Annotated in this window: 50 protein-coding genes and 1 pseudogene (2 of these 51 cut by a window edge); 31 read left to right on the forward strand and 20 right to left on the reverse strand. The window is 58.6% G+C overall.

The window, feature by feature from the left end:
• The 7 genes and pseudogenes from mdeB to ACTWLJ_RS21670 all read right to left on the reverse strand — a co-directional run.
• A protein-coding gene (gene mdeB, locus ACTWLJ_RS21640; protein WP_445178365.1) for an alpha-ketoglutarate dehydrogenase crosses the window boundary here: on the reverse strand, positions 1-39 show its 5' end (the start). It extends 2,652 nt beyond the left edge of the window; 39 of the gene's 2,691 nt are visible here — the first part of the coding sequence; the start codon lies at positions 37-39; the stop codon falls past the left edge of the window.
• Between the two features lie 90 nt (positions 40-129).
• Positions 130-999: a methyl-accepting chemotaxis protein gene (locus ACTWLJ_RS21645; RefSeq protein ID WP_445181396.1), complete on the reverse strand. Its 870-nt coding sequence runs from the start codon at positions 997-999 to the stop codon at positions 130-132.
• Positions 994-2,064: pseudogene (locus ACTWLJ_RS21650) on the reverse strand (HAMP domain-containing protein); the annotation flags it as partial. The pseudogene ACTWLJ_RS21650 and the gene ACTWLJ_RS21645, both read right to left, overlap by 6 nt.
• Positions 2,065-2,339: 275 nt before the next feature.
• Entirely contained in the window at positions 2,340-3,230 is an 891-nt protein-coding gene (locus ACTWLJ_RS21655) for an SDR family oxidoreductase (RefSeq protein WP_445178366.1), read from the reverse strand.
• Between the two features lie 104 nt (positions 3,231-3,334).
• Positions 3,335-5,074: a CocE/NonD family hydrolase gene (locus ACTWLJ_RS21660; protein ID WP_445178367.1), complete on the reverse strand. Its 1,740-nt coding sequence runs from the start codon at positions 5,072-5,074 to the stop codon at positions 3,335-3,337.
• 64 nt (positions 5,075-5,138) lie between these two features.
• On the reverse strand, positions 5,139-6,608 hold the full coding sequence (locus ACTWLJ_RS21665) for a carbohydrate porin (RefSeq protein WP_445178368.1): 1,470 nt from the start codon (positions 6,606-6,608) through the stop codon (positions 5,139-5,141).
• 91 nt (positions 6,609-6,699) lie between these two features.
• Entirely contained in the window at positions 6,700-7,878 is a 1,179-nt protein-coding gene (locus ACTWLJ_RS21670) for an MFS transporter (RefSeq protein WP_445178369.1), read from the reverse strand.
• A gap of 250 nt (positions 7,879-8,128) precedes the next feature.
• Between ACTWLJ_RS21670 and ACTWLJ_RS21675 the strand changes: the two genes are divergently transcribed.
• Both ACTWLJ_RS21675 and ACTWLJ_RS21680 read left to right on the forward strand, forming a co-directional pair.
• Entirely contained in the window at positions 8,129-8,899 is a 771-nt protein-coding gene (locus tag ACTWLJ_RS21675; protein ID WP_445178370.1) for a class I SAM-dependent methyltransferase, read from the forward strand.
• Positions 8,900-9,001: 102 nt separating this feature from the next.
• Entirely contained in the window at positions 9,002-10,135 is a 1,134-nt protein-coding gene (locus ACTWLJ_RS21680) for an aminotransferase class V-fold PLP-dependent enzyme (RefSeq protein WP_445178371.1), read from the forward strand.
• Between the two features lie 196 nt (positions 10,136-10,331).
• Here ACTWLJ_RS21680 and ACTWLJ_RS21685 read toward each other — a convergent pair whose 3' ends face one another.
• Positions 10,332-11,231, reverse strand: coding sequence for a LysR family transcriptional regulator (locus ACTWLJ_RS21685; RefSeq protein ID WP_445178372.1), 900 nt, complete (start codon positions 11,229-11,231; stop codon positions 10,332-10,334).
• A 121-nt stretch (positions 11,232-11,352) separates the two neighbouring features.
• Between ACTWLJ_RS21685 and ACTWLJ_RS21690 the strand changes: the two genes are divergently transcribed.
• The 6 genes from ACTWLJ_RS21690 (at position 11,353) to ACTWLJ_RS21715 (ending at position 19,144) form a co-directional block, all read left to right on the forward strand.
• Entirely contained in the window at positions 11,353-11,961 is a 609-nt protein-coding gene (locus tag ACTWLJ_RS21690) for an FMN-dependent NADH-azoreductase (RefSeq protein WP_445178373.1), read from the forward strand.
• A gap of 44 nt (positions 11,962-12,005) precedes the next feature.
• Positions 12,006-12,593: an NADPH-dependent F420 reductase gene (locus ACTWLJ_RS21695; RefSeq protein ID WP_445178374.1), complete on the forward strand. Its 588-nt coding sequence runs from the start codon at positions 12,006-12,008 to the stop codon at positions 12,591-12,593.
• A 313-nt stretch (positions 12,594-12,906) separates the two neighbouring features.
• On the forward strand, positions 12,907-13,449 hold the full coding sequence (locus ACTWLJ_RS21700) for a DUF3833 domain-containing protein (protein ID WP_445178375.1): 543 nt from the start codon (positions 12,907-12,909) through the stop codon (positions 13,447-13,449).
• A 40-nt stretch (positions 13,450-13,489) separates the two neighbouring features.
• The gene (locus ACTWLJ_RS21705; protein ID WP_445178376.1) at positions 13,490-15,028 is read left to right on the forward strand and encodes a cryptochrome/photolyase family protein; all 1,539 of its coding nucleotides are present in this window, start codon (positions 13,490-13,492) and stop codon (positions 15,026-15,028) included.
• A gap of 318 nt (positions 15,029-15,346) precedes the next feature.
• Positions 15,347-17,752, forward strand: coding sequence for a glucose/quinate/shikimate family membrane-bound PQQ-dependent dehydrogenase (locus ACTWLJ_RS21710; RefSeq protein WP_445178377.1), 2,406 nt, complete (start codon positions 15,347-15,349; stop codon positions 17,750-17,752).
• Positions 17,753-17,845: 93 nt separating this feature from the next.
• Positions 17,846-19,144: a carbohydrate porin gene (locus tag ACTWLJ_RS21715; RefSeq protein ID WP_445178378.1), complete on the forward strand. Its 1,299-nt coding sequence runs from the start codon at positions 17,846-17,848 to the stop codon at positions 19,142-19,144.
• An 86-nt stretch (positions 19,145-19,230) separates the two neighbouring features.
• Here the strand turns inward: ACTWLJ_RS21715 and ACTWLJ_RS21720 are convergent, their stop codons facing one another.
• The 3 genes from ACTWLJ_RS21720 to ACTWLJ_RS21730 form a co-directional block, all read right to left on the reverse strand.
• Positions 19,231-19,848 carry a dTMP kinase gene (locus ACTWLJ_RS21720; RefSeq protein WP_445178379.1) on the reverse strand — a complete coding sequence of 206 codons (618 nt, stop codon included), beginning with the start codon at positions 19,846-19,848 and terminating at the stop codon, positions 19,231-19,233.
• A gap of 99 nt (positions 19,849-19,947) precedes the next feature.
• Positions 19,948-21,132 carry a DUF2252 domain-containing protein gene (locus ACTWLJ_RS21725; protein WP_401208268.1) on the reverse strand — a complete coding sequence of 395 codons (1,185 nt, stop codon included), beginning with the start codon at positions 21,130-21,132 and terminating at the stop codon, positions 19,948-19,950.
• 54 nt (positions 21,133-21,186) lie between these two features.
• The gene (locus ACTWLJ_RS21730) at positions 21,187-21,786 is read right to left on the reverse strand and encodes a TetR/AcrR family transcriptional regulator (protein WP_445178380.1); all 600 of its coding nucleotides are present in this window, start codon (positions 21,784-21,786) and stop codon (positions 21,187-21,189) included.
• Between the two features lie 202 nt (positions 21,787-21,988).
• Between ACTWLJ_RS21730 and ACTWLJ_RS21735 the strand changes: the two genes are divergently transcribed.
• Entirely contained in the window at positions 21,989-22,666 is a 678-nt protein-coding gene (locus tag ACTWLJ_RS21735; protein WP_445178381.1) for a type 1 glutamine amidotransferase domain-containing protein, read from the forward strand.
• A 126-nt stretch (positions 22,667-22,792) separates the two neighbouring features.
• Entirely contained in the window at positions 22,793-23,917 is a 1,125-nt protein-coding gene (locus tag ACTWLJ_RS21740; RefSeq protein ID WP_445178382.1) for an alkene reductase, read from the forward strand.
• A gap of 55 nt (positions 23,918-23,972) precedes the next feature.
• Here the strand turns inward: ACTWLJ_RS21740 and ACTWLJ_RS21745 are convergent, their stop codons facing one another.
• On the reverse strand, positions 23,973-25,304 hold the full coding sequence (locus tag ACTWLJ_RS21745) for an ATP-binding protein (RefSeq protein WP_445178383.1): 1,332 nt from the start codon (positions 25,302-25,304) through the stop codon (positions 23,973-23,975).
• Positions 25,304-26,011, reverse strand: coding sequence for a response regulator (locus tag ACTWLJ_RS21750; protein ID WP_445178384.1), 708 nt, complete (start codon positions 26,009-26,011; stop codon positions 25,304-25,306). The genes ACTWLJ_RS21745 and ACTWLJ_RS21750 overlap by 1 nt, the downstream gene beginning before the upstream one ends.
• 166 nt (positions 26,012-26,177) lie before the next feature.
• On the opposite strand from ACTWLJ_RS21750, the gene ACTWLJ_RS21755 reads away from it, so the two are divergent.
• From ACTWLJ_RS21755 to ACTWLJ_RS21770, 4 genes are all read left to right on the forward strand, one after another.
• On the forward strand, positions 26,178-26,489 hold the full coding sequence (locus tag ACTWLJ_RS21755) for a hypothetical protein (RefSeq protein WP_445178385.1): 312 nt from the start codon (positions 26,178-26,180) through the stop codon (positions 26,487-26,489).
• A 39-nt stretch (positions 26,490-26,528) separates the two neighbouring features.
• Entirely contained in the window at positions 26,529-27,197 is a 669-nt protein-coding gene (locus ACTWLJ_RS21760) for a DUF3313 domain-containing protein (protein WP_445178386.1), read from the forward strand.
• Positions 27,198-27,303: 106 nt separating this feature from the next.
• Positions 27,304-27,753, forward strand: coding sequence for a MarR family winged helix-turn-helix transcriptional regulator (locus ACTWLJ_RS21765; protein WP_445178387.1), 450 nt, complete (start codon positions 27,304-27,306; stop codon positions 27,751-27,753).
• Between the two features lie 139 nt (positions 27,754-27,892).
• On the forward strand, positions 27,893-29,101 hold the full coding sequence (locus ACTWLJ_RS21770; RefSeq protein WP_445178388.1) for an MFS transporter: 1,209 nt from the start codon (positions 27,893-27,895) through the stop codon (positions 29,099-29,101).
• A gap of 13 nt (positions 29,102-29,114) precedes the next feature.
• On the opposite strand, the gene ACTWLJ_RS21775 is transcribed toward ACTWLJ_RS21770, so the two are convergent.
• The 3 genes from ACTWLJ_RS21775 to ACTWLJ_RS21785 are packed head-to-tail and all read right to left on the reverse strand — an operon-like array spanning position 29,115 to position 34,770.
• Positions 29,115-32,192: an efflux RND transporter permease subunit gene (locus ACTWLJ_RS21775; protein ID WP_445178389.1), complete on the reverse strand. Its 3,078-nt coding sequence runs from the start codon at positions 32,190-32,192 to the stop codon at positions 29,115-29,117.
• Positions 32,189-33,355 (reverse strand): efflux RND transporter periplasmic adaptor subunit, encoded by a 1,167-nt coding sequence (locus ACTWLJ_RS21780; protein ID WP_445178390.1) that lies wholly within the window; start codon positions 33,353-33,355, stop codon positions 32,189-32,191. The genes ACTWLJ_RS21775 and ACTWLJ_RS21780 overlap by 4 nt, the downstream gene beginning before the upstream one ends.
• Positions 33,352-34,770: an efflux transporter outer membrane subunit gene (locus ACTWLJ_RS21785; RefSeq protein WP_445178391.1), complete on the reverse strand. Its 1,419-nt coding sequence runs from the start codon at positions 34,768-34,770 to the stop codon at positions 33,352-33,354. The genes ACTWLJ_RS21780 and ACTWLJ_RS21785 overlap by 4 nt, the downstream gene beginning before the upstream one ends.
• Positions 34,771-34,981: 211 nt before the next feature.
• On the opposite strand from ACTWLJ_RS21785, the gene ACTWLJ_RS21790 reads away from it, so the two are divergent.
• The 4 genes from ACTWLJ_RS21790 to ACTWLJ_RS21805 all read left to right on the forward strand — a co-directional run bounded on the left by ACTWLJ_RS21790 (position 34,982) and on the right by ACTWLJ_RS21805 (position 38,290).
• A complete protein-coding gene (locus ACTWLJ_RS21790; RefSeq protein ID WP_445178392.1) occupies positions 34,982-35,746 on the forward strand; it encodes a COG4705 family protein in 765 nt (254 codons plus the stop codon).
• 30 nt (positions 35,747-35,776) lie between these two features.
• Positions 35,777-36,211, forward strand: coding sequence for a hypothetical protein (locus tag ACTWLJ_RS21795; protein WP_401208303.1), 435 nt, complete (start codon positions 35,777-35,779; stop codon positions 36,209-36,211).
• 67 nt (positions 36,212-36,278) lie between these two features.
• Complete coding sequence (locus tag ACTWLJ_RS21800) at positions 36,279-36,944, forward strand: response regulator (RefSeq protein WP_445178393.1); 666 nt, start codon at positions 36,279-36,281, stop codon at positions 36,942-36,944.
• Complete coding sequence (locus tag ACTWLJ_RS21805) at positions 36,920-38,290, forward strand: ATP-binding protein (protein WP_445178394.1); 1,371 nt, start codon at positions 36,920-36,922, stop codon at positions 38,288-38,290. Before ACTWLJ_RS21800 ends, ACTWLJ_RS21805 begins: the two co-directional genes overlap by 25 nt.
• Here the strand turns inward: ACTWLJ_RS21805 and ACTWLJ_RS21810 are convergent.
• A complete protein-coding gene (locus ACTWLJ_RS21810; protein WP_445178395.1) occupies positions 38,287-38,979 on the reverse strand; it encodes a response regulator transcription factor in 693 nt (230 codons plus the stop codon). The two genes, ACTWLJ_RS21805 and ACTWLJ_RS21810, sit on opposite strands and share 4 nt — an antisense overlap.
• Positions 38,980-39,096: 117 nt before the next feature.
• Between ACTWLJ_RS21810 and ACTWLJ_RS21815 the strand changes: the two genes are divergently transcribed.
• The 4 genes from ACTWLJ_RS21815 to ACTWLJ_RS21830 all read left to right on the forward strand — a co-directional run bounded on the left by ACTWLJ_RS21815 (position 39,097) and on the right by ACTWLJ_RS21830 (position 42,703).
• Positions 39,097-39,789: a response regulator transcription factor gene (locus ACTWLJ_RS21815; protein ID WP_401208316.1), complete on the forward strand. Its 693-nt coding sequence runs from the start codon at positions 39,097-39,099 to the stop codon at positions 39,787-39,789.
• Complete coding sequence (locus tag ACTWLJ_RS21820) at positions 39,767-41,176, forward strand: sensor histidine kinase (protein WP_445178396.1); 1,410 nt, start codon at positions 39,767-39,769, stop codon at positions 41,174-41,176. The genes ACTWLJ_RS21815 and ACTWLJ_RS21820 overlap by 23 nt, the downstream gene beginning before the upstream one ends.
• A 77-nt stretch (positions 41,177-41,253) precedes the next feature.
• The gene (locus ACTWLJ_RS21825; protein WP_445178397.1) at positions 41,254-41,520 is read left to right on the forward strand and encodes a FecR/PupR family sigma factor regulator; all 267 of its coding nucleotides are present in this window, start codon (positions 41,254-41,256) and stop codon (positions 41,518-41,520) included.
• Positions 41,521-41,638: 118 nt separating this feature from the next.
• The gene (locus ACTWLJ_RS21830; protein WP_445178398.1) at positions 41,639-42,703 is read left to right on the forward strand and encodes a hypothetical protein; all 1,065 of its coding nucleotides are present in this window, start codon (positions 41,639-41,641) and stop codon (positions 42,701-42,703) included.
• Between the two features lie 129 nt (positions 42,704-42,832).
• Here the strand turns inward: ACTWLJ_RS21830 and ACTWLJ_RS21835 are convergent, their stop codons facing one another.
• The 3 genes from ACTWLJ_RS21835 to ACTWLJ_RS21845 form a co-directional block, all read right to left on the reverse strand.
• A complete protein-coding gene (locus ACTWLJ_RS21835; RefSeq protein ID WP_445178399.1) occupies positions 42,833-45,073 on the reverse strand; it encodes a TonB-dependent receptor in 2,241 nt (746 codons plus the stop codon).
• Between the two features lie 119 nt (positions 45,074-45,192).
• Positions 45,193-45,594 (reverse strand): transcriptional regulator, encoded by a 402-nt coding sequence (locus tag ACTWLJ_RS21840; RefSeq protein ID WP_445178400.1) that lies wholly within the window; start codon positions 45,592-45,594, stop codon positions 45,193-45,195.
• 26 nt (positions 45,595-45,620) lie between these two features.
• Positions 45,621-46,511 (reverse strand): HpcH/HpaI aldolase/citrate lyase family protein, encoded by an 891-nt coding sequence (locus ACTWLJ_RS21845; protein WP_445178401.1) that lies wholly within the window; start codon positions 46,509-46,511, stop codon positions 45,621-45,623.
• 611 nt (positions 46,512-47,122) lie between these two features.
• Between ACTWLJ_RS21845 and ACTWLJ_RS21850 the strand changes: the two genes are divergently transcribed.
• The 9 genes from ACTWLJ_RS21850 to ACTWLJ_RS21890 form a co-directional block, all read left to right on the forward strand.
• A complete protein-coding gene (locus ACTWLJ_RS21850) occupies positions 47,123-48,517 on the forward strand; it encodes a Y4yA family PLP-dependent enzyme (RefSeq protein WP_445178402.1) in 1,395 nt (464 codons plus the stop codon).
• A gap of 15 nt (positions 48,518-48,532) precedes the next feature.
• Positions 48,533-49,576 (forward strand): PLP-dependent cysteine synthase family protein, encoded by a 1,044-nt coding sequence (locus tag ACTWLJ_RS21855; protein ID WP_445178403.1) that lies wholly within the window; start codon positions 48,533-48,535, stop codon positions 49,574-49,576.
• A gap of 28 nt (positions 49,577-49,604) precedes the next feature.
• Positions 49,605-50,765, forward strand: coding sequence for an NAD/NADP octopine/nopaline dehydrogenase family protein (locus ACTWLJ_RS21860; RefSeq protein WP_445178404.1), 1,161 nt, complete (start codon positions 49,605-49,607; stop codon positions 50,763-50,765).
• A 36-nt stretch (positions 50,766-50,801) separates the two neighbouring features.
• Positions 50,802-52,652 carry an IucA/IucC family protein gene (locus ACTWLJ_RS21865; protein WP_445178405.1) on the forward strand — a complete coding sequence of 617 codons (1,851 nt, stop codon included), beginning with the start codon at positions 50,802-50,804 and terminating at the stop codon, positions 52,650-52,652.
• A gap of 16 nt (positions 52,653-52,668) precedes the next feature.
• Positions 52,669-53,913, forward strand: a complete 1,245-nt coding sequence (locus ACTWLJ_RS21870; RefSeq protein WP_445178406.1) for an MFS transporter — start codon at positions 52,669-52,671, stop codon at positions 53,911-53,913.
• 15 nt (positions 53,914-53,928) lie between these two features.
• On the forward strand, positions 53,929-55,113 hold the full coding sequence (locus ACTWLJ_RS21875) for an aminotransferase class V-fold PLP-dependent enzyme (RefSeq protein ID WP_445178407.1): 1,185 nt from the start codon (positions 53,929-53,931) through the stop codon (positions 55,111-55,113).
• Positions 55,114-55,197: 84 nt separating this feature from the next.
• Positions 55,198-55,713 (forward strand): sigma-70 family RNA polymerase sigma factor, encoded by a 516-nt coding sequence (locus ACTWLJ_RS21880; RefSeq protein WP_401208352.1) that lies wholly within the window; start codon positions 55,198-55,200, stop codon positions 55,711-55,713.
• On the forward strand, positions 55,714-56,691 hold the full coding sequence (locus ACTWLJ_RS21885) for a FecR domain-containing protein (RefSeq protein WP_445178408.1): 978 nt from the start codon (positions 55,714-55,716) through the stop codon (positions 56,689-56,691).
• A gap of 110 nt (positions 56,692-56,801) precedes the next feature.
• Positions 56,802-57,671, forward strand: the beginning of a protein-coding gene (locus ACTWLJ_RS21890) for a TonB-dependent siderophore receptor (protein WP_445178409.1). It continues 1,545 nt past the right edge of the window; 870 of the gene's 2,415 nt are visible here — the first part of the coding sequence; it begins with the start codon at positions 56,802-56,804; its stop codon lies beyond the right edge, outside the window.

Consider the following 57,671-nt stretch of genomic DNA (forward strand, 5'->3'; position numbering starts at 1 on the left):
CAACGACCCAGGAATCGAATTTTCATTTAGCGAACTCATATCTGCCTCCACTCTTGTTGTTGTTTGCTTAGAGATGAACCGACAGAACGTGCCGCCGTACTCAGCCTCATGACTGCAAATGAACCTGTTTCAAGACACCGTGCGAAACCCACCAACAGCTGCGTTGAGCGCGCCGCCCACCTGTTCCAGGCCGCGCACCGAAGCGTCGAGCAAGCCGCTGGCAGCAGTGCTTTGTTCAGACACCGCACGCACCCGTTGCATGCTTTCACCGACCTGCTCGGCCACGGCGCTTTGCTGTTCGGCCGCCGCCGCGATCTGCTGACTCATCTGCTCGACCGTCGACACCGCCGCCGCGATTTCCTGCAGCGCTTGTGACGCTTGCGCGGCGAGCACCACGCTTTCGCCGGTCAGCGCTTGACTGCCCTGCAAGCGGCTGGCGGCGTGTTCAGCGACGATTCGCAACTGTTGAATGATGGCGGCGATGTCGTCAGTGGAGGTTTGCGTGCGCCGGGCCAGGTTTCGTACTTCGTCCGCGACCACTGCAAAACCACGACCGTTTTCGCCGGCCCGTGCCGCTTCAATCGCTGCATTGAGGGCGAGCAGATTGGTCTGCCCGGCCAGGGCACTGATCACGTCGAGCACCTTGCCGATCGCTGCGCTCTCGTTGAGTAGCGAGCCCATGGCGTCGGAACAACCGCTCATTTCTTGGGCCAGGTTCCCGATCTTGCTGGTCGCCTGATGCACCAGTGCTTCACCTTTGCGCGCCTGATCATTGGCCTGTTCGACGGCGTGGCGGGTCTGACTGGCATTGCGCGCAACGTCCTGGGCCGTTGCGGCCATCTGTTGCATCGCGGTGGCCGCCAGCTCGGTTTCTTCACGCTGCGAGTCGACGCCTTGACGCGTGCGCTCGGTGACCTGCGCCAGACTGTCGGCGGCGAGGTTCAATTGCCCGACGCCCTGGCCAATCCGGCCAATCAGCCCCCGTAAACTTTCCAGCATGACGCCGACGCTGCCGAGCAACTGGCCCAGCTCATCACGGCGTCCTGCGGAATCGATCTGTGCGCTTAGATCGCCCGACGCTACGCGGCGGGTCAGCTCAACTGCTTGGCGCAGCGGTTGCAGGATCAAGTGACGAATCAACACACTCGCGCCGACGCCAAGGGCGAGCGCCAACAGCACCATCCCCGCCAACAGCCGCGATACCCACTGCCCCATCGCCTGCGAGGCTTGAACCTGTGTGGCGCGAACTTCGCTGAGCAATTGACTGACTTTGTCAGCGGCGCCGTTCATTGCCGTCTGGCTGTCGCTGGTTTGCTCACGGCTCGCGGCGTAACCATTGAACGCGGCGCGGTATTCATCCAGCGCTGTACGGGCCTGAGTCAGCGATTCGCGCTCGGAGCCTTCGAGGCGCAGTTCGAGGTTTTCCATGTAAGAACGCAGTTCAATGACCCGCGCCTCCCAGGCGTTGTGCTCTTCGGTGCTGCCTTGCAGGGTGAAATAGAGTTCGCTGTCACGCAGGTTCGCCAGTTTGTCGCGCAGCGTGGAGGCTTGTTCCAGTTGCAGCATGCGTACCGCGTCCGCCGGCTGAGCGCGCGAAGCCAGCAGGTTGACCGCGTCGAGTTGATCGAGCATTACCACCGTGAAACGTTCACCCACCACTTGAGCCAGTTGCTGCATGCGCAGGCGAGCCTCGCGGGCATCGCGCTGGGCCTGGGCATACCGTTCGAACTGGGCGAGATAATCGTGGGTGGCTTCTTTGGAGGCGCCCTGCCCCTTGTCCATTTGCGATTTTTCCAGCAACGCCACCAGCTCAGCGGTAAGCCCGGCGACCTTGTTGGCTTCGTCCTCGGCGAGGTTCAGACCGAACGCCTTGACCGCGACCTGGGCTTGCAGAATCAACGATTCAACGGCGGCGACATCGTTCATCTTCCTGGCGCGGGTTTCGAGTACGTTGAAAGCGTAAAACGCTGTCGCTGCTACGGCCAATGTGGACAACAACACCAAGCCAAAACCCAGCCACAGCTTGCTGCCAACCGACAGATTGCCGAGTGCGCGGCCCATCATCGGAACGCACCTTGGCACGCTGGCGAGGCAAATCCGAAGCCGAACGGAAACGGCAGAGAACACCAAGGCAAACTGAGCATATGAGGGCTTCTTGTTGTTGTTTTTTTGGATTCAGAGGCGCTGCATTTCTAACGTTTGGAGCCTATCGCGTAGGCGTGCGGCTCGGCCAATGGCCAATAAAGATGGGAGTCAGTTGAAACGCTAATAGCCTTGGATTTACACGTGAGCCGTCGCATTGCACGAGCGGCTCAGGGAATAGAAATACGCTCGGAGCTTCAATCGGAAAGGGTTTTCAGGCCTTCCTTGAAACTCGCGTATTCCCTGCGGACAAACGCTTCGAACGTCGTCGGCGCGTGGCCCAACAGAAAGGACAGCACATTGGAATTACCGACGAAGTCGTGGTTGCTGTAATACCTGGCGATCGCCAGGTTCATCCGCAACATATGCGCAAGCGCTTCGGGCTCAAGATTACCGAAACGTTCACGGACAAAGACCTCGACGTCGAAGCGCTCGACCTTGATCTCGCGACCCACCACTTGCGAAGCAACCGCACCAATCTCATGCGCGGTGAAACGGCCGGGGCCGACCAACTCGTAGGTTGCCCCGCCGTGACGCTCGCGGTCAGACAGCACCAACGCAACCACGTCGGTAAAGTCTTCCAGATCGACCATCGACTGGCGTCTGTCCAGCGACCACGCCAAGCGGAACACGCCTTCCTCGAACACCGCTTTCAATCGTGTAGGCAGCATGTAATTGGCGGGTTGCAGAATGGTGTATTCGAGCCCGGAAGACAGCAGGTGCTCTTCAATGTCACGCTTGATTTCGTGCTGGATCAAGTCGCTGGCGATCGCGTGCAGCACAGAACTGAACACGAAGTGCTCGACACCCTCTGCTCTGGCGGCATCAATCATGGCGAACCCCATCGCGCGCTCGTCGTGATGCAGTGTCGGGCCGATGTGATACACGCTTTTGACGCCCTTAATGGCCTGGGCAATAAACGCCGGATCAGCTAGATCGCCTACCAGCACTTGGTGTACGCCGAGCTTATGCAGTTGCTCGGCGGAGGATTCGGATTTGACGCACGCCCGTATTTGATGGCCGGACGTTAGCAGTTTGGGCACCAGCCGTTTGCCCTGGTTACCGTTGGCCGAGGTGATAAGAATCAATGGATTTATCTCCTGAAAGGAAACCATGGCGCGATCGATACAAGCTTTTCAACGCCACAGGTGAAGTGCGCCCTGCCCTTTGAAGAGCACGGCGCACACCAGGATCAACTGAGTTTGACGGGGAGTTGCAGATAGGAGGCGTGTTCACCGCCGGTGTGAATCACGTGTTCGCCGCTGTTGGCGCCGGTGTACTCGGCGATGCCGGGCATCATCGTACCCATCAGGTTGCGCGAGCTGATGACAAAGCGCAGCTGTTCGCCGGGGTAGAACTTGATGCCGAGCGGCAACAGGTCGATCTCGACATCGACGATCTCGCCCGGAGCGAGTTTCTCCACACGATCAAAGCTGTGGGCCGGTACGTCTACGCTTGAAAGCGCTTTATCCAGATGCCGCGCCGAGACACGCAAGCGGCCGTCCGAGCCTTTGTAGCGAAGAATGGTCGCGCCGTGATCGGTGAGATCGTGAATCATCGCGCTGTGATTCGGCGTGGTGAACTGCTGCAGTGGCGTGCCATAGGCATCCAGTTTCTGCACCAGCACAAACAGGTCCATGTCGTCGGCGCCTTTGGCTTCTACCCAAAGGTGCGCTTTGGGGTAGCCGACCAGCTCGGTGACCTGATCGAAACGGGTGATAAACGAGACTGCATTCGGATTGTTGGCAACGCCATAGGAGACCGCGACATCGGCCGACGGTGCTTCGCAGGTCAGCGTGCGCGAGCGACCGTCAAGGTAGAACCTGGTCGATACCGCGCCTTGAGGCGGAAACTCTTCAGCCGCGACGTTAACCTGGTCGCCGCCTTTGAAGTCGTGCACGGCGTAACGCACGCGAGGGGTGGATTCCCAGTCGTTAGCCTGGCCTTTGAGGTAACGGTCGAAGAAGCGCCGCAGGTCATCGACGTTCGCTTCGTCGTAGTAATCCGGCCACTCTTGAGTGTTGTGGATGCGCAGCCATTTGTCCTGCGAAGCAATCCGTCGCCACCCGCGGAACGTACCGGCGGTGTGCAGCGTGTTGGAATAGCTGGCGACGATGTACGCCGGCACATTGATGCGCGAAAAATCGGGGATTTTGTTCTCCCACAGCTCGTTCATCAGCGGGTAGCGCGCGGCTTCAGCGAGGATGTCTTCTTTCTGGTTCTTGCCGAAGAAACTGCCTTTCTGCAACATCCCGGCGAAGGCGAGATCAGGCATGCCGCCACGCAGCACCAGGTCACGGTACACGTCACTGACGCCTTCCCACGGATTGATGGCTTTTAATGCCGCAGGCTGCTCGGCAGCGGTAAACCATTGGGAAACGGCCAGGTACGAGGTGCCGCTCATGCCGACATTGCCGCTGCACCACGGCTGCTCCGCGAGCCAGTTGATCAGGTCGTGGCAATCGCGACCGTCCTGACGGTCCCAAAGCACGCTGTTGCCTTCGGAATCAACGCAGCCGCGAATGTCCGGGTTGCAGATCGCGTAACCGTTGGCGCACCAATACGCAGGATCCGGCGCTTCGAACTTGGCCAGCCCGGACACGATGTTGTTGTTCAAACCGACCAGACCAAACACGCCCATCACACTGACGGAGGTGCCCTGCCCTTTGCCGTAAGGACTCCACGCAACAATCACCGGCACTTTTTCGCTACCGGCCGGGCGGAACACGTCGACGTAAATCGTCACACCATCGCGCAACTGCACCGCGACGTCCTTCTCGAACACGATGTCGACGGGGATCGGGCGAAACTGCGGGGCGATTTGAAAGCCTTTTTCCAGCGTGCGCGTGCCCGGCTCGAAAGCGGTCAATAAGCCCGTTCGGGCAGGTGGCAGTGGCGTGGAAGGTGTGTAGATTTTTTGCGTATCACTCATGGTGAGACTCCCTTTTCTGTCGCCGGTATCCACCGGGGCAATTAGTGCTTGGGTCAATCAAGGTTCAGAAAAACAGCGTGAAACTGGCTTGCAGGTTGAGGGCGTCTTTGACGTCCGGACTGAATGCCGGATGTTCGACGTAACTCAGCCCCGCACGAACATAGGTGCCGGCGGCAACGCGCATGTTGTAGGCGAGCGTTGTCGATTTCGAGTCGTCGGCATTGGACACATGAAAGGTATCGAGCTTTTTGTTGGCGTCATCGCTGTAGCTGGTGTAGCCGTACTCCAGCATGACCATGTCGAATGGACGCGAGTCCAACGGCCCTTTTGCAAACACGCGCAAGCCGTAATACAGGTCAAACAGGTTGCGATCTTCAGGCGCGGTCATCCAGGTAAACCCGGCGTACAGGCCACGGGAAGCGATGGCGCTGTCGAATTGATAAAACTGGTAGTCGCCCAGCACGTAGCCGGCGTAGTTGTCATCACTGCGCTCGTTGCTGAGGAACTGCGTGTATTGCGAGGTGTTATGGATGTAACCGGCTCGTAGCCACGCGTACGGTGTACCCGGCGCAGACGCGCGTTTGTAGCCGAGTTCATCGATGTACAGCGCGCCGGCGTGATCGACGTGCAGATCGAGCTCGCCAGCATGACGGTCGATTTCCGGCCCCATACCATCAGGACTGATAGAGCGTTGAACGCCGAATTTGTTATAGAAGTTGCCGTAATTCAATGTGACGTTGGCTGCAGGGCTGGACACCGGCGCGTGGCTCAAACCCACTTGAAACGGGATCACCGCTTGTAAACCCTGAGTGCCGCCCACCAAGGTTCCGCCGGTAAACGGGCCGATAAATTCCAGATCGTTGGGCAGCACGCCGATTTTGAATTCGACGGTTTTATCCCATAGGCTCTGGTAGTAGGCGATGCGCGTGAAGCTGAATTTCGATGATGGATTCACTTCATCCCAGCTGGAGTAATAGCTGCCGACGCCAAAAATAAACTGCCCATTATCGAGACCGACCCGCCCCAGATCGTAGGTGAATCCGACCAGGAGATTTGAGGAATACGTCGGGCGCTCACCGCTATAAGCTTGCGGTTTATGACGGTCGTGATCGAGGTAGTTATTGGCGAAGGTGGTCATGTTCAACATGTTGAAACCGATGCCGTGATCAGCCAGATCACTGCGAAAGCCGCCGGCGTCACCGAGGATGCTTTCCGACGGTGGCGGCAGCTCCGTCAATTGACCGTGTTCAACCAGTGCATCGATCTTCGCGAACTGCTTTTTACGTTCGATGATGTGGCCCAGCAGTTGGCTGTCGGGCAAGGCTTTTTGGGTAGCCTCCTGATCGAGGCTTTTCGCCGGTTGCTTCAATTCCGGGGCAACCTGCCCCACAACGTTTTGCGGTGTTGGGTTTGTTTCGGCACGAGCATTCAGAGAGTGAGCCGCCCAGATTGCCAACAGTGCCGCCAGCGTCACGCGGACAAATTCAGGCGCATGCTTACGGACTCGGTTCGTCCCGTTTTGATGGGGCCGCATACAATTTCCTTTTATTCTTATTTTAGGTAGTCATTAGCGTTACAGCCGGCCACGGCGCAGGCACGCACCGTGGCCGTATTGCTTGTTTTTACTAGGTGGCTTCAGGCGCGATCACCCGCTGTGGTTGACCGGGCGACTTGGCAGACAGGCACAACAAACCAAACGCCGCGACCGGAAGTATCGGAAACAGCACCAGAGCTGTGCGGTACGAGCCGCTTTTATCGAACACCATGCCCAACACGAACGGGCCGATAATGGCGCCCAGCAAAGTCACTGAAAAGGCGCTGCCAAAGATCCGCGCATACGCCAATTTGCCAAAGCGGCGGGAAATCAGATAACCGAGAATGTCGATTTCGGCGCCCTGGGTCGCGCCAATCAGGAAACTGGCGGCCAGCGCCCAGTGCAGCCCGTCCAGCAACATCAGAAAGCCAAACAACTGGCAGCTGAGGAAAATCCCCGCCACGGTTCGGGTGTGCAGATGATCGAGCAAGGCACCGCCAAACAGTCGCCCGAACAACGATCCGGCAGAACCCGCCGCAACAATGCCGGCAATCTGATTGGCGGATGCGCCCCAATCCGAGAGCATCGCCGGCAAGTGCACGCTGGCCCCCACGACGCCAAACAGCACCAGTACAAAGGCCAACGAATACAGCCAGAAATCACGGGTGGCCATGGCCTCCCGCAATGTCATGCCGATCACCTCAAGCTGACTTTTTTCAGCGCGGCGTTCGGCCTCCGGGATCGGCCCGTTGTTGTCACGAACAAACACTGCGAGATTGACCAGACCAATCGCCAGCGCAGTCGCCCCAGCCACCTGAAACGCCTCGCGCCAGCCGTTCAATACGATGTTTTGCGAAATCAGATACGAGAATGCGCCGGTGCCGACCGCAAGGCCAGATGACGTGATAGCAAAGGCCAATCCCAAGTGTTTATCGAACCAGCGCTGGGTCAAAAACAGGAAGGCCGGATAACTCGCCAGATTACCGAACGCCACACTCATCGCCGTGATCGCAACGAACGCGGGGAACGAGTGAATAAGCGACAGGCACATGTAGCTGCCGCATCCCAACACCGTACCGACCAGCGCGACACGGCGCGCGCCAAAGCGGTCAACGAGGAAGCCAGCCAGTGGCATCACCAGCGCGTTGCAGATCGACGCGACAGAAATGATGATCGCAAAATCGGTACGCGACCAAGCGAACTCGGCGGTCACCGCCTTCATGAACAGGCCCAGCGGAATCAGCAGAATGGCCGGCGACGCGATGCTCATTCCGAGAAAACACCCAACAAGTACTGACCAACGTTTCATCTCTTGTGTCCTTATTATTGTAATGGCACTCGCGCTGGAGCTTTAGGTCGACGACGTTACGTATCCGGCTTTTCAGGAGCCTACGTCCAGTCGCGATTTATATCAACAGCAGTTGAGATAAATGGCAAGTGAAAGGATGGACGGAGTGCGGGGATGTTCAAACACTCTGCATAATGCGTGTCTCGATCATCCACCTAGAGGGTCTCTGGAAATGGCAATTGTTCATAAAGCTGCTCAGGCAGGTTTCTCAACAGACGCCAAAACCTATGCGCAGGGGCGCCCGGACTATCCCGTTGAAGTACAAACATGGTTTAGAGACGCGCTGAACATCAGCCCTGGATCGACAGTTATCGACTTAGGCTCCGGAACCGGCAAACTCACTCGCTTACTGGACTCTATGGGTGTTGATGTCATTGCCGTCGAACCGGTTGAGGCCATGCGAGTCGAGTTCGCCAAGCATTTGCCGGGCACCCGGATTCTGGAAGGAATGGCCGAATCTATTCCACTCGAAGCTGGAGCGGCGCAGGCGCTTATTTGTGCTCAGGCGTTTCACTGGTTTGCAAATGAAACGGCGCTTAGTGAGATTCACCGAGTACTCACACCGGGCGGGCGGCTTGGACTTATCTGGAACGTGCGCGATGAGTCAGTCGACTGGGTGGCCGCCATCACTGAAATCATCACTCCCTACGAAGGCGATACCCCGCGCTTTCATACCGGTGACTGGCGGCGACCGTTCAACAACGGCCGCTTCTCGGAGCCCGATTTAACCTGCTTTAATTACACCCATTCAGGCAGCGCCAAGTCTGTGATCCTTGATCGTTTCCTCTCAGTCAGCTTCATCGCGGCACTCCCTGCTGGAGAGAAAAAGACAGTAGCTGATCAACTAATGAATTTGATTCAGACCCATCCGGCGCTACGCGGGCGCGAAACTATCGAGTTCCCTTATCAGACCCACGCTTATTCATGTCGCCGTCTGGATTGAATCGATTCGTTCAGATTCAACCCCCATTTGTGCGGCCTTGTCATTTGCCAACGCTTAAGGCAGGGTCGATACCACTGACATCTCTGCCAAAGGAGTTACGCCATGTCGAAGCTATATCCAAGTATCGATCCCGAGGGGTTGATCGAGTACTCAGTGGTCTACACGGACCGCTCGCTGAACCACATGTCGCAGTCCTTTCAAGCAGTGATGAAGAACATTTCCCAGACCCTGAAACAGGTCTATAACGCCGAGGCGGTTGCGGTGGTGCCGGGCAGCGGCACATTTGGCATGGAGGCGGTGGCGCGACAGTTTGCGACCGGCCAGCAATGCCTGGTAATACGCAACGGCTGGTTCAGTTTTCGCTGGAGCCAGATCCTTGAGATGGGCAACATCCCGGCGGCCACTACGGTGCTGAAAGCCCGACCGGTCGATAGCGGTCACCAGGCTGCCTACGCTCCACCGCCGCTGGACGAAGTGCTGGCAGCCATCGCGGCGCACAAGCCGCAGATTGTCTTCGCCCCCCACGTTGAAACCTCATCCGGGATTATCCTTCCCGACGAGTACCTGCGGGCCGTCGGCGACGCAGTGCATGCGGTGGGTGGTCTGTTTGTGCTGGACTGCATCGCTTCGGGCACGCTTTGGGTTGATATGCACAAATGCGCGGTCGACCTGCTGATCAGCGCCCCGCAGAAAGGCTGGAGCGCCTCCCCTTGCTGCGCGCTGGTGATGTTCAGCTCTTTGGCCCTCGAACGCATCGAGCACACGCAAAGCAGCAGCTTTGCCTGCGACCTGAAAAAGTGGCTGCAGATCATGCAGGCCTACGAACAGGGCGGACATGCCTACCACGCGACCATGCCCAGCGATTCCCTCGCGCGGTTTAACGACGTGATGAAAGAGACGCAAGCCTACGGTTTCGACAAGGTACGCGGCGAACAGCAGGCTCTGGGCGATCGGGTGCGCGCCATGTTGACCGGTAAAGGCTTTAAAAGCGTAGCCGCTGCTGGCTTTCAGGCCCCTGGTGTCGTGGTGAGCTACACCGATGATGCCGACATAAAAAACGGCAAGAAATTTGCCAGCCACGGCCTGCAGATCGCTGCCGGAGTACCGTTGCAATGCGACGAGCCTGCCGACTTCCAGACCTTTCGCATCGGGCTGTTCGGGCTGGAAAAACTGCACAATATCGAGCGCACGATCAGCACGCTTGAGCAGGCGCTGGATGAGGTGACCGTTAAATAAGCCTTTTCTTGCCCGCAGCACATACCGAAAGAGTTCAAGGAACACATCCTGCAAGTTCAGTCGCGGCAACAAATGCAATTAAGCAGAAACCTGGAGCCCCGATCAAAACATGGGCTCCAAGTGGTCGCTGAAAAAACCTCTTACGCTTGGTTGAACACATTACTGTTGCTGGGCGAACCTTAATCAAGCAGGAACACTAGCCAATCGGCGTGATTTTTATCCGATCAATCAACCACCGCCCGGCGGGCCCGGGCAACGTGCTGGTCGCGTGAACCGCAGAAATATCGATCTTCACCCCCTCCCTGGGAATGCTCTCAACGTCCAGCATTACCAAGGTGCCCGCCGCTAAATCTTGCTTGACCATATGCAACGGCATACTGCCCCACCCCACGCCATCCTTGAGAAAAGCGTATTTGGTCGAGAGGTCGGCCAAGCGCCAGGTCAGTGGTGACATCACACCATAGTCTTGGCCTGCCAACATTTCCGAGCGATCAGTCAGTACCAGTTGAATGTGTCTGGCCAATTCGCGCTTGGGAATCTTGCCGCTCAGCCGCGACAGCGGATGATCGATGGCAGCGACCATCACCAGCGAAAAGTCTGCGATGCGCTCGCTGGATAAGGTTGGGAAATTGATGGGCAGCGATGCAAGGATGCCCAGACTGCATCGGCCATCCAATATCGGTTGATACCCAGCGCCGAGGCCTTCGACGAATATTTTCAGACGGGTCAGCGGAAAGCGCTCGGCAAACTCTTTGACCACCGCCGTAATCGCCGAGGTGGGAAAGAACACATCCACCACCACCGACAATTCCGGCTCAAGCCCGGAAGCCATGAGCTTGGCGCGCGCCTTCAGGGTGTCCACGCCAGAGACGATGTTGCGCGCATCCGTGAGCAACAGTGCTCCTTGCGGCGTCAGTTTCGGGAAACGTCCGGAGCGGTCGAACAGCACGACGCCGATCTGATCCTCCAGACCGCTGACCCAGCCACTCACCGCCGACTGCACTCTGTAGAGTTTTCTGGCCGCCGCCGAAAAGCTGCCTTCGTCCACCGCTGCGATGAAGGTTCTGAGTTGATCAAGTGATACGCCGTCGAGCATTGCGCCTCCATTCCATCTTAAATATAGATACTGCCCATCTCAATATACCGTCTTTTCAGATGCACCGAAGAAGCTCATCTTCTCTTGGACGCTTTAATCCACACGACAAGGTGACTTAACCATGCAAATTCTCCATCTCGATTCCAGCATTTCGGGGGCAGCTTCTATCAGCCGCATCCTGTCTTCCAACATCGTCAAGCGGCTGGTGGCTCTGCACCCTGGAAGTACCGTGATCTACCGGGATCTCGCCCGCGATCCCGCCTTGCACCTTTCCAGTGAACATTTAGCGGCCTGGCAAGGCGCCGGAGCCAAAGACAGTTTGCTGACGGAAGATCTCTTCAAGGGCAGCGCTTATCTGGAAGAACTGCAGGAGTCGCAGATCGTTGTCATCGGTACGCCAATGTACAACCTCACGATCCCCACCCCACTCAAGGCCTGGATCGACCGCATCGCGCTGGTCGGCAAAACCTTTCACTACACCGCCAAAGGCCCTGAAGGTTTGCTGAAAAACAAGCAGGCCTACATCGCCTCCTCTCGCGGTGGCATGTATTCACCGGGAAATCCCGCTGCCCCTCTTGAGCATCAGGAAAGCTATCTGATCGGCCTGCTGGGGTTCCTCGGCATCAAGCATCCGACGGTAATCCGCGCTGAAGGCTTGGCCATTAGTGCGCAGGTCAAGGATGCAGCGATCAATCAAGCACTTGAAGACATTGCTGCCATCCATGCGTGATCACGAACTGTCCTTAAACTTTCATCGCTCTTGAGGTGCGCAAAATGACTTACTCCATCATTGGTTCCGGCAAAGTGGGCAGCGCCCTCGCCCGCCAATTTGCTCGAAACGGCATTCCTGTCGGGATTGCCAACACCCGAGGCCCACTCAGCCTTGCAGCCCTCACCAACGAACTGGGCAAAAGCATCGTTGCGCAGTCCCTTGAAGAGGCATTCAGCGCGGACATTGTGATTCTGGCCATCCCTTTCAGCGCTCATCGGGACATCGCAGGGAAGATCGCAAACTGGAACGATAAAATCGTCATCGATGCGATGAATACTTATGGTGTGCCCCTTGAAGAGCTGGGCGGCCGAGCCTCGACTGATGTCGTCGCCAGCGCGTTCGCAGGCGCCAAGGTGGTTAAAACCTTCAATCAACTGCCCGCGGCACTGCTAGCCAAAGACCCTGTGCAGGATGGTGGACGGCGAGTGATGTTTGTATGGGGCCGAGATCAAGATGCCAACACGATCATTACTAAACTGGTCGATCAGTTGGGCTTCGCCCCGATATCGCTTGGTACGATCGATGAAGGCGGCAAACTGTTGGGATTGGGCGGTCCGCTGATTCTTCAAAACATCGTCAAACATCAATAGTCAGACGGCTGAACCAAAAGCAGACCGCCCAATTCGGGCGGTTTTTTTTATCGATACAACAAGACGCCCTCGCATCCACACAAAAAGATTGCTGACTCATTGTCAGGTGGTTTTTTTCAGCCTATCTTGAATAAAACCTATACAGGATTCTTTCTGTTGTACAACGATTGGTGAATGGATCGCACCTGATCGGTCGGCGAAGTTGATTTCTGACCTTCGGCAGGCACTGTAAACCTGTACAAAAAAATCAACCCGTACAAGAAAGTATTTCCCATCTGTCCCCCTCACACCTGTGCACTCAGGGAGAAAGGCAATGACCCGACTTTTGCTTTTGCTGGCTCTGCTACTCAGTGTTGCGAGCTGTGGCAGCGTGGATGTCACCCACTATGCGGATCAGCGACCAGCGTTAGATCTGGAGCGCTTTTTCAGCAAGCCCGTCAAAGCCTGGGGGATGTTTCAGAAGCGCTCCGGGGAAGTGGCCAAGCGCTTCGAGGTCAATATCGTCAGCCGTCGTGAGGGCAATAACCTGATTCTCGATGAGCGCTTCCTGTACAGCGACGGTACTCGCCAACGCCGGGTCTGGACTCTGACGCCCGAGGGTCAGGGACGCTGGAGCGGTCGCGCGGATGATGTGGTGGGTGTGGCCAAGGGTCAGATCGCTGGCAATGCGCTGCACTGGCGTTATCGCCTGAATCTGCCGGTTGACGGTTCAACCTATGAAATGAGCATGGACGACTGGATGTACCAGATGGACGAGGACACGTTGATCAACCGCACCAGCATGTCCAAGCTCGGCGTTGAAGTTGGCCAGGTGACCTTGTTCTTCCGTCGCCAAATCGCGGGAGAAAGCCAGTGAACAGCTCGCTCACCTTGCCCTATCCTTCAGACCGCATTGAATGAACAAGCTCCGTCGGTTGTGCCTGGTGCTGGGCGACCAGCTTTCCTTCGACCTGGCTTCATTGCAGGCGCTTGATGCCGAGCGCGACACAGTGTTGCTGGTCGAGGTCATGGAGGAAGCCAGCCATGTGCCCCACCATCCGCAAAAGATCGCCCTGATCTTCAGTGCCATGCGCCATTTCGCCAAAGCCCTGCAAGACCGGGGTTGGCGCGTCGAGTACGTCACTCTGGATAACCAGCACAACAGCGGCTCGGTGCCGGGTGAACTACACCGCTGGCAATCGCTGTTGGGTGCCGAGGAAGTGCACGTCACCGAGTGCGGGGACTGGCGGCTGGAGCAGGCGATCAGTGACTGTGGCTTGCCCATCCACTGGCACGTCGACACACGCTTTCTTTGCAGTCGCACAGAGTTCGTCGCATGGGCGGCTGGCAAAAAGCAGTTGCGCATGGAGTTCTTCTACCGCGAGATGCGGCGCAAGAGTCGGTTGCTACTCAATGGCGATGGTACGCCCGTGGGCGGCGCGTGGAATTACGATGCGGAGAATCGCAAGGCACTGCCCAAAGGGGTGAAAGCCCCCTACCCGGCCCGCTTCAGCAACGACGCCATCACTCGTGAAGTGCTTGCGTTGGTGAAGACGCGATTCAGCCATCATTACGGCGCGCTCGACGACTTCAACTACCCGGTCACCCATGCCGACGCGCAGGCGCTATGGGAGTATTTTCTGGATTATGGTCTTGCAGGATTCGGCGACTATCAGGACGCGATGGCCAGTGATGAACCGTTCCTGTTTCATGCGCGCATCAGCGCCGCGCTGAACATTGGTCTGCTGGATCTGCGGCAGCTGTGCAGCGATGTCGAGTCGGCTTATTGGTCCGGAAGGATTGCGCTAAATGCTGCCGAAGGATTCATTCGCCAACTGATCGGCTGGCGTGAATATGTGCGAGGTGTGTACTGGCTGAAAATGCCGGACTACGCATTGGGCAATTCATTCGGCAACAGTCGGCCACTGCCCGAGTTCTACTGGACGGGCGCTACGCAGATGAACTGCATGCGCCAGGCCATCGGGCAAAGTTTGCAGCACGCTTACGCGCACCATATTCAGCGGCTGATGATCACCGGTAATTTTGCCCTGCTCGCCGGCATCGCGCCGAGCCAGATCTGTGATTGGTATCTGGCGATCTACATGGATGCCTTCGACTGGGTCGAGTTGCCCAACACCTTGGGCATGGTCATGCACGCGGATGGCGGTTATCTCGGTTCCAAGCCCTATTGCGCCAGCGGCCAATACATCAATCGCATGTCCGACTACTGCCGTGGCTGCGCCTACAAGGTCAGCGAAAGTACCGCGGACAATGCCTGCCCATTCAATTCGTTGTACTGGCATTTTCTGATGCGCCACGGTGATCTGCTGCGCGGCAATCAGCGCATGGCGATGATGTACAAGAACCTCGACCGCATGCCTCACGCCAAGCAGCAAGCACTGTGGCAACGCGGGCAGAACCTGTTGGCGCGCATCGATAACGGCGAGTCGATTTGAAAATGAACGCTCGTGTGGAACGGTCTTGCGGCGGCGGTGCAACTTAACTACGACGCGGCCTGTCAACGGATGAACGATGGTCGAGTAGCCTCCGGGCGCAACGTGCACTGCTTATTAGAACTGTCAAAAATCACAATTTATCAGACAGATCTGGTCTTTTTTCCATCGTTTAGAAATGCCTTCCAGGCCCTGAAACAGTTCTCCTGCCCCGTAGAACGGGAGATTGAGCAGCAGTCTACGCTTCAATCTGAATTAGTGATTTAACTAGGTAGTTACCTAACTATATAATGCGTTCCTCATTTCAACGGGACATTCAACGTGAAGCAGAGTCAACGCCTCTCGGGCATATCAAGATTCATTCTGGTCGGACTGGGCGTGATCATCGCCCTGCTCGGCTTGGCGCTTGCTGCTGGCGGCGTGAAATTGGTCAGCCTGGGAGGGTCGTGGTACTTCCTGGTCGGTGGGCTGGTGATGGCCGTTTCCGGTCTGCTGATTGCTCGCTACAAGCCGGCCGGTGCGTGGTTGTTCGCCGCGTTCCTGGTGGGCACGGCGATTTGGGCCGTGAGCGATGCAGGCTTGGTGTTCTGGCCGGTGTTCTCGCGTCTGTTCATGTTCAGCGCGGTTGGCCTGGCGGTTGCGCTGGTCTATCCATTGCTCAAGCGTGCCAGCGGTGGCGTGCCGGGCCGTGGTGCTTACGGCGTTGCTGCGGTGCTGGCGGTTGGCCTGGCCGTCGCGGCCGGCAACATGTTCGTCGCGCACCCGACCGTTGCTGCAACCGGTACCGGTCCGGGCTTGACGCCGGTCGAGCCGGCCAATGCGCAAAAGGACTGGGCTCACTACGGTAATACCGAAGGTGGCAGCCGCTTCGCTGCGCTGGACCAGATCAATCGCAGCAACGTCGACAAGCTGAAAGTCGCGTGGACGTATCACACCGGTGACGTCGCGGAAAGCGATGGCAACGGCGCCGAAGACCAGCTCACCCCGCTGCAAATCGGCAATAAAGTGTTCATCTGCACCCCGCACAACAACCTGATCGCGCTGGATGCCGACACCGGCAAGGAACTCTGGAAAAACTCGATCAACGCCCAGTCGAAAGTCTGGCAACGCTGCCGTGGCATGGCCTATTTCGACGCCACGAAGAGCATCGCTCAGCCGAGCAACTCATCCATTATCGAAGCCAAACCTGCGCCGGCAGCCAATTGCCAACGCCGTTTGCTGACCAACACCATCGACGCGCGTCTGATTGCGGTCGATGCTGACACCGGCGAGTTCTGCCAGGGTTTCGGCAACAATGGCCAGGTCGATCTGAAAGCCGGTTTGGGTAATGTCCCGGACAGCTACTACCAATTGTCTTCCGCGCCGTTGATGGCCGGCACGACGGTGGTGGTTGGCGGTCGCGTAGCCGACAACGTTCAGACCGACATGCCGGGTGGCGTGATTCGTGGTTTCGACGTGATCACCGGCACCATGCGTTGGGCTTTCGACCCGGGCAACCCGCAGGATCGCAATGCACCAGCCGATGGCAGCACCTACGTGCGCAGCACGCCGAACAGCTGGGCGCCGATGTCCTATGACCCGGCGACCAACACCGTATTCCTGCCGATGGGCAGTTCATCCACCGACATCTATGGTGTCGAGCGCAGCAAACTCGATCACACCTACGGCGCCTCGATCCTGGCGCTGGACGCCACCAGCGGCGAAGAACGCTGGGTATTCCAGACCGTTCACAACGATCTCTGGGACTTCGACCTGCCGATGCAGCCGAGCCTGATCGACTTCACCAAGGACGGCAAAAGCGTGCCGGCGCTGGTCATCGGCACCAAGGCCGGGCAGATCTACGTGCTTGATCGTGCCACCGGCAAACCGCTGACCGAGGTTAAAGAAGTACCGGTCAAAGCGGCGAACATTCCTAACGAACCGTATTCGCCAACCCAGCCGAAATCGCTGGGCATGCCGCAGATCGGTGCTCAGCACCTGACCGAATCCGACATGTGGGGCGCAACCCCTTACGACCAGTTGCTGTGCCGCATCGACTTTAAAGGAATGCGCTACGACGGCCTGTACACCGCGCCGGGCACCGACAAATCGTTGAGTTTCCCGGGTTCGCTGGGCGGCATGAACTGGGGCAGCATTTCCACTGACCCGGTGCACGGTTTTATCTTCGTCAACGACATGCGTCTGGGTCTGTGGATTCAGATGATTCCGTCGCAAAACAAAGCTCAGGCGGCTTCCGGTGGCGAATCACTGAACACCGGTATGGGCGCCGTTCCGCTGAAAGGCACGCCTTACGCAGTCAACAAAAACCGCTTCCTGTCGGTGGCCGGCATTCCGTGCCAGGCACCGCCGTTCGGCACGCTGACCGCCATCGACATGAAGACGCAGAAAGTCGCCTGGCAAGTGCCAGTCGGCACTGTTGAAGACACCGGTCCGCTGGGCATTCGTATGCACCTGCCGATCAAGATCGGCCTGCCAACCCTCGGCGGCACGCTGTCGACTCAAGGTGGTTTGATCTTTATCGCCGGGACTCAGGACTTCTACCTGCGCGCGTTCAACAGCGGCAACGGTGAAGAGATCTGGAAAGCACGTCTGCCGGTCGGCAGTCAGGGCGGCCCGATGACTTATGTGTCGCCGAAAACCGGCAAGCAATACGTCGTCATCACCGCCGGTGGCGCCCGTCAGTCGACGGATCGCGGCGACTACGTGATGGCTTACGCCTTGCCGTAAGCCGCTTCATCCCTTCATTGCAGTTGTGCGCGGCACCTTCGGGTGCCGCGCCGTTTTCTGTGTCTCGCTCAAGATTTCAGCAGGAAGATTCACATGTCATTGGCTGTTCGCATTTCTCACTCCGGCGTGATCACCGGTGTGCTGTTCGGTCTCACTTGCAGCACTGCCCTGCCCGCCCTCGCCGACACCGATTCGAACCTGTTCACCCGCAACACCCTGACCGGCGATTGGGGCGGACTGCGCCACCAACTTGATGATGACGGCATCAAGTTCACCGGTGACTACAGCGGTGAAACCGCCTACAACGCCGACGGCGGCTTGCACCGTTCGGCCCGTTACTCGCAAAACATCAAGCTCGGTGCGCAATTCGACCTGAGCAAACTGTATGGCGTAGACAACGCAGGCAAGATCCAGCTGACGATCAACGACCGTCGCGGCAATAGCGCCTCCGACGATCTGGTCGGCAACCGTCTGCCGATTCAGGAAAACTACGGTGGTCTCTACACCCGCCTGACCGAACTGAGTTACGAGCGCACGCTGTTCACCCCGGCGCTCAACGTCAAACTCGGTTACATGGCCATGGGCAACGACCTTGGCGGCCTCGACAGCGGCATCCTCTGCAACTTCATGAACGCCGGTTTCTGCGGGCATCCGCTGAACATGTCCGGCGGCAGCGGCTGGACCAACTACCCCAACGCACGTCTGGGTGTGCGGGTGAAATACGACCTGTCGTCAGCCTGGCAATTGCGCGTGGCCGCGTTCAACGTTGATCCGGAAAGCAACGGTAATTCCAGCCGCGCCTGGCACCTGGACCCCAAACACACGACCGGTACCGTGGTGCCAATCGAGTTGGTGTACAAGCACGCGGGCACCCTGCCGGGTGAATACAAGCTCGGTTACTACTACGACAGCTCCGACGTGAAACGCATTGGCAGCGACAAAGACGTGTCCGGTCGCGGCGGCCATTATCTGCTGATCGATCAGGCCGTCTGGAGCTCTGCGACTTCCGAGGGCCGCAGCCTGCACGCCTTCGGTCAATACTCGGCTGCCAGTGAGGCGGCTTCGCCATTCACCAAGTGGTACGGCACGGGCGTGGTTTTGTATAAACCGTTCGAAGGTCGCCCGCGTGACACCCTTGCGTTGGGCTACGGCCGCGCCGTGCCTAACCCACGTAGTCGCGATGTGCAGCAAGATGCGGCGCTGGCCAATGGCACACCGCTTTCCAATCTGGACAGCGCCGAACAATTGATCGAACTCGGCTACGGCTATCAAGCCACGCCTTGGCTGACCTTGCGGCCGAACCTGCAATACATCATCGAACCGGGTGCGTTTTCCGGGCAGGACATCGACAATGCGTTGGTGGTGGGATTGCAAGTAAAAGCATCGCTCTGACGCTGACGAAAGTCAGTATCAGCATGACCTGCCCGGTTCATTTTTTAGAGCGGGTGGGTCATGTCGAGTAACGGGTCCAATTTCGCCTAAGGGCATTCAAGGACGCGATAAATCTCGGCAACCACGTGCATCGTTGCGTCTTCGACCGTACCTTCGTTACGGCATAAAACCCAGCCGTGATCGGCAACCGCTCGTTCGAACGCCTGGGTACAAGCGACGTGTTCTTCCAGTTGATGGATCACCGTGCTGCTCAGCCCGCGCTGGCGTGCCGCTGCCCTGGCCCACGAAATCTCGGGATCGGTGACCACCCCGACATGCAGATCTGGCACCCGCACGTTTCGATCAAGGTTCAACTGCAGGATTTCTGCAAACGGTACTAACCGGCGAAACGCGGCTTCAGAGGGATACCAGCGATCGATGAGGATGATGCTGTCGGATGGCTGTCTGGTCAGCACATGTTCGGAAATCCAGGTGCGGCTATCAGCAAAGCGCCCACAAACCTCCAGCTCAAGATCCCGATCAGGATTTCTCGCAAGTTTGTTGACCAGGGCCATGGTTTCACCCCTGAAGGGATCGCTTTTTTTCTCGCAAAGGCGAATCACCTTTTTGTTGTCGGCCCTTAGTGCTTTGGTGACGGCTTCCAACAGCGTGGTTTTGCCGGTTCCCTTGGGCCCATCCAGTGAAACAAACAGCGGACGATTCATTCTTCACTTAATGATAGATAGATGGTTTTGCGCCTGTTCCTTCACTCGAATGAACAGCCATTGATAGACACTTTAACCTGATTTACCGAGCCGCTCGGCTCAGTGCTGCAACGCATACCGGCGACAGTGCTCCAGATAGCCTCGCTCATGATTACCGACCAACTGCACGACACTTGTCCAAAGCCATGACGGTGCATCGAGTGTCTTCGACCGGCGCGTTTGCAGTTCGCCAATCCATTCTGCTCGCGTGGACAAATCCATCTGCCGCGCATGGGCGTGCCCGACAACCCGCGCCAGGTATCCGGCCGCCAGCATCGCGTCGCGCTGGCTCAACTGATCCAGTTCAAGTTTCATGTCTTGCGGCAGCAACTCGCGAACAAAAAAACCGTGATCGAGCATTCGGGTCGCAATCATCCGGTTGCCCAGGCCCGGTGACAGAAAACGCGCTCCCTCCACCACCCGTTTACCGTTGTCCCTGGGCATCGCGGCTCTGGCTGCGCGCGGTGCGGCGGCGCCCACGGCTTCCTTGATATCGAGCAGGCAATATTCCTGATCGTCGCCATCACCCACGCCCAGTAGCACGGCATAACGCTGTAATCCAAGCGAACTGCAGCCTTTGACCCAATACGCCGAATCAAGCATTTTCACTCGATCGTCTTTTGACCGGCCCTTCAACGAAGTCACCAGCGTATGGATTTCCGGCGTGGCGCAAAGCGTCTTCAATGCTGCGCGCTCATCGCGCGACAGCGCCCAGAATTGTTTACCCAGCGGAATGGTCGGTTTGGTGTTCTCGATGCGCTCCTCAGCCAAATGCTTCCAGGTGCGGCGCACCGCACTGCGCATGCCGGCCTTGACTTGGGCCGGTCGGGACGGCTCTTCGTCAAGATCGCCTTCAAACGCTTGCTCGTAGCCGCGCATCATCTCCTCAAGCATTCGGGCGGTGGCAACGCCGGGTAAATCAGAGCCCCGGGCCGCCGTGGCGAGCGACAGCGCCAGCCGTACCAGATCGTGCGCAGGATTGCCGATGACGGTTTGATCAAGATCCCGAATATGAATATCGATCCGCCCTTTCAAATCGCCCGTCGGCCCGAGATTCCCGGCGTGGCAATCGCCACAGATCCACACCGCCGGCCCCTTTGGCAGGCTACGCCCGGGCTGGCTGTGCAGCCATTCATAAAACTGCACCGTGCTGCCGCGTACATAGGCGTGGGCGGATCGGGCCATTTTCAGATTGCGAAGTTGCGAGAGCGGTTCAAGACGTGCGGATGGCCGAGGGGTTTTCATGGAAGCTTCTTATCGGGAATGTGAGCTGTTGACCCCTCGCCACGCTCAAATGTTTCAAAGTATTACAGAGGTGCTGCCCAGTAATTGCCTGGTCATCGCCATCGATGTTTCCAGCGATTGCCCCGTGCGCTGCAACTTGTTCAGCAAACTCGCGCCCAACCAGAGTTGGTAAAGGGTTTCGGCCATTTGCCGCGCATCGACTTCAGGCAAGGTCTTGTCGTTCAGGCCCTGCTCGATACATACGGCAATGCGTGACACCACTTGCTCTGCACCATCACGCAATGTCAGGCGCATCGACTCCGACAGATCGGCAACCTCGGCGCTCAATTTCACCACCAGACACTCGTCGCCGTGGCCCTCAAGGGTGCAGCGGTTTTGCCAGCCCTGCCAGTAATCCATCAGGCGCTCATAGGCGCTCAGCCCCGGTAGCGTCAGACGTCGTTCCATGTCGGCGAGATAACCGACGAAGTAATCCTCGAGCAAGGCTTGGCCGTAGGCTTCTTTGGATTTGAAGTAGTGATAGAACGAGCCTTTCGGCACGCCAGCGGTTTGCAGGATTTCGTTCAGGCCAACGCTGGTGAAGCCCTTTTCGGCCATCATCCGGTGGCCGGTATCGAGCAAATGTTGGCGGGTATCGTCGTAGGTCGGTTTCATGGGGCGCAAGTACTAGACCAGTCGTATATTTCGGAGGACTGAGAGTTTGCCACAGCAGCCCTCGAAAAAACCAAGGTTAAAAAATTACTAGACGACTGGTCTAATTGATAACTATGCTGTGTCCCGTCAACCTTTCCCCCGGTGCCGACGATGTGCGAATCCATCGCCCATCCATGACACCTGACCAAATCCAGGGTGCTCTATGAAAATCTTGATGGTTCTGACTTCACACGATCAACTCGGTGACACCGGCAAGAAAACCGGTTTCTGGCTCGAAGAATTCGCTGCGCCCTACTACGCCTTCAAGGACGCCGGCGCTGACGTCACGCTGGTATCGCCGGCCGGTGGTCAGCCACCGCTTGATCCAAAAAGTGATGAGCCCGGTGCGCAAACCGCCGAGACCGATCGCTTCCGTAATGACCCGGCCGCGCAGAAGTTACTGGCCAACACCGGTCTTTTGAGTGACGTCAGCGCGGATGATTTCGATGCCGTGTTTTATCCAGGTGGCCACGGCCCGCTGTGGGATCTGGCCGAAGACAAGCAGTCGATTGCCCTGATCGAAGCGTTCGACCGCGCCAGCAAACCGCATGGTTTTGTCTGCCATGCACCAGGTGTGTTGCGCCACGTCCTGGCTGCTGACGGCAAGCCGCTGATTCAGCATCGCCAAGTCACCGGTTTCACCAATGCCGAAGAGGCTGCGGTCGGTCTGACTGATGTGGTGCCATTCCTGATTGAAGACGAATTCCAACGCCTTGGCGCGTTCTATTCGAAAGTCGGCGACTGGCAGGTTCATGTGGTGGTCGACGGGCAACTGGTCACCGGCCAGAACCCTGCCAGCTCCGCCGCAGTCGCCGAAAAACTGCTGAAAATGCTCGGCTGATTCACCCCTCTCCCTTGGCTACAAATCCGAACACCGTGAGTGTCTTGCACGGTGTTCTTTATTTTTCGCCCGGTTAATAGTCGACTGGTCTAATTAGTCGCGAGATTTACGCAAAAAGGCATTCCCATGACCAACAGCAGTTTCTTCAAGTCAGCCACACTGGGTCACCACACCCTGAAAAACCGTATCGTCCTGCCACCGCTCACCCGCCAGCGCAGCACGCAACCGGGCAACATCGCCAATGAACTGATGGCCGAGTATTACCAGCAACGCGCCGGTGCGGGTCTGATCGTTACCGAAGGCACGCAAATCGAACCCCGTGGCCAAGGTTATGCCTGGACCCCCGGTATTCACACGCCCGAGCAAATCGCCGGATGGCGCAAAGTCACTGAAGCGGTGCATGCCAAACAAGGCGTGATTTTCGCCCAGCTCTGGCACGTGGGTCGGGTGTCGCACACTGCGTTGCAGCCGAACGGCGGCGCTCCGGTGTCAGCCTCCGCGATTGCCACTGACCGCGTCAGCGTGTTCATCGAAACCACACCGGGTGCCGGTGAACTGGTGACGCCATCCGCTCCGCGCGCGCTGAGCAGCGATGAAGTCCAGGAACTGGTTCAGCTCTACATTCAAGCTGCACGCAATGCGATGGAAGCAGGCTTCGACGGCATCGAACTGCACTGCGCCAACGGCTATCTGGTCAACCAGTTCATCTCCGCTCACAGCAATCAACGCGACGACCAATACGGCGGCTCGCTGCACAATCGTCTGCGCTTTTTGCGTGAAGTGGTGTCGGGTGTGGCCGAGTGCATCGGCAAGGAAAAAGTCGGAGTGCGTTTCGCGCCGCTATTTACCACCACCGATGAAGCGCGGACCTATCTGGGCATGGTCGAGGAAGATCCGCACACCACTTACATCGAAGCGATCAAAGTGCTCGAAGACGTCGGCATCGCCTACTTGTCGATTGCCGAAGCGGATTGGGACGATGCGCCAGCGATGCCGGAAGACTTCCGTCGTGCGGTGCGCAACACTTTCAGCGGCGCGATCATCTACGCCGGGCGCTACAACGCCGCATCAGGTGCAAAGTTGCTCGATTCAGGTCTGGCAGATTTCGTTGCCTTCGGACGCCCATTCATGGCCAACCCGGATCTGCCGGCGCGAATCGCCAACGACTGGCCGTTGAATTCGCTCAACCCGGCCACCGTCTATGGCGGCACCGGCGAAGGCTATGTCGATTACCCGTTCCACGGCGAATAACCTGTAAAGCGCGTGCACTGACAGCGGTTAATCACCCTGCCAGTGCACCGCGCGACTAACGCCCCGGCAACTCGACCCGTGCCACCAACCCTGCCCCTTTGCGGTTGCTCAACGTCAGTTCCCCGCCCTGCTCGCGCACAATCGCCCGCGCCGACGACAACCCCAGTCCAACGCCGCCAGTGTCACGATTGCGCGAGCCTTCCAGACGGAAGAACGGATCGAATACCCGCTCCAGCGCATCTTCGGGGATCCCCGGCCCATCGTCGCTGACCTCAATGCAAATCTGGTCCTCGCCAACCATCAGGTCAATGCGTGGACGCTGCGCATACTTCTCCGCGTTTTCCAGCAGATTCACCACCACACGCTTGATGCCCAATGGCCGGCCGACATACACCAGATGCGCCGGGCCGTTGAAGTCGATATCGATATTCTGGTCGCGGTAGTCATCGATGATGGTTTGCAGCAACTCCGACAGATCAAACGCGGTCGGCTGCTCGCGCTGGGTGTCTTCGCGGAAAAACGTCAGCGCCGAGTTGATCATCGACTGCATTTCTTCAATGTCGCGAATCAGTTTCTGCTGATGATCCAGATCCTCCATGAACTCGCTGCGCAAACGCATCCGGGTCAGCGGTGCGCGCAGGTCGTGGGAGATCGCCGCCAGCATGTGCGTGCGCTCACCAATGAAATGCTGGATCTGCGCCTGCATGACGTTGAAAGCGATGATCGCCTGGCGTATCTCCTCCGGGCCTTCGATTTTGATCGGAGGTGCGCGCAGATCGCCGCCGAAACGCCGCGCAGCATTGGCGAAACGCTGCAACGGATTCGCCAGTTGGTGCGTGGCGATCCAGGCAACCAGCAGCGTTGCGATCAGCCCGAGGAAAATAACCACCGCGATCCGCGTGCCAATTTCCAGACCCCAACTGCGTGCCGGCGGGGTGAACGACAACCAACTGCCATCGACCAGTTGCACCATCGCAACATAGTGCGCCCGAGGGCTGCCAGCCGGCCAATCGCCGGGGCTGAAGCCTTCGATCTTGCGTTCATCGCCCAACAATTGTTGCAGCACCGGCACCCTGCCCGCCTGAATCTGACTGCCATCGCCGGGCAATTCAAATTCGGCTCGTTGTGCTTTCCACAAAACGTCGAGCATCGGGCTGCTGGCCGCGCTCGCCAGTTGTGGTCGCAAACTCGCGGGGGCGGCTTCGATCACCCGGGCGGTCGCGGCAATCTGCTCGAGCAAACCCGTGCGCTCAATCGGCGGCCGCGCCCAAATGCCCGCGACCTGAACGAACACGGCATTGAGCGCCAGTGATGCGAGCATGGCCGCAACGATGGTCAGAGCAATACGTCGGCTCAGCGTATCGCGGCGCAGGAATCGGCGGATCATCAGCGGCTGACCTTGGCGGTGAACATATAGCCGCCATTGCGCACGGTGCGAATCAGGTCCGGGCGTTTGCTGTCCGGTTCGATCTTGCGGCGCAGGCGGCTGACTTGCACATCGATGCTGCGGTCGAACGCTTCGTGGCCCTGGCCGTGAGTGAGGTCGATCAGTTGTTCTCGCGTGAGGATGCGCTGTGGATGGTCGAGAAACACCACCAGCAAATCGAACTCGCCACCGGACAGCGGAATCATCACGTTCTCCGGCGAGCGCAGTTCACGGCAAGTGATATCCAGATGCCAACCGGCGAAGCCGATCACCGGCCGCGAGGGCTCGCTGGCCTGGCTCGGCTGATCGCCTGCACGACGCTGCACCGCACGCAACCGTGCGAGCAACTCCCGTGGGGCGAAGGGTTTGGTCAGATAGTCGTCGGCGCCCAGCTCAAGACCGACGATTCGATCACTGAGTTCGCCCATGGCCGTGAGCATGATGATCGGTATCGACATCTGTGCCCGCACTTTCTGGCACAGGCTGAGGCCGCCTTCACCGGGCAGCATCAGATCGAGAATGATCGTGTCCGGACGTTGCCGGGCAATTGACGCCCACATCGCCTCGCCATCCGCAGCCACCTCGACGTCATAGGCATGCTGGACGAAGAACTTCTTCAGCAGGGACAGAATTTCCACATCGTCGTCGACGATCAGCAGTCTGCTCACGTTTACGGTTTCCTTGGCGGGCAAAAAAGCAGCGACTCTAAAACCATTCTGGCCTGCGGGTCATATATTTCAATCGAGCAACATTTCTACGTCGTAGACATCAACCGGACATCGTCCGGCAAAACCCCTCGGGCACCCTGCACGCATTCCATTCGAGGGGGCACTCATGAAGGTTTTGAACTGCAGGTACATCGCCAAGGGCAACGCCACCCAGCGTCCGCTGATTCTCAGCCAGCGCACCACGGCACCCGAACACGATACGCCGATCCTGTTCCAGGAAGCATGCCTGGGGTTGAGCGACGATCAGAGCCAGATCGTTTTGCGCCGCTACTACGAGCGTTACAGCCCGTCCGGTTCTCGCTGGGTGGAATACGTCCACTCCATTCCGACCGCCGACCTCATCCACTGGATCATGAGCCATGGCCAGTTGCGCATCGAGTCTTCGCAAGAAACCCCGCCACAATCTGCCCGCGCCTGAAAGCGCCGACCGTCCAGTAAAACAAGGAACCTGGTATTGATGAGAAGCCATTGCTTAATGACCCTGCTGTGCACCGCCAGCCTGAGTATGTCTGGATGCAGCAGCAAAAAAATCGAGCCTGAAACGCAAAGCGGTTTTCTGCGTGACTACAGCGTCCTCAAAGAGCAACAGACCGAATCCGGACAAACCGCATTGAGCTGGTTCAGCCCGGCACTGGCACGGGGCCGATACAAGCAGATCTATCTTGCGCCCAGCCAGTTCTACCCGGCCCCGACGCCCACTGAGCGGATTCCGCAAAGCACGCTCACCAGCGTGACCGGCTACTACGACGAGGCGTTGCGCTTTGAGCTGGGGAAAATCGTGCAACTGGCAGCAAAACCCGGGCCGGATACGCTGACGGTGAGACCGGCGATTACCCGGGTCGCCACCAGCACCCAGGGCCTGCGTTTTTATGAGTGGCTGCCGATCACGCTGGTCGCGGCCGGCATAAGCACCGCCACCGGTATCCGCGATCAGGACAGTGAAATCACCACCGAAATATCGTTGGAAGACGGTACGACCGGCGACGTCGTTGCCGAAGTGCTCCGCAGCGGCACCGGTGTAGCGCTGGACAACGATAAGCAGGTGATGACCGCCGACAACGTCAAGGCTGTGCTCGATGGCTGGGCCAGTGATTTGCGTGAATCCTATGTCGCGGTTCACCGCTGACCCGGCTCAAACCGGTAGAAAAGCTCAATCCACTTGAGCGTTTCGATCATCAAAAACAATACAGCCAGACTGTACAGTTTTTCTGCGCTGATGCTATCGTCGGCGCATGACCAAATCCTCGATCAACTCCGCAACCCAATCAGCCGCCCTGGCTGCCGAGTTGCGTATCTCGCTGGGCAAGCTGATCCGCAGGCTGCGAGAGCAAACCCATCCGAACGACTTCACCTCCGCGCAGAAATCAGTGTTGCTGCGTCTGGATCGTGACGGCCCCTGCACTGTTTCTGCTCTGGCCCGGGCGGAAAGCGTTCGTCCACAGTCAATGCGCGTCACCGTCGCCGGGCTGGAGGCGATGCAGGCCGTCAGCGGCAAACCTGATCCCGGCGATGGACGGCAAACCCTGATTGAGCTGACACCGGATTTCCGCAAACACCTCAACGCCAGCCGGGCAGCGAAAGACGACTGGCTGTTACGTGCCCTGCAAGAACAACTCTCCCCTCAAGAGCAAGACCAGCTCGCTGCGGCAGTCAAACTGCTGGAGCGCCTCGCCGATTTCTGAGTCATTCCAAACCTGTTTGAGGCAATCGCATGGCCCTTACTTCACTTGATCCAGACACTGCGCTCATCATGAGCCTGTTGAACGCACGCCATTCTGGCCAGTTTCACGGTGGCAACACACCGCAGTCGTCGTAAGCGGCATGGCTATGTTCCGCTCGCTGCGCAGCGTCAATTATCGTATCTGGGCCGCCGGTGCGCTGGTGTCGAATATCGGCACGTGGATGCAACGCACCGCTCAGGACTGGTTGGTGCTGACCCACCTCACCGCGCACAACGCCTCGGCAGTCGGGATCGTCATGGCGCTGCAATTCGGCCCGCAACTTCTGCTGTTGCTATGGACCGGTTTCGCTGCCGATCACTACAACCAGCGCAAACTTTTGATGATCACCCAAGGCTTGATGGGCGCGCTGGCTCTGGCGTTGGGGTTGCTGACCCTGACCGGGATCGTGCAGCTCTGGCACGTTTACCTGTTTGCCTTTTTGTCCGGTTGCGCCTCGGCGTTCGATGCGCCGGTGCGGCAAGTGTTCGTCGCGGAACTGGTGGGTGAAAAAGACCTGTCGAACGCCATCGCACTCAACTCGACCTCGTTCAACGCCGCGCGGATGATCGGCCCAGCCGTGGCCGGCCTGACCATCGCTTCGGTGGGCACTGGCTGGGCATTTTTGATCAATGGCGCGAGTTTTTTCGCGGTGCTGGCTTCGTTGTTTCTGCTACGCGTCTCGGGGCTGCATGCCAATCTGCGGGCGCTGCGAACCAAAGGCAGCCTTACCGAAGGCCTGCGTTACGTGTGGGGCCGGCCTGATCTGAAAGCGATTCTGCTGATGCTGTTCCTGATCGGCACCTTCGGGATGAACTTCCCGATATTCATCTCGACCATGGCCGTCGGTGCCTTTCATACCGATGCGCGTGGTTACGGCTTACTGTCATCGACGCTGGCCATCGGCACCGTTGCCGGTGCACTGCTCGCCGCCCGTCGCGAACGGCCGCAGTTCAAGTCATTGTTGATCGGTGCAGCGGTGTTCGGACTCGGCTGCACACTGGCCGCCGTTGCGCCGAACTATTGGCTGTTCGCCGCAGCGCTGGTGATCATCGGCGTCGGCGCTCTCACCTTCAGCAACACCACCAACAGCCTGATGCAACTCAGCACCGAGCCGGCGATGCGCGGGCGAGTGGTTGCGCTGCGCGTCGGCGTGGCGCTTGGCGGCACGCCGATTGGTGCGCCCATTGTCGGTTGGGTCGCCGACAATCTGGGGCCGCGCTGGGCACTCGCTGTCGGCGCGGCATCGGGGATTCTGGCTGCCGGCGTGGCGATCTACACGATGCGCAAGCGCCTGGATCGACCGAAATAGATCCTCTGCCCATTCAAACCGCAATCTCTTGGCTGGCTGGCTGCACTTTACGACGTCGACGTTCAAACCACAGGTAGACAACCGGCGTGGTGTACAGCGTCAGGATCTGCGACACCGCGAGCCCACCAACTATCGAGATACCCAGCGGTTGCCGCAGTTCAGACCCCGCACCATGACCGAACGCCAGCGGTACGGCCCCGAGCAGTGCGGCCAGCGAGGTCATCAGAATCGGTCGCAGGCGCAACAGACAGCCCTCCCTGACCGCGTCACGCGGTGACAACCCGCGCTGTTGGGCCTGCAAAGTGAAGTCGACGATCATGATCGCGTTTTTCTTGACGATGCCGATCAGCAGAATGATGCCGATCATCCCCAATACCGAAAGATCCTGCCCGCACAGCATCAGCGCCAGCAGTGCGCCGAATCCGGCGGATGGCAGCGTGGAAATGATTGTCAGCGGGTGAATGGCATTTTCGTAGAGCACGCCGAGCACGATGTAGACCGTGAGAATCGCCGCCAGAATCAGCCACGGTTGCGACTTCAGAGAATCCTGAAATGCCTGCGCGGTACCCTGAAAGCTGCCCGTCACGGTATCGGGCAGCGCGATGGCCAGCGATGCCTGGTTGATCGCATTGACTGCGTCACCCAAGGCTTGCCCGGGGGCGAGGTCGAACGACAGGGTAATGGCCGGAAACACCCCCTGATGGTTGATGATGATCGGCACTTGCTCGGCCTTGACACTGGCCAACAGGCTCAAAGGCACCAGCCCGCCGCTACTGGCGCGCACAAACAGGTGCTCCAGTGTGGCCGTGGATGTTTGCCAGTGCGGGTCCAGTTCGAGGATCACATGGTTCTGATCGAGCTGAGTGAACATCGTCGCGATCTGCCGCTGACCGAAAGCGTCGTATAGAACATCGTCGATTGCCTGCACCGTCACCCCGAGTCGCGCAGCGGTAGGCCGGTCGATGACCAGCGTCGATTGCGCGATCGCCTGTTGCTGATCGGAAGTTACATGTTGCAGTTGCGGCAACGTTTTGAGTTTGGCCAGCAGCAGTCCGCTCCAGTGGTCCAGTTCGGCGCTGTCCGGATCCTGCAGGGTGTATTGGTATTGGGTCTTGCTGGCCCGGCCGCCGATCTGGATGTCCTGGTTGGCCTGCATGTAAACCTTGATCCCGGACAACGCATCCAGCGCCGGTTGCAGGCGGCGGATGACTTCACCGGCGCTGACCGTGCGTTCGCTGAACGGCTTGAGATTGATCATCACCTTGCCTTGGCTGACCGTCGGGTTCGGGCCGATCCAGAAATACACGCGGGCCACCGCCGGGTCCTGGCCGATGACTTCGGCAGCGCGGTTGACCTGCGCACGCATGGCGATCGGCGAAATGTCCGCCGCCGCTTCGGCCACGCCCTGAATCAAGCCGTTGTCTTGCTGCGGAAAGAAACCCTTGGGTATAGCGACATACAACACCGCCGTCGCCGCGAGCGTGGCGATGGCCACCGCCAGCGTTATGCGCTGGTGATCCAGCACCCAGTCCAGACTGCGGCGATAACCGTTGTGCAAACCGTCGAATACACGTTCACAGGCTCGGGCAAAACGTCCGTCCTCACTCTCGGCATGGGGTTTGAGCAACCAGGCGCAGAGCATCGGGGTGATGGTCAGGGAAACGATGCAGGACATGATGATCGCAACGCTGACAGTCACCGCGAACTCGCGCATCAGACGCCCGACAATCCCGGACATCAGCAGAATCGGCAGAAACACCGCAATCAGCGAAACCGTCATCGAAACGATGGTAAACGCCACTTCGCGCAAGCCATCAACCGCCGATTGCAGGCGCGTTTTGCCCATCTCCAGATGGCGGACAATGTTCTCCATCACCACAATTGCATCGTCGACGACAAACCCGACGGCAATCGCCAGCCCCATGATCGACAGGTTGTCGAGGCTGTAGCCCAACAGGTACATCACGCCGAACGTGGCCACCAGCGACAGCGGAATGGTCAGGCTGGGAATCAGCGTCGCCGTGGCTTTGCGCAGAAAGACGAAGATCACCACGACCACCAGGGCAATCGACAGCAGCAAAGTGAACTGCATGTCATTGACCGAGGCTTCGATGGTCTGGGTGCGATCCCCCACCACTTGGACCTGCACGTCCCGGGGTAACGAGGCCGTCAGTTCGGGCAATTTGGCCTTGATCGTGGCGATGGTCGACAACAGGTTGAAACCCGGTTGCTTGTGAATGTCGACGATCACCGTCGGTTCGGCACCCAACTGCGCGGCTTGCTGAGTGTCCTCGGCGCCGGCGATGACCCGGCCGAGATCGCCCAGCTTGATCGGCATCCCGTTTTTGTAGGCGATGACCTGATCGCGATAGTGCTGCGGATCTAGCAGTTGATCGGTTGCACCCAGAGTGATTGAACGACTTTGCCCATCGAGACTGCCCTTGGGCTGATCCAGCGTGCTGACGCCAATCACACTGCGCACATCTTCCAGGGTCAGACCGCGCGCGGCCAATGCATCGGGATCGATCTGTACGCGCACTGCGGGTTTCTGTTCGCCATGAAAATCCACCAGACCCACGCCGGGCATTTGCGACAGGCGCTGGGCAATGTAGTTGTCGGCGTAACGGTCGAGTTCCGGCAAGGTGCGGGTTGGCGAGGTGACGGCCAGCGAAAGCACGGTACCTTCTGCGGGGTTGACCTTGTTGAAGGTCGGCGCGCTGGACATGGTTTTCGGCAGGTTAGGCGTAGCGGTGTTGATCGCGGTCTGCACGTCCTGCGCTGCGCCATCGATGTCTCGGGACAAGTCGAATTGCAGCACCACCTGAGTCTTGCCGGCGGCACTCGATGAAGTCATCGAGGTTACTTGCGGCACGGCGGCAAAGGCGCGTTCCAGAGGTGTTGCCACCGAGGACGCCATGGTCTCGGCGCTGGCGCCGGACAGTTTCGCGGTGACCTGAATCGTCGGAAAATCCACCGTCGGCAGCGGCGCCACCGGCAGTTGAAAATACGCAAAAGCACCCAGCAACATGACCCCAAGCGCCAACAGGCACAGGCCCACACGGCGTTGAATCAATCCGGTCAGGGCATTCATCGGCTCGCCTCCGCCAGATCACTGGTTGTGTCGGCTTTGACTGGCATGACTTTCAGCCCCGGAGCAATCCGCGACTGGCCTTGCACCACAACCGTCTCACCTGCCGCCAGGCCCTGACGAATCCATTGTTTGCCGCCGACCACGGCAGCAGCGTCCACCAGACGCGGTTGCACGCGCTGATCGGCACCGACCACGTAAACAAAATTGCCCTGCCGTCCGAGTTGCACCGCATCGGCGGGCACCACTGCGACATTGCGTCGGGTTTGCACCAGCAAGCGCGCACTGACCAGTTCGCCCGGCCAGAGTTTTGCCGCAGCGTTATCAAACTGCGCCTTGAGCTGAATCTGGCCGCTGGCCGCCGTGACCTGGCTGTCGATGAAACTCAGTTGCCCCCGGGCGATTTCCTGACGGCCATCGCGGGTCATGGCGACCACCTGCAACGCGCCTTTGGCGTTTTCTTCGAGGATTTCTGCAAGATCATCCTGCGACACGGCAAACGCCACGGAGATCGGGTTCATCTGGGTAATCGTCACCAGACCGGTGGCCTCGGCGCCATGGGCAATCGAGCCGACATCCAGCAGGCGCTGCCCGGTGCGTCCGGTCAACGGTGCCTTGACCTGAGTGAACTCCAATTGCAGGCGCGCGTTGTCCAGCGCTGCTTGATCGGCCTGCACAGTGGCTTGTTGGGCAGCCAGTTGCGCCCGGAAAGTGTCGACATCCTGTGTTGGCCCGGCCTTGGCGGCTGCCAGTTTGCTGGCGCGATCCAGATTGACCCGCAAGTTCGCCAGTTGCGCCTGATCCTTGGCCACCAAAGCCTGAGCCTGAGCGACTTGAGCCTGATAGACCCGAGGATCGATCACCGCGAGCAGGCTGCCGGCCGTCACCGCTTGCCCTTCGCTGAACAACACTTTTTGCAGTTCGCCATCCACCCTCACCCGCACATTCACGCTATTGAGCGCCTGCACATTGCCGATGGCACTGATCCAGATCGGCAAGTCCTCGACGCTGACTTGCGCCATTTGCACCGGCACCGCGCCGGGATCGGTTTTCACCGGGGCGGCCTGGGCATGTCTGATCCATTGAAACCCGCTGAAGGCCACGGCCAGCGAAATGGCGGCGAGGCTCCAGAAAACAACGCGACGACGTGAGTACGGGACATTCATGGGTGAGCCACCTGGGCAGGAGATTGGGAAGCGAGGGTGTTCGGCGCAAAGTCTCCACCCAGTGCGCGGAACAGGCCGACGGCGGCTTGCAGGTGTTGCAGGCGTACTTGCAGCAAGGTGTCTTCTGCCTGGTATTGAGTGCGCTCAACGATCAGCAGCGTCTGGAAATCCGTGGAGCCCAGGCGATAACGCACTTGCGCCAAACGCGCCGCTTCCCGCGCCGAGTCGACGGCGGCCTGATTCAGTGCGTAGCTTTTGTCGAGTTCGCGGGCAGCGCTGAGCTGAGTTTCTACGTCTTGCAAGGCCTCGACGATTGACTCGCGGTAACTGGCGGTCAGCTCCTGGACGTGGGCCTGATCAAAGTGCAGTTGCCCCTTGAGCTGGCCGCCAGCGAATAGCGGCTGACTGAGCGTGCCGATAGCGCTCCAGATTTGCCCGCCGGCAATCGTGTCGATCCCGCCGAGCAAGTCCAGCGACAGATTGGGCAGGAACGCGGCGCGAGCCACCCCGACATCGAAGTTCGCCGACATCAGCCGCGCCTCGGCGGCCTGAATGTCCGGGCGCTGGCGCAACAACCCGATCGGCAGTCCGGTCGCCGGTTGCGGAACTTGCAGGGCGTTCAGCCCGTTGCCTTGCAGATGAAAACCTTCAGGCGGCGCACCGACCAGTACCGCCAATTGATACAACGCCAGATCCCGTTGCTGACGCAGCGGCGGCATCGCAGCCTCGAAGGTCTGCATGGCATTGCGCTGCTGGGCAACTTCCAGATTCGACACCGCGCCCTGACTGGCCTGAACTTCGACCAGGGCGAGGACTTGTCGTGCATCGTTGGCAATCGACTGAGCCAGGCGCAAGCGATCTTCCAGCGACAACACCTGAAAGTAACTGTCGGCGATGCTCGCCCCCAGACTCATGCGCAGGGTACTGGCATCAAAAACCGTGGCCTTGGCCAAGGCGTCGGCGGAATCCGTAGCGGCCCGTTGTTTGCCCCAGAAATCCACTTCATAAGTGGCCTCGGCAAACACACTGCGCTTTGGTGTGGTGCCGTAATTGTTCTGGCGCTGAAAGTTACCGCCCAGATTCAGCGCCGGGTATTGCCCCGCGCCCGCCACTTGCGCGGAGGCTCGTGCCTCGTCTATTCGGCTGACCGCCGCTTTAAGGCTGTAGTTGGAGGCCAGGCCACGCGCAATCAATGCATTCAGTTCCGCGCTGTGAAATTCAGTCCACCACTGCCCTCCCGCCGCCGCTTGGCTGTTGGCCGCGTCGTTCCATTGCCGGGCCAGCGGCAACGGCGGTTGCTGATACTCGGGCACCATCGAGCAGCCGCCGAGCAGTAAAGCCCCGAGCAGCATCAATGAAACAGGTGAGTGACACGCGACGCGCATACTGCGCATCGCCAAGGTTGAAACCGACATGGGCACGCTATCCCCCGCTAGAGCCGCAGTGGATTGCTCCACGAATGCGTCGAAGATAGCGAGGGCCGCCTGCCAGAGCGTTCGCCGGCAGATAAACTTTTATTTAAATGCGCCTGAGCCAGAGAATTTGCGTCCCCTCAGTCTCAGCTAAGTTTCGCGCCGTAGCCTCTCTCCCATGCACTCAATGCACTGCTCAGGAGAGGCCCCACAGATGAATTCCAGCACAGCCGGATGGCTCAACAAAGTACCCGAAGTGACGTTGTCATTCTGGGTGATCAAGATCATGTCGACGACCGTCGGTGAAACCGGAGCGGACTTTCTTGCGGTCGATGCCGGTTTCGGCGCTGGCTGGACCAGCATCGGCATGGCTGCGCTGCTGGCCATCGCGCTGTTTTGCCAGATGCGCACGAAAGCCTACACCCCTTGGATCTACTGGCTGACCGTGGTGCTGGTGAGCATCGTCGGCACGCAGATCACCGACATTCTGACCGACATGCTCGACGTCAGCCTCTACACCAGCACCGCAGTGTTTTCGGTGTTACTGGTGATCAACTTTCTAGTCTGGTACCGAACCGAGCGTTCCCTGTCGATTCGCGAAATCGTTACGCCACGGCGCGAATTGTTTTACTGGGCAACTGTTCTCTGCACCTTTGCGCTTGGCACCGCCGCCGGCGACCTGGCGACCGAAGCGCTGGGCCTGGGCTTTACCGTCGGTGCGGTGATTTTCGGTGCACTGATCGCCGCCACTCTGGTCGCCTGGCGTCTGGGCGGCAACGTGGTGCTGACCTTCTGGATCGCCTACATCCTCACCCGTCCGTTCGGCGCATCCCTCGGCGACTTGCTGACCCAGGCCAAGACCTATGGCGGCCTCGGCATGGGCGCCACCTGGACCAGCGCGTTATTTCTGACCGTCATCGTGATTCTGGTAGGCGTCGCACAGATCAGCGTCGGCCAGCGCAAATCCATCACTCAGTAAATTCATTTAACAAACCCTCAAGGACTCTTTATGCGCCCGATTAAAAACTTCGTTCGTCACGTTTGCATCATGTCCGCCATTGCCTTGCTGAGCGTCGCCACCGGTTGCTCGAAACCAGCCGACAAAACCAAGACCGACGCCACCTCGCCAGCGGCAATGACCCAAGGTGCGGGCTCGAAACTGGGCGACTTGTCGGAGTTCCGCAACATTGCCGCCGACGTCGCCGGTCTGGTCGATAAAAACGACCTGCCGGCCGCCAAAACGCGAATCAAGGATCTGGAAACCTCGTGGGATTCGGCCGAAGCCGGAATCAAGCCCCGCGCCGCGAGCGACTGGCATGTTCTGGACAAAGCCATCGACCACGCACTCAGTGCCTTGCGTGCCGGCAGCCCGCAACAGAGCGACTGCAAGTCGGCCATGAATGAATTGCTGCAGGCCTTCGACTCGATGAAAGGGAAGCAGTAACCGAGCACAGATGCTTCAATACAGGCGCGAGGGTCATGACCTTCGCGCCTTTTTTTCTGGAGTGGACATGCGGATATTGCTGGTCGAAGACGACCCGATGATTGGCGATGCGATTCACGGTGCCCTGAATGACGCGAGCTATGCCGCTGACTGGGTAAAGGACGGCCTCACGGCACTGGCGGCGCTGGAAACGCAACATTACGATCTGGTGCTGCTCGATCTGGGACTGCCCGGCAAGGACGGTCTGCAAGTGCTGAGCCGGATTCGCGCCAATAACAACCCGGTCCCGCTGTTGATCATCACCGCGCGCGACAGCCTTGATGATCGTCTGCGCGGGCTCGACGGCGGCGCCGACGATTACCTGCTCAAACCCTTCGATATTGCCGAGTTGCTGGCACGTATGCGCGCGGTTCTGCGGCGCAAGGGTGGCAGCGCGCTCTCGGTTCTGGAAAACGGCGTGGTGTCGCTGGATCTGGTTTCGAAAGAAGCCTCGACGGCGGAGAACCCGGGCGTGCTGCTTTCCAGCCGTGAATTTGCTTTGTTGCAGGCGCTGTTGATTCGCCCGGGGGCAATTCTCTCGCGCAGCGATCTCGAAGACCGCCTCTATGGCTGGGGTAATGAAGTGGAAAGCAACGCGGTGGAATTTTTAATCCACGCACTGCGACGCAAACTCGGCAGTCAGGTGATCAAAAACGTCAGGGGTGTGGGATGGATGGTTTCAAAAAGCGCTTGAGGGAATCGGTACAACTCAGGCTCTCCGTCACCCTGTCGCTGGCAATCCTGATCGTCGCGCTGCTGGCAGGAGTCTTTGCCTTCGTTTCTGCGTTCGACGAAGCCCACGAAATGCAGGATGAAAGTTTGCGTCAGGTGGCAGTGCTGTTTGATCGGCAACACATGACGCTGAAGTATCCCGAAGGCAAAAACACGCTCGGCGACGATGAGGAGTCGCGGCTGATCATTCAGTATCTGGCCGATGGCAGCAATGCTTCCGGAGTTGATGATGACGCGATCCCGCTGCCCTTCCCGACGACGCTGGCCGATGGTTTGTCCACGGTCAATGTCGGTGGCGAAGCGTTTCGCGTTCTGGTCAGAACCACCGCCCATGGCGAGCGCATCGCCGTCGCCCAGGAAACCGGCGCCAGGGATGCCGATGCGCGGGAAAGTGCCTGGCGCAGTCTGTTGCCGTTTCTGGTGTTGTTTCCGGTGCTGCTGTTGGTGGTTGGTGATCTGGTGCGCAAGCTGTTTCGGCCCATCGCGACACTCTCGGCGGAAATCGATCAGCGTGCCGAACAGGAACTGCACCCTATCGATGAAAGCCATTTGCCGACCGAGGTCCGGCCATTTGTTGTCGCGATCAACCGCTTGCTCGCACGCGTGGCGAACACCCTGGAAACCCAACGCCGCTTTGTCGCCGATGCGGCCCACGAACTGCGCTCACCGTTGACCGCGTTGTCACTGCAGGCCGAACGTCTGGCCGCCGCCGACATGTCGGCGCAGGCCCATGAGCGTTTGCTGCCGCTACGCCGAGGCATCGAGCGCGGCAGGAATCTGGTCGATCAACTGCTCAATCTGGCCAAGGCGCAAGCCGACAATCGTGTGGCGTTGCCGGTGCAGGTTTTGACGGTTTCGGTGCATCAGGTCTATCGGCAGGTGCTGGAAGACCTACTGCCGCTGGCCGAATTCAAGCAGATCGACATCGGAGTTGAAGGCGAGACCGACGCGCAGGTGCGCATCAGTGAATCCGAGCTGCACACGCTGGTGAAGAATCTGGTGGATAACGCCATTCGTTATACCCCGCCCGGTGGCCGGGTCGATCTTTCGGTGAGCGTCGTGAATGGCGCCGCGTTGCTGCAAATCAAGGACACCGGCCCGGGAATCGCCCCGCAAGAACGCGAGCGGGTGTTTGATCCGTTTTACCGTAGCCTTGGGACTGATGAAGCCGGCTCCGGGCTTGGCTTGTCGATTGTTCAGGCGATAGCCGAGCGCAACGGTGCGCGGATTGACCTGGCGTACAGCGATGAAACGCAAAACAGCGGTCTATGCGTCTCGGTATCACTGAAGCTCGGCACTGATGACTAGCGTTCCTCGACCGGTGTCACCTGAAAGCTGTAACCGGCACCCGGTACGGTTTTGATCAGCGAATGTGCAAAACCCTCGTCGAGTTTGCGCCGCAGACGATGGATGTGTTTGTCGATGACGTTGTCATTGGGATCGAAGGCGTAGTTCCAGGCACTGTCGAGCAACATGTCGCGGGTGACCACCTGACCGCTATGGCGCATAAGCTTTTCCAGCAGCAGCGCTTCGCGATGCTGGAGGGCGATGACCCGGCCAGCGCGCGTGGCAGTACGGGTTGCGCAGTCGAGTTTCAGCTCGCCGACTTCCACTTGGCGCACCGGGCCGCTGGGTTGATCGCGACCGCGCAGCAAGCCTTCGAGTCGTGCCAGCACTTCGGCGAACGCGTAAGGTTTGGCCAGGTAATCGTCGCAACCGGCTTGCAGGCCTTCGACCTTTTGCTCGGTGGACGCTTGCGCGCTGAGCATCAGGATTGGCACTCGCAGTTGTTGCGCACGCACGGCTTTGACCAGGCCAATGCCGTCGAGGCCGGGCAAGCGACGATCGACAATCAGGGCATCGTGAATTTGTTCAAGGGCCATGCCCAGGCCGGTGTTGCCATCGCTGGCGATATCGACGACATGCCCGCTTTCAGTCAGCCCGCGCAACAGGTATCCGGCAGTTTGGGCATCGTCTTCAACCACTAGAATGCGCAAGTAACCGTCTCCATGAATCGAACCTGAACTTTTATTTAACTGACGGGAACGTGACGCGCCCCCGGGGTTTGCCACACTATGCCACCTCTGCCTGACAATGTGAGCGGTTCAACTGCCATGACCCATGTTCTGGTCGTCGAAGACGACTTGCCGACTTGCCGTGAAATCGAAGCAGCCTTGTGTGACCACGGTTTCACGGTGAGCTGCGTCCATAATGGTCGCGAGGGCCTGCTGAAGGCTTTGAGCGAACCGTTCGACCTGATCGTGCTCGATCGCATGTTACCCGGTGGCCTTGACGGACTGGGCGTATTGACCGCGTTGCGGGCAGCCAGCGTCAGCACTCCGGTGCTGATTCTCAGCGCTCTGAGCGCTTTGGATGAACGGGTGCGTGGCTTGCGAGCCGGTGGCGACGATTACTTGACCAAGCCATTCGAGTTCATCGAGTTGACTGCGCGTCTGGATGCCTTGAACCGGCGCCGCACCGAACCGCCCTCGCAAGTCCAGGAGACACGTCTGCGGCTGGCCAGTCTTGAGGTCGATCTGCTGAGCCGAACCGTGCGACGCGGCGAGCGAATCATCGATCTGGTGCCCCGTGAATACGCTTTGCTTGAGCACTTGATCCGCAACGCCGGCCAAGTGGTCACCCGCACCATGCTCTTCGAAGCCGTGTGGAATTACAGCTACGACGAGCGCACCAATGTCATCGAAGTCCATATGAGCCGCTTGCGGCGCAAGATCGACGGTGAAGGCGAACCGCCGATGATTCATACCATTCGTGGAGCCGGTTATGTTCTCCGTTCACCTGAGTGAAATACCGCGCACCATCAGCTTTCGCACCGGTTTGCTGTTTCTCGCACTGTTCGGTTGCTCGTTCCTCGCGCTGTTCGGCTATATCTATTGGCAGACTGCGTTCTACCTGAAAACCGAGGCCGACACAGCGCTCTATCGTCAGGTGGAAAACCGCAGCGCCCAGGCCCCCGACTTGCAACTGCTGGAGATCCGCAAGCATGCCGTGCAGGATGCCGAGGCACGCTTGCCGCACAGTCTGTTCGACGCGGACGGCAAGTTCATTGCCGGGGCGATTCATCAGTTGCCGCCCTACTCTGCCTTCGACAAGCCGCAGGAGTTTCGCTGGCTCAAAGCCAACGGTCATCACCGCACGATACGATTCATCGTCCATCGTCAGGCCGACGGCAAGATTCTGCTGGTGGCGCAGGATATCCATGACATTCGCGAGTTCGACGAACTGCTGATCAATGCGCTGATTTCCGGCGGCATTCTGTTATTGGTGGTTGGATTGTTTGGTGCGGTGGCCCTCGGTTATTCGGCTCATCGGCGCCTGGACAAGGTCAGTCGCTCGATCAAAGGCATCATCGAGGGCGATTTGACCGGGCGCCTGCCGATTCAGGGCACCAATGACGATATCGACCGTCTCGCATCCGTGGTCAACGGCATGCTCGATGAACTCGAGCGCCTGATGAGTGAGGTCAAGGGTGTTTGCGATGACATCGCCCACGATTTGCGCACGCCGCTGACCCGGTTGATTGCCGGGCTTGAGCGCGCACAACGGCGCGGGCTCGATGAAGAGCAATACGCCGGCAGCATCAACGCGGCATTAACCGAAGCCAAAGCCCTGCTGCTGACGTTCAAGGCCTTGCTGCGCATCTCGGAAATTGAAAACAGCGCCCGTCGCAGTCATTTTGCGCCGCTCGACCTGAACCTGATCTGCGCCGACGCCGCCGAACTCTACGAGCCATTGGCCGAAGAGCGCGGTATCCAGCTGACGCTTGCTGAGAGCCAGACGCCAGCGATCATTGCCGGTGACGCCCAACTAATGTTCGATGCAATTTGCAACTTGCTGGATAACGCCATCAAGTTTTGCCCCGACCAGAGTCAGGTGCGCCTGACCGTGATCGCTGAGCATTCGGCAGTCGGCATTCGCGTCTCGGACAACGGCCCGGGGATTGCACCGGCAGAACGCGAAGCGGTGTTGCGTCGCCTGTACCGCGCCGAATCGAGTCGCCATACACCGGGTAATGGCCTGGGGCTGAGCATGGTTTCGGCTGTCGCCCGCTTGCACGATATGCAATTGGCGGTCAGCGATGCGGCACCGGGCTGCCAAATCGATTTACTCGGCAAAAAGCCTTCGGCAACAAGCGCGCTTCTTTTAAATCCCGGCGTTCAAAACCAATTGTAAAAATTGCTGCTTTTTTGACGTTTTTTTTCCAATCAGATTCGTAGGGTGGCGTACCCCAGCCCTACAGGTAGCCGTCAATGAATCCTCAAAGCCCTGGCGAGATCGAAGACGAAATTCTCAATCAAGCCGCCCTCTGGTGCATGCGTTTGCAGGAAGAAACCTGCACGAGCGAAGAGCGCCTGGCTTTTCAGGAGTGGATTCAGCTCGACCCGCGTCACGCGTTCGAATACGCCAAGATGCTTGAGATCTGGGATCTCAGTGATCAATTGCCTGCCAATCCAGGCACATCGAAAAAGCTTCTGACCGAGCCATCAGCGCGTCGTGACGGTATGCGCAAAATGTAACGCGAACGTTGAAATCCGCGTTGCCGCGCTCCATCATTCGCCATTCTTTATGGCGTACCTGCGGCTTTGCCTTTGCGCCCTGAAACCTCTCATCCATTCTGAAATTCCAGGGCCATTGATGTCATTGCCAAAAAAGTGGTTGGTGCTTGCGAGCCTGACCGCGTGCCTGCTTAGCCTTGAATCCGCCCGTGCGGCCGAACCGTTGCTGTACACCGTCGACGCGGCCCGCGCCTTGCCGGGTGAAGGTCATAGTTGGGGATTCGCTGCGCTGGAGTCGGCGCGACCGTATCTGTTTATCGCTCGACGGGAGAATGGCCTGTCGGTGTTCGATGTCGAACAGCAACGCTTGCTAAAGACCCTCGACAATTCCGCAGGTGCCAATGCCGTCGCATTCGTGCCCCGGCATAACCGCGCGTATGTCGCCAATATGGACGGCTCGCTGGGCATCGTTGACCTGGATCGTCTGCAAGTCGTGCAGCGTCTGAAGCTCGACTCGGGCAACCTCAATAATCTGCTTTACGATGCGAGCCGCGACCGGGTGATCGTCACCAGCGGTCGCCGTGGCGATCATTCGACGCTGTACCTGATCGATGCCAAAACCGACCAGTTACAAGCCTCGGTCGACCTGCCGGCTGAAAAACTCGATGGCCCGGTCATTCTCGAAAACGGCACCTTTATTGTGCCGATGCGCGATGAGGATCAAGTGGCGGTGTTGTCCGGCACAAAACTGCAACAACAGACGTTCTGGAAGTTTGACGCCTGCAAGAAGCCCGGCGCAATCGCGGTGGATGAAGCACACCAGCGTTTGTTTGTAGCCTGCCGAGGCGGCAATCCCACGCTGGTCGTCGCAGATCTGCTCACGGGCAAAGCGCTCAGCACTCTGCCGATTGGCCGTGCGGTCAATACGCTGGCTTACGATCATCAGCGCGATCAGTTGCTGGTACCCAGTGGCGCCGATGCCAGCCTGACCGTTATCCAGCGTGATCCGCTAGGGCAGTATCAAGTGCTCGGCGCGATTGGCACTCGTCCCTGGGCACACAACATGGTGCTGGATGCCAAGCGCGGGCAGGCCTATCTGCTCAGCGCGGATTTCACCCAGCCTGCCCCGAGTCAGGAACAACCCAAGCCGGACCCGGTGTTTCACGCAGGCACCTTCACCGTGCTGACGCTCAAGGCCAATTAACGATTCATTGCAGACGCTTGAGCGTTGCCCAGGCGTCTGCGGTAAATCGGTAGTTTCTGTCTGACTCTAAAAGAATCAACCCTTCGTCGCTCAGACCCGGGATACCCGCAGGCGCCCTGCTCTTTTGCGTCAGAAATCGACGGTGGCCGACAGCTGCAGCGTGCGCGGATAGCCCGGTGAGAACGCGCCATACGACGCTACGCCCGACCAGTACTCACGATCAAAGACGTTTTGCACGGTGGCGCGGAATGTCGTCGGGCGACCTTCGATTTTCGTCGCGTATCGCGCGCCGGCATCTATACGTGTCCAGGAGTCCAGTTCCTGGGTATTGGCCTGATTGACGTATTGGCTGTCGGTATAAATCGCACCGCCGGTGAGGGTGAAGCCTTCCAGCCACGGCGTGTCGTATTCGGCCCAGATATTGGCTTGCACGTCAGGCACGCCGACCGGTTTGTTGCCACGGTTCGCGGCAGTTGCCGAATCGGTCAGCTCGCCATCGAGGAAGGTCACGCCACCCATCAGGCGCGTGCCTTTGGCCACTTCGCCGAACATGCTCAGCTCCACACCACGGTTGCGTTGTTCGGCCTGTACCGAGAACACATTGCCCGCGCCCACTTCGCCGCTGGGCTTCTCGATCTGGAACAACGCCAGCGTCGTCATGAACGTACCGTGCTCATACTTGACGCCGATTTCATGTTGTCTGGACTCGTAAGGCGCAAAGGTTTCGCCGGCGTTAGCCGCAGTGCCCGGGGCGATGTCACCTTTACTCAAGCCTTCTACATAGTTGTAGTAAAGCGAGACGTCTTCCCAAGGCTTGACCACCACGCCAACCAGCGGCGATGTGGCGCTGTCGTTATAACGGGAGCTGACCGCACCCGACGCCGCATAGTTACGCGACTCGATGTCCTGACGACGCAAACCGAGGGTCAGTTGAATGCGATCATCCAGCACCGACAAGGTGTCGGTGACTGCAACGCCGGACAGTTCCGACTCGGAAACCCGCAGCACTTTTGGCGAGTTGATGTACTGCTTCGGCGCGTCAATCGGGTGGTAGATGTTCGAGCGGATTTCGGTACCGTTGTTGATGCCCCGGGACAATTCATCCTGATACCGCGTCGCCATGACCGTCGTCGTGTGCGTGACAGGCCCGGTGGCGAAGATGCCGCGAATACCGACATCGGCGGTCGAGCGATCAACGTTGAATTTGTAGTAACCCGGAATGTTGCTGGTATCGCCGGCATCGTTGAGGATTCTCGGCACCTGGTCAGACATGCGCTTGACGTCGGATTTACCGCCGCCGGCATGGGCGAATACGGTGACTGCATCGTTCAGGTCATATTCACCGCCGAGCAACGCCGACTGTTCCTTGGTGTCCGACCAGCCCCAATCCTGTGACAGGTTGGTGCGGCCGTTAGGCGCAGACGGGACATCGACGCCCGGCGCGATGGTGAACGGGCGCGAGGCGGCGTCGAAACTTTCTTTCTGGCTGATGAAATCGAGGTTCAGGCGCAGTCGCTCGCCTTGGTAATCGAGGGCGATGGCGCCGATATCGAGCGCGCGTTCCTGGTTATCAACGGCGGTGTCGCCACCTTGTGTGCTGCCGTTGAAACGCACGCCGAACTGGTTCTGGTCACCGAAACGCCGGCTGATATCCAGATGGCCGCCGACTTGTGAATCCGAAGCGTAGGTACCGGTGAACCGCGTGAGGTCTTCAGCCAATGGACGCTTGGGAACGATGTTGATCACCCCGCCAACGCCGCTGTTTGGCGAGATCCCGTACATCAGGGCGCCGGGGCCCTTGAGCACTTCGACGCGCTCGGCGTACTCGGTGAATACCCGGTAGTTGGGCGCTACGCCGTAAACACCGTCGTAGGCCAGTTCACCGATGTTGCCTTCGCCAATCGCAAAACCACGAATGAAAAACGAGTCGACGATGCCACCGGTCTGCCCCGTGGAGCGCACTGAAGGATCACGCTCCAAAGCATCAGCGACAGTCACGGTTTGCAGGTCGGCCAAGGTTTTGGCGGTGTAACTGGTTACGCTGAACGGTGTGTCCATCACGTCTTTGTTGCCCAACATACCGAGCCGCGCACCACGGGCCACCTGCCCTCCGGCCAATACTTCCGGGAGCGCGGTTGCGCTGTTGTAACGGGCATTGACGTTGGTGACATCGAGAGTCAGGCCCTCGGCGCTGGCGTCGGCCGGCGCATTGGCCGCAATGTCGGCGGCCTGATCCGCCGCGACTTCCTGCTGCTCAGGGGCTGCCGCCCAGGCATTGGCGCTTCCTGCGACCAGAACAAAATTCAGCATGGCGGTACGAATGGCGAGTGTTAACACGCGCTCACCGCAAGGTCGACTGACAACAGGCATGACGTGAGGATCCTTTCAACGAGAGAAAATGGGAATCACTCCTAATGCCAGTCGACTTGCGAAAAAGTATCACCCTCGTCCGATATTTTTATGCGGTGGTAGCTGATGCGATCACATCGTCAGCCATACAGGCAGTCCAGCGGGATCGCGACAACCGGGAGCGCCGGCTCAAATGCGTGCCGCGTGGTCTTGTACGGAAACAGCTCACCCCGGGCAATCGTGGTGAAAATCCGCGAGACCTCGAACGCCTGACCGGTCTGCCAATGCCGCACACGGACCCGCGGATCGGTGTAATCGAGCTGGATGCACGGCACCCGCTTCAAGCCCAATTGCAACGCGGCGTTGAAACGATGATTGCCGTCCATGACGATGCCTGACATGCGCTCGATGATGATCGGTTCCAGCCAATGCCCGGCCCGCGAAATCGATTCGCGGAGCATCAGCACATTGGCCGGATCGACCTGCTCGGACTGCAACACCTCAGAAAGTGGCCGCAGCGAAATCTGATAACCGTGTTCCATGGTTTGCCTCCTGATCTAAACCCGGCTCAGCAGGCTGAGGCCTTGGCCACGAGTGAGTGTTGGTCGGCGACATCGAGCAATCGTTGCGCGAGTTCAATCAGCGGCAGATCAACCATCTCGCCGTCCACCTGCACCGCGTGACTGCCATCGGCCACGGCTCGCATCACCCTGTCTGCCCAGGCCAGTTGTCGGGCGTCGGGCAGGAAAGCTTTTTGCACGGTGCTCAACTGCGCGGGATGAATACACAGCTTGGCGCCGAACCCCAGGGATCGGGCGTAATGCGACTCCTGCTTGACCACGGCCAGCTCGCTGATTGCCGGTGTCACACCGTCGATGGGCGCCGGCAGCTGCGCCGTTCGCGAAGCCAGTACGATCCGGTTGCGGGCGTACAGAAACGCTTCGGGAATCTGGCTGCAATTGATATCGAGCGAGAAATCCAGCGAGCCGAATGCAAGGCGCGCAAGCCCGGGAATCGCCGCTATCGTTTCGACCTGTTGCAGGCCTTTGGCGGTCTCGATGATGGCGACAATCTGCAATTGCGGATTCCACGCCAACAAGCGCTCGACCACTTGCGACAGGGCCTCGGGGCATTCGGCTTTGGGCAGGAAAATACCGGCGCAGCGCTCGGGATATCGCATGTCCCCAAGCCACGTCATGTCTTGGCGAAACAGTGCGCTGCTGACGCTGTTCAAGCGGATATAGCGCTGGCAGGCGACGCTCGGCGTGCGTTCCTGCCAGGCCCAGATTGCAGCGCGAGCCGCCGATTTGCTGTCCGGATGAACGGCGTCTTCCAGGTCGAGAATGATCGCATCCGGAGCGGCATCAACCGCTTTGGAAAAGCGTTCAGGACGGTTGCCCGGGACGAACAGGTAGCTGATCGGAAGCCTGGCGATGGTGTTGAGACGTTCAGTTTTCATGGAATCTCTCCTTGGCGTGCGTCAGTCGTGGTTTTTCAAAAATTTTCCGCTGTCGACAGCAAGCAAATTTCACTGCCGGCGCGGGCGGGTTTCAGCGAGCCTTAACGCCTTGTTCATCAAGGTATTAAGGGAGTTTTTAATGTCGGGACGAACGAGTACAAGAGCGTGTAAATACACGTCTCTGTACGTCGCCTCGCCAGGTGTTTATTGAAAAATATTTGAAAACCTTACTTGATAACTGTTCGCGTTCGCAATATTGTTCACGCCGCCAAGTGAAACTAATCTCGTATCAATGCGAAGCGTAATGTTCACCGGAAGTGCCCAGCAGTGATGTCATTTGAATGTCAGTTAATGGTTCTTCACAACGCAAAGGCCAGGAACTAATGGCTGACGGCTATATCCGTATAAACCTTATGGAACGGGGTTCTCATGTCAGATATTTGTGAACCATTTATTACGATCGATGGCTTAAAGTTATTTTCAGGCCTGGTCTGGCATCCGCCACCGAAGTCGAAATTCGTTTATGCCTGACGGGCAGAAAAAATAGTCCTGTTGATAGCGATCAGTTATCGATGCATCAATGGCGAGATATTCGGCGCCAGGGGTTTGCCATGCCTAATATAATTCCGACCTCAATAGACAGCTGTATTAAAGTCCATACACCCGAGATGCTCCCGCCGTTGCTGGACTCCGTTGTTTCGCAATTGATCCACAATAAATCACAGAGCTTGTTTGAGTTAGCCGCGCAGTACGGATCGCCATTTAATCTGGTGTGGCCACATGCCTTTGAGTTGAATGCGGCCGCCCTGCTTGCAGTGTTGAAACAATATAAAGTCGATTACGCTATTTTTTACGGCGCCAAGGCCAACAAGTCCCAGTGTTTACTCGAAGCGGCCAGCAATTCGGGCATCGGCGTCGATGTTTCGAGCATCCATGAACTGCACGCAGCGCTTCGTGCGGGCGTTCCGGCGCAGCGGCTATGTGCCACGGGCCCGGCCAAGACCACCGAGTTTCATCAAGCTTTGGTGGAAGGAGGATCGCTGATTTGCGTCGACTCACTGGAAGAATTCAGCCACCTGAATACTTTGCTCGAAGCACTGCCAGGCGCCGTGAAACCGAGGATTTTACTGCGTTACAGACCAAGCAGCTGTCCGAGCAGCCGATTCGGCATGGGCGCAGATGACTTGCTTGAATGCCTGCAAATTCTGACGCGAGAGCGCGACAAATTTCACTTCGAAGGTTTGCATTTCCACCTCGGCGGCTACGGATTTGAATCTCGGGCGCAAGCTTTTCGCGAGGTGACTGCGTTCATCACCGCCGCAAGGGAAATGGGTTTGAACCCGAGCATGATCGATATTGGCGGTGGTTTGCCGATGCGTTATGTCGAACCACAGACGTACAGTAATTTCTTGCAGAATGACAATGTAGCCAGTCATTACTACAACGGCTGCGTCCCCGGCTCTTATTACCCTTATGGCAGTAGCCTGACGGCGTGTCAGTGGTTGACGTTATTCCTTGAGGCCGAACATTCGCCGGGACAATCCATCGCGAATTACTTGAAATCAAACAACATTACACTTGCGCTAGAACCCGGGCGCAGTCTGGTGGATCAAGCGGCAATATCGGTGTTTCGGGTGACGCGCACCAAGCAGCTCGCTGAAAACAAGACCGTCATTTTTATTGAAGGCAGTAGTTTCAGCGCTTGTGAAACATGGTTTTCGTCGGAGTATCTGGTTGATCCGATATTGATCAGTGCTGAACATTCGCCACATAAACCGATGCAGGCTTACATTGCCGGCCATAGCTGTCTGGATGACGACGTCATCACCCACCGACTGATCAACTTCAATTGCACACCAAACGCTGGCGATCTATTGGTATATGCCAATACCGCCGGGTATCAGATGGACTTGCTGGAAAATGAATTCCATCGCCACCCCCTGCCCCAACGAATAAAAGCCACCTGTTGTACGGAAGGTAATTACGCATTCTCACCTGACTACTGAAAGGGAATACTTCATATGATACTGAATAAAGTTTCAGACCTTATTGGTAACACTCCAATGTTGGGTATTGATATTCCGGATACCAACGCCCGACTGTTGTTGAAGATCGAGAAGAACAATCCCGGTGGCAGCATAAAAGACCGCATGGCACGCAATATGGTGTTGGGCGCGCTCAAGTCGGGTCGCCTGAAACCCGGTGGTGTGGTGGTCGAATCGTCTTCGGGCAATACCGGCATCGGTCTGGCCATGGCCGCCGTTGAGTTCGGTCTGCAATTCATTGCCGTGGTCGATCACCACGCAGCTCAGGACAAGATCGCGGTGATGAAGGCATTGGGCGCCGACATTCGGTTTGTCGCCGGCACCTACCGCGAAGATGAAGTCGCCGTGGTCGAGCGTCAGCGCCTGGCGGCTGAACTCGCGCAGCAGATCCCCGGCGCAGTGTTCATGAACCAATCCGATAACGCCGCCAACGCTGGCGGTTACAGCGATTTTGTCCGCGAAACCATCGCCCAGTCAGCAGGCTCCATCGGCGCCTATGTCGGTTGCGTCGGAACTGGCGGCTCGATGACCGGCATCGCTCGCGGTCTTAAACAGCACAACCCGGACACAGTCACCGTCGCCGTTGAACCGGCCGGTTCAATCGTCTTCGGCCACCCCGGTTATCCGTACTACCAATCGGGTACCGGCACGCCCGCAGGTGACACCGTCGGCCTGGTGCTCGACTACAGCTGCATCGATCTCGGCGTGCAGGTGACCGATTCGCAAGCCTTCGAAACGGCTCGATACATCGCGCGCAACCTGGCATTGCTGGTTGGCGGATCAACCGGTGGTGCGATCTTCAAGGCACTGGAACTGATCCACAAAGGCGTGCTGACCGGCAATGTCGTGGTGCCGATTGCCGATGGCGGCGAAAAGTATCTGCACACCGTGTTCAACGAGAACTGGCTGCAAGAGCGCGACTTGCTCGACCCGAGTGTCGCCCCGCAACTGGATAACTGGCTGGGCAAGACTCAATGGCTGGAATCCAGTTCTGCGCCACTGCAATTGAGCGTCGCATAACCCTCCTCCCACACAGGAACGCCTCTCGATGAAACTGCTGAAAGTCGCCATCTGTGGCGGTGGCAGAACCGGACACCTTAATGCCGTCCTGTTCAAACAGATCCCCGATGTTCAGGTTTCGATGCTCACCAGCAACCTTGAAATCATTGAGCAACATGCCCGTCAGACACCGATGCAGGCATTGTTGCCGGACGGCTCGACACTGAGCGCACGACTGGATCGGGTCACCACCGATGCCAAAACTGCCGTCGAGGATGCCGACATCGTCATCATCACCGTCCCGGCGCATGCCCGACCGCAAACCCTGCAAGCCATCGAACCGCATCTGGCCACCGGCAAACCGGTTTACGTCGGTGCCATTCCGGGGTTCTGCGGCTTCGACTGGCTGGCCGAAGCGCAATTGACCGAACGTCCGAACGTGGTGATCTGGGGAATGAAAGATGTCCCGCACACCGCGTTTGATCTGAAACCCGGGCTGTCGATCAAGATGGGCGGCGGCAAGAGTCAGCTGTATGTCGCAATGCATGCCCGTGAATCGCAGGCATCCCGCGAGCACCTGCAAGACATGCTCACCCTGCTTTACGGGCCGTGCGTGACGATGCTCGACAACTACCTCGAAATCACCCTGACACCGGGCAATCCGATCATGCACAGCTCGGTGATTTACGGGTTGATCGGCCCTTATGGACAGTGGCATCGCAAGATTTTCCCGCAGCGCATGTGCTGGTGGACCGAGTGCCCCGAGCTGGGCGCGTATTTCCTTGAACGCATGGATCAGGAAAGCCAGGACCTGTGCGCGGTCATCAGCCAGCGTATGGGCGTCGATCTGTCTTCGGTGAAATCCCTCAAGCAGGAAATTGTCGAGGCGTACGGCGAGCAGATTCGCGACCAGAGCAGCATGCTGGCGATTCTGCGGACCAATCAGGCCTACAACGACATCCTCGCGCCCATGGTGCCCGCCGATGACAACCGCGCCGGTTATGTGATCGAGCGTGAAAGCCGCGCCTTCAATGAAGACGTCGCCTACGGCCTGGTGCTGCTGGTGGAAATGGCCCGGCGTTTCGACCTCAAGGTGCCTTACATCGAAGAAGTCCTGCAGTGGAGCGTTGGCTACATGCAAGGCCTGCGCGACTCGGCCCTCGATTACTTTCCAAGCCATTGGCCACGCCCGGCAAACGCCGCCGCTTGATTTCTCAATTCAATTTTCGACGAGCAGACCGCTGATATGGATGACTTCAAGACACTGATCGCCTACTCCCGCAAGAACGCCATGCGCCGCTTGATTCGCTGCCTTTTTGCCGAAAACATCCTCGACCGTGCGGCCCTGAGCTTTGCCGTCGAGGGCAACCGGGCGACGTACCCGCTCAAGTCCGGCCGCGCGCATCTGGCCTTTTCCGACATCAGCAAAGGCCCGGCCGACACCGTGGTCAATGAGGGTGACGTGGTGCTGATCACCGATGAAGGCGTACGCCAGAGCATCACCAGCCATCAGGACATGCTCGACGTGCTGCGCGACAGCTTCGACTTTGAACCCACCGACGAAGGCGTCGCCGGGCTCAAGTCCGACATGGAAAACAGCCTGACCAATGACGCGCACGCCCGTCAGCATCGCCAGCAGTGGAACGCCCGACTGCATCAGGCGGCCAAGGATCAGGGACTCGATAGCTTCACCGACTACCTGCGCAAACATGCCAAGACCAAGGACGCGGCTATCCTGCTGGATCAATGGGGTTCGCTGGAAGGCCATCCGTACTACCCGACGTGGAAGTCGCGCCCGGGGCTGACTGATGAGGAAGTCGAGCAACTGTCCCCCGAGTTCAACGCGCAGGTGCCGTTGCGCATTGCGGCGTTGCGTGCCGACAACGCGAAAAGCGAAAGCATGCCGCACGTAACCAGTTACCACGACTGGTTCGCCAGCAATTTCCCGGTGCAATGGGAGCAATGGAAAGCCTCGCTTAACAGCAAAGGGCTGGATGAACGCCAATGGCTGCCGCTACCGATTCACGCCTGGCACTTGCAGGCTTTCGTCCTCAAGACGTTTGCCGCCGAGATTGAAGAAGGCATCCTGATCACCGACGGCCCCGACATCGTCACCCTGCCGACCATGTCTTATCGCACGATGATGCCGGTGCTGGACGACTGCGCGCCGCTGATCAAACTGCCGATTGCGGTGTGGATGACCAGCGAACTGCGCAGTCTGCAAGCCAAGTCGATTCACATGGGGCCGCGCATCAGTACGGTAATCAGCCAGATTCTCGCGGCTGAAAACGGCTTTGATCAGCGCCTGGAGATTTTCCCCGAGGAAATCGGTGTTCGCTATAAAAACGCAGTCACCCAGGACGATGCGCCCGGGCGGCATTTGTCGGTGGTCTATCGTGCCAGTCAGCAAGCGTTCGAACGCAGTGACGATTGCCTGCCGATTACCGTGGCCTCATTGTTCACCCGCTTGCCTGGAAATGGTCGGCCACTGTTTACCGATCTGATCGAGCGCGACGGTGTACGGGCCAGTGCCGCAAACGTCGAGAGCTGGTTTCGCGAGTACGCCAAAGTCGTCACTCATCCGGTGGTGGCGATCTACTTGATGTACGGCGTCGGGCTTGAGGCGCATCAGCAAAACACCATGGTGCTGTTTGCTCCCGATGGCAAAGCACGTAGTCTGCTGATCCGTGATTTTGGCGATGGCCGCACTTACGCGCCGCTGTTGGAGGCGCGCGGCTACACGCTACAGCCGCATGTTCAGCCCGGTATCCTGCCGACTGTATTCGTCGGAGATATCGAGCCGGTGCGCATGTTTGTGCTCGACGCGGCATTCCTTACCCACCTGCACGAAATGGCGTTGTGGCTGACGAAAGAATACGGTCTGGACAACAATCGCATGTGGGAAGTGTTGCGTGAGGAAACCGAAAACGCCTTCGCCGCTGTGCGTGAGCGTGTCTCGCCAGCGCTGTGGGAAGTCGAACGCAAAGCGTTCATTCAGGACCCGTGGCCAACCCGGTCGTTGTTGCGCATGCATTTGATGCAGTACTCCAACTATCGTTTACAGCACACCCTGACCAACCCGCTCGACGCCGTTTAACCACCGAGGCTGACTCATGTCCCATGCAGGTGCCATCCAGGGTTCGAGAGTAAGAATCCTGATTTATCTTCTATTTGCCATTCAGCTCATCTCGATGGGCGCGATGGAAATGAGCGGGCCGTTCTGGCCCGTCCACCTGCGTGGGCTGACCGACTCGGAGTCAGTTTTCAGTTTCGCCAGCATCGCCGTGTACGTCGGGCCAATGCTGGGCATTATTCTGACCAGCGCATTCTGGGGCCGTATCGGCGATCGTTACGGCCACAAATTGATGATGATCCGCGCCCTCGCCGGTTTGTCCTTGACCCAGCTTGGGCTGGCCCTGTTCAGCGATATCTGGATCATCCTGATCCTGCGGTTTCTGCAAGGTGCGTTTGCCGGGTATATCGCGCCGGCACAGGCTTACGGCGTCAGTATCGAAGCGCCTTCGCGAAGGGCGCGGCTGTTTGCGATTCTGCAGATATCGACCAACGTCGGCTCGCTGCTGGGAGCGGTTGTTGGCGGCCTGATCCTCGATTACGCGACGTTCTTCTGGATCAACATTATCGCCTCGGTGCTGTGCGCCATTTGTACCGTGGTGGCGGCCGTGACGTTGCCGGATGTGCCACCAGTGAAAAAAGCCCCGGTGGCCGATAACGCGGCGCCGCCCTCTCGTTCCGGCAGTCTCTGGCAGGGTTCACCGTTGCTCTCGCTGCTGGGCGTCATGGGCATTCTGTTGCTGGCGCGGATGCTTCCGCAGACCTCGTTCTCGCTGTACGTCAGTTCGATTTTCGAGGTCAGCAACTCGGTGGTCGGCCTGTGCTACGGCTTACTCGCACTGGGTTTCATTCTCTCGGCAACGGCCTGGTCGCGTTACTTCGAGCATCGAACCCAACAGGAAACCCTGCAACGCATCACCTACATCGTCATTGGTTGCATCGCCCTGACCGCCGTGGCCGGCATCACCCGAAATCCGCTGGTGTTCGTCATTGCCTACTTCATTTGGGGCGTGCTGCTGGGTGCCACGACGCCGGTGCTGATGGCGTTGATCTCAAAAACCGCCGACAGCTCGCAACAAGGTCATGTTCTGGGCATTGCCCAAGGCACCGCGCAGTTCGCTTCGATTGCCGGGATCTCAGCCGGTGGTTTGCTCAGTCAGGTTTATGGCTTGCAATACACTTACCTGTTCGTGTGTCTGGCGTACGTGCTCGCGTTGATTCCCATTGTCGCGCTGCGCTTCTGGCCGGTGGCCATGCAACCCAGCCCCGCTCCGCCCGGGGATTGATCAAGGAACTGCGTTTTGAACATTGAACAATTGCGCGCCGACACGCCGGCAGTCGAGCAACTGATCCACTTCAATAACGCCGGCGCAGCGCTGATGCCCAAACCGGTGATCGAGGTCATGACCCGCCAACTGCAACTTGAGGCGCAACTGGGTGGCTATGAAGCGGCGGCGCAGCATTTGCCGGAACTGGAAAACGTCTATGGCGCCATTGGCCGCTTGATCAATGCCTGCCCTGACGAAATTGCAGTGATCGAAAACGCCACCCGAGCCTGGGACATGGCGTTCTATTCACTGCCGCTGCAAGCCGGCGATGTGGTGCTGACGTCGACCACCGAATACGCCGGTAACTACATTCCCTACCTGCAATTGAAAAAGCGCCGCGGCATCGAAATCAGGATCATCCCCAACGATGAACAGGGGCAGGTCTCACTGTCGGCCCTGAAAGATATGCTCGGCGATGATCGGGTCGCGCTGGTGTCTTTGCCGGTGATCGCCACCAACGGCGGGCCGGTGCAGCCTATCGAGCAGATTGGTGCACTGGCCCGGGCCGCAGGGGTGCTGTTTTTGCTCGACGCCTGCCAGGGTGTCGGGCAGATGCCGATCGATGTGCAGAAAATCGGTTGCCATATGCTCGCCGCCACCAGCCGCAAATACCTGCGTGGGCCGAGGGGCATGGGATTTTTGTATGTCGAAAAGTCGCTGTGTCAGAACCTGGAACCGGCGTTTCTTGACCTGCATGCTGCCTCGCTGCTGACCCCGGAGACCTTCAAGATTCGTGAGGACGCCCGGCGCTTTGAAAACTGGGAATGCAACGTAGTGGCCAAACTGGGCCTGGGTGCTGCGGTGGATTACGCACTGGCGCAAGGCCTCGAACCGATGTGGCAGCGCATTCAGCATTTGGCGGCGTATTTGCGTGATCGGCTCGGCGAGGTTGCCGGTATCAAACCCACGGATTCGGGCATCATCAAGTCCGGTATCGTCACATTCACCTGTCAGGGCAGCAGCGCCGTGCAAGTGCAGCAATGGCTGGCGGCACGGGACAAACGGATCAACGTCAGCACCTCGACGTTCCGTTCGACCATGCTTGATATGCAACAACGCAACCTGCTTGAAGTCAGTCGCGCATCGCTGCACGCCTACAACACCGAGGCTGAAATCGACGAGATGATTGAAGCATTGCTGCGCATGCCACGAAGCTGACACGCGATACCGAATCGCGCTTGCGCGGCGCAGGCGTTGTCAATTAGCATTGGGAATACTTCTCAATTGCACAAAACAATTGCCATGAGCGAATCTCTTCCCGCGAATAACCACAATCATCTGCGCGTGATCGAAGACCTGTACAGCGGCCATCACGGCTGGCTGTACGCCACGCTCAGGAAAAAACTCGGCAACGCCATGGATGCGGCGGATCTGGCGCAAGACACCTTCACCCGCATCCTCGCCTCGCAGGTCACCGTCATCGAGCAGCCACGGGCTTACTTGAGCTGTGTGGCCAAGGGCATTCTGATCAACTGGTATCAGCGCAAGGCGCTGGAGCGCGCCTACCTCGATGCCCTTGCGCATCTGCCTGCGCCGGAAGTGCCTTCGCCAGAGTTGCGTTTCATGGTTCTGGAAACCCTGCACGAGATCGATGCGATGCTCGACGCCCTGCCGCCACTGGTCAAGCGTGCGTTCCTGTTGTCGCAGATCAGCGGCTTGAAGTACGACGATATCGCCGAGCAATTGAATGTGTCGCTGATCACCGTCAAGCGCTACATGAAACAAGCCTTCGTGCAGTGCCTGATGCTGGTGGAATAAATGTTCGCTCGCCGCAATGAACCACCGCTCGACCCCAAGGTTCTCGAAGAAGCCGCCGAATGGCTGATGCGCTTGAGTGAAAACGATCTCAGCGACACCGAGCATGCCGAATGGGAGTGCTGGAAAGTCAGCTCGCCGGAGCGCAATCGCGCATGGTCGCGGGCACAACTGCTGCAAAGCAAACTCGGCGGCCTGCCCCCTTCCCTGGCGATGTCGGCGCTGGACCGTCCGAGCAATCCGGAACGTCGTGCGGCGCTTGGCAAACTGGCGATGATTCTTGCAGTGCTGCCAGCTGGCTGGGGCAGCTGGAAACTCGCGGAGTCGCAGCAATGGACCGCCGATTACCGCACGGCGGTGGGCCAGCGCCGCGAGTTGACCCTGGCCGACGGCTCACGCATCACGCTCAATACCGACACCGCCATCGACGTGCTGTTCGATGCCAATCAACGGCTGATCAACTTGCGCGAAGGCGAAATACTGGTCGAGACCGCGCCAGACGCCGCACCGCTGCCACGACCGTTTCTGGTCAGTACCCGCCAAGGCCGAATGCAAGCCTTGGGCACGCGATTTACCGTTCGCGAACTTCAGCCCCGCACCCATCTCGCCGTGCTTGAAGGCGCGGTAAGAGTGGTGCTGGCAGACAGCGGGCAAACCGCCCCGCTGATCGTCAATGCCGGGCAACGTACCGATTTTTCCTCACAAGACTTTGGCCAGGTGAGCCTGACGGATCGCTACGTCGGCGCCTGGACGCAAGGCATGTTGATGGCGGACAAGATGCGCCTCGCCGACTTCGTCGCGGAGCTGGCGCGCTACCGCCGAGGGTTCGTACGTTGCGACCCGGCGATTGGAGACCTGCGCATTTCCGGGGCGTACCCGATCAGCGATACCCAGCGCACGCTCAACATGCTGACGCAAACCTACCCGGTCCTTGTCTCTGGCCACCTGAGTGGCTATTGGGTGACGCTGTCGCCCGCCTGATCTGAAAAAGCTGCGCAGAAAAATATTCACTGCGCTGCTGATACTTTTTTCGATCTCGACTGGCAATGAAAGGAACAACCTTTTTCTCTCGCCTACAGGGCCATCCATTCATGCTCGTTGCACGACCCTTGCGCCCGGATTGCCCGCTCAAGCCCGCTATTTGCAGTGCGTTGCTGAGCCTGGCCCTGGTCTGTGCCGCGAGCCCGCAAGCGCTCGCCGCGGTGCCGGTGCAACTCGACTCGGCGGTCGTGCGTTCGTACAACATCGCTCCCGGCCCGCTCGGTGCAACCCTGTCGAGTTTTGCCGTGGACGCCGGCATTGCCCTGTCGTTTCAGCCCTCGGTTACCGAAGGTCTGATGAGCCCGGGGCTTTACGGCAAATATTCCACTCAGGAAGCGTCCACCCGGTTGTTGGCCGGCAGCGGCCTGGACATGCTTGCGCGCAGCGATGGCAGCTACACCCTGGCGCCACGCAGTTTGACGCTGAGCGAAACCACCATCGGCGGCATCGATAAAAGCAGTGACAGCCTGCCTGCGGTGTACTCGGGAAATCAGGTCGCCCAGGGCGGACGCCTCGGCATGCTCGGCAACACCGATGTGATGGACGCGCCCTTCAGCGTCAGCAGCTACACCTCGGAAATGATCAAGGATCAGCAGGCCGTTACCGTCGGCGATTTGCTCGAACGCGATTCCTCGGTGCGTTCCACCGGGCAGACCGGCGGGATTGTCGACTCGTTCTTCATTCGTGGCTTTCCGGTGGGTGAAGGCAATCTCGGCGAGATAGCCTTCGATGGTGTCTACGGCGTTGCGCCCAACTATCGAGTGTTCACCGAGTTCGCCGAGCGTATCGAAGTGGTCAAAGGCCCCGGCGCTCTGCTTTATGGCATGTCTCCGAACAGCGCCGTCGGCGGCGTGATCAACGTAGTGCCAAAGCGCTCTCTCGATGAAGACCTGACCCGATTCACCGCCAGTTATGCGATG

It is taken from the genome of Pseudomonas sp. McL0111, from assembly GCF_052567255.1.

What these genes read in the sequence shown, in the direction of transcription:
- ACTWLJ_RS21645 (WP_445181396.1), bottom strand. Translation starts at nt 999, where the DNA reads ATGCTGGAAAGTTTACGGGGGCTGATTGGCCGGATTGGCCAGGGCGTC.
- ACTWLJ_RS21660 (WP_445178367.1), bottom strand. Translation starts at nt 5,074, where the DNA reads ATGAGTGATACGCAAAAAATCTACACACCTTCCACGCCACTGCCACCT.
- ACTWLJ_RS21665 (WP_445178368.1), bottom strand. Translation starts at nt 6,608, where the DNA reads ATGCGGCCCCATCAAAACGGGACGAACCGAGTCCGTAAGCATGCGCCT.
- ACTWLJ_RS21670 (WP_445178369.1), bottom strand. Translation starts at nt 7,878, where the DNA reads ATGAGCATCGCGTCGCCGGCCATTCTGCTGATTCCGCTGGGCCTGTTC.
- ACTWLJ_RS21675 (WP_445178370.1), top strand. Translation starts at nt 8,129, where the DNA reads ATGGCAATTGTTCATAAAGCTGCTCAGGCAGGTTTCTCAACAGACGCC.
- ACTWLJ_RS21680 (WP_445178371.1), top strand. Translation starts at nt 9,002, where the DNA reads ATGTCGAAGCTATATCCAAGTATCGATCCCGAGGGGTTGATCGAGTAC.
- ACTWLJ_RS21685 (WP_445178372.1), bottom strand. Translation starts at nt 11,231, where the DNA reads ATGCTCGACGGCGTATCACTTGATCAACTCAGAACCTTCATCGCAGCG.
- ACTWLJ_RS21690 (WP_445178373.1), top strand. Translation starts at nt 11,353, where the DNA reads ATGCAAATTCTCCATCTCGATTCCAGCATTTCGGGGGCAGCTTCTATC.
- ACTWLJ_RS21695 (WP_445178374.1), top strand. Translation starts at nt 12,006, where the DNA reads ATGACTTACTCCATCATTGGTTCCGGCAAAGTGGGCAGCGCCCTCGCC.
- ACTWLJ_RS21700 (WP_445178375.1), top strand. Translation starts at nt 12,907, where the DNA reads ATGACCCGACTTTTGCTTTTGCTGGCTCTGCTACTCAGTGTTGCGAGC.
- ACTWLJ_RS21705 (WP_445178376.1), top strand. Translation starts at nt 13,490, where the DNA reads ATGAACAAGCTCCGTCGGTTGTGCCTGGTGCTGGGCGACCAGCTTTCC.
- ACTWLJ_RS21715 (WP_445178378.1), top strand. Translation starts at nt 17,846, where the DNA reads ATGTCATTGGCTGTTCGCATTTCTCACTCCGGCGTGATCACCGGTGTG.
- ACTWLJ_RS21720 (WP_445178379.1), bottom strand. Translation starts at nt 19,848, where the DNA reads ATGAATCGTCCGCTGTTTGTTTCACTGGATGGGCCCAAGGGAACCGGC.
- ACTWLJ_RS21725 (WP_401208268.1), bottom strand. Translation starts at nt 21,132, where the DNA reads ATGAAAACCCCTCGGCCATCCGCACGTCTTGAACCGCTCTCGCAACTT.
- ACTWLJ_RS21730 (WP_445178380.1), bottom strand. Translation starts at nt 21,786, where the DNA reads ATGAAACCGACCTACGACGATACCCGCCAACATTTGCTCGATACCGGC.
- ACTWLJ_RS21735 (WP_445178381.1), top strand. Translation starts at nt 21,989, where the DNA reads ATGAAAATCTTGATGGTTCTGACTTCACACGATCAACTCGGTGACACC.
- ACTWLJ_RS21740 (WP_445178382.1), top strand. Translation starts at nt 22,793, where the DNA reads ATGACCAACAGCAGTTTCTTCAAGTCAGCCACACTGGGTCACCACACC.
- ACTWLJ_RS21745 (WP_445178383.1), bottom strand. Translation starts at nt 25,304, where the DNA reads ATGATCCGCCGATTCCTGCGCCGCGATACGCTGAGCCGACGTATTGCT.
- ACTWLJ_RS21755 (WP_445178385.1), top strand. Translation starts at nt 26,178, where the DNA reads ATGAAGGTTTTGAACTGCAGGTACATCGCCAAGGGCAACGCCACCCAG.
- ACTWLJ_RS21760 (WP_445178386.1), top strand. Translation starts at nt 26,529, where the DNA reads ATGAGAAGCCATTGCTTAATGACCCTGCTGTGCACCGCCAGCCTGAGT.
- ACTWLJ_RS21765 (WP_445178387.1), top strand. Translation starts at nt 27,304, where the DNA reads ATGACCAAATCCTCGATCAACTCCGCAACCCAATCAGCCGCCCTGGCT.
- ACTWLJ_RS21770 (WP_445178388.1), top strand. Translation starts at nt 27,893, where the DNA reads ATGGCTATGTTCCGCTCGCTGCGCAGCGTCAATTATCGTATCTGGGCC.
- ACTWLJ_RS21775 (WP_445178389.1), bottom strand. Translation starts at nt 32,192, where the DNA reads ATGAATGCCCTGACCGGATTGATTCAACGCCGTGTGGGCCTGTGCCTG.
- ACTWLJ_RS21780 (WP_445178390.1), bottom strand. Translation starts at nt 33,355, where the DNA reads ATGAATGTCCCGTACTCACGTCGTCGCGTTGTTTTCTGGAGCCTCGCC.
- ACTWLJ_RS21785 (WP_445178391.1), bottom strand. Translation starts at nt 34,770, where the DNA reads ATGTCGGTTTCAACCTTGGCGATGCGCAGTATGCGCGTCGCGTGTCAC.
- ACTWLJ_RS21790 (WP_445178392.1), top strand. Translation starts at nt 34,982, where the DNA reads ATGAATTCCAGCACAGCCGGATGGCTCAACAAAGTACCCGAAGTGACG.
- ACTWLJ_RS21795 (WP_401208303.1), top strand. Translation starts at nt 35,777, where the DNA reads ATGCGCCCGATTAAAAACTTCGTTCGTCACGTTTGCATCATGTCCGCC.
- ACTWLJ_RS21800 (WP_445178393.1), top strand. Translation starts at nt 36,279, where the DNA reads ATGCGGATATTGCTGGTCGAAGACGACCCGATGATTGGCGATGCGATT.
- ACTWLJ_RS21805 (WP_445178394.1), top strand. Translation starts at nt 36,920, where the DNA reads ATGGATGGTTTCAAAAAGCGCTTGAGGGAATCGGTACAACTCAGGCTC.
- ACTWLJ_RS21815 (WP_401208316.1), top strand. Translation starts at nt 39,097, where the DNA reads ATGACCCATGTTCTGGTCGTCGAAGACGACTTGCCGACTTGCCGTGAA.
- ACTWLJ_RS21820 (WP_445178396.1), top strand. Translation starts at nt 39,767, where the DNA reads ATGTTCTCCGTTCACCTGAGTGAAATACCGCGCACCATCAGCTTTCGC.
- ACTWLJ_RS21825 (WP_445178397.1), top strand. Translation starts at nt 41,254, where the DNA reads ATGAATCCTCAAAGCCCTGGCGAGATCGAAGACGAAATTCTCAATCAA.
- ACTWLJ_RS21830 (WP_445178398.1), top strand. Translation starts at nt 41,639, where the DNA reads ATGTCATTGCCAAAAAAGTGGTTGGTGCTTGCGAGCCTGACCGCGTGC.
- ACTWLJ_RS21835 (WP_445178399.1), bottom strand. Translation starts at nt 45,073, where the DNA reads ATGCCTGTTGTCAGTCGACCTTGCGGTGAGCGCGTGTTAACACTCGCC.
- ACTWLJ_RS21840 (WP_445178400.1), bottom strand. Translation starts at nt 45,594, where the DNA reads ATGGAACACGGTTATCAGATTTCGCTGCGGCCACTTTCTGAGGTGTTG.
- ACTWLJ_RS21845 (WP_445178401.1), bottom strand. Translation starts at nt 46,511, where the DNA reads ATGAAAACTGAACGTCTCAACACCATCGCCAGGCTTCCGATCAGCTAC.
- ACTWLJ_RS21850 (WP_445178402.1), top strand. Translation starts at nt 47,123, where the DNA reads ATGCCTAATATAATTCCGACCTCAATAGACAGCTGTATTAAAGTCCAT.
- ACTWLJ_RS21855 (WP_445178403.1), top strand. Translation starts at nt 48,533, where the DNA reads ATGATACTGAATAAAGTTTCAGACCTTATTGGTAACACTCCAATGTTG.
- ACTWLJ_RS21860 (WP_445178404.1), top strand. Translation starts at nt 49,605, where the DNA reads ATGAAACTGCTGAAAGTCGCCATCTGTGGCGGTGGCAGAACCGGACAC.
- ACTWLJ_RS21865 (WP_445178405.1), top strand. Translation starts at nt 50,802, where the DNA reads ATGGATGACTTCAAGACACTGATCGCCTACTCCCGCAAGAACGCCATG.
- ACTWLJ_RS21870 (WP_445178406.1), top strand. Translation starts at nt 52,669, where the DNA reads ATGTCCCATGCAGGTGCCATCCAGGGTTCGAGAGTAAGAATCCTGATT.
- ACTWLJ_RS21880 (WP_401208352.1), top strand. Translation starts at nt 55,198, where the DNA reads ATGAGCGAATCTCTTCCCGCGAATAACCACAATCATCTGCGCGTGATC.
- ACTWLJ_RS21885 (WP_445178408.1), top strand. Translation starts at nt 55,714, where the DNA reads ATGTTCGCTCGCCGCAATGAACCACCGCTCGACCCCAAGGTTCTCGAA.